This is a genomic window from Priestia sp. HNGD-A6 (genome assembly GCF_045784335.1).
GTDB lineage: Bacteria > Bacillota > Bacilli > Bacillales > Bacillaceae_H > Priestia > Priestia zanthoxyli.
The window spans coordinates 3,045,858-3,102,271 of record NZ_CP138621.1 but is presented as its reverse complement, the minus strand read 5'-3'; the positions used below and the strand labels follow the sequence as shown (position 1 = coordinate 3,102,271).

At 38.8% G+C, this 56,414-nt stretch carries 64 protein-coding genes and 1 riboswitch (1 of these 65 only partly in view); of the genes, 14 read left to right on the top strand and 50 right to left on the bottom strand.

Translation table 11 applies throughout. From position 1 onward, the window contains the following. Positions 1-291: 291 nt before the first annotated feature. Positions 292-675, bottom strand: coding sequence for a hotdog fold thioesterase (locus SCI76_RS15750; RefSeq protein WP_033580463.1), 384 nt, complete (start codon positions 673-675; stop codon positions 292-294). Between the two features lie 106 nt (positions 676-781). On the opposite strand from SCI76_RS15750, the gene SCI76_RS15745 reads away from it, so the two are divergent. The 3 genes from SCI76_RS15745 (at position 782) to SCI76_RS15735 (ending at position 2,171) form a co-directional block, all read left to right on the top strand. Continuing rightward, positions 782-1,150, top strand: coding sequence for a hypothetical protein (locus SCI76_RS15745; protein WP_033580462.1), 369 nt, complete (start codon positions 782-784; stop codon positions 1,148-1,150). Positions 1,151-1,326: 176 nt separating this feature from the next. Next, entirely contained in the window at positions 1,327-1,863 is a 537-nt protein-coding gene (locus tag SCI76_RS15740) for an HD domain-containing protein (RefSeq protein WP_013059610.1), read from the top strand. A 116-nt stretch (positions 1,864-1,979) separates the two neighbouring features. Next, positions 1,980-2,171, top strand: coding sequence for a hypothetical protein (locus SCI76_RS15735; protein ID WP_033580461.1), 192 nt, complete (start codon positions 1,980-1,982; stop codon positions 2,169-2,171). Between the two features lie 53 nt (positions 2,172-2,224). Here SCI76_RS15735 and SCI76_RS15730 read toward each other — a convergent pair whose 3' ends face one another. Both SCI76_RS15730 and SCI76_RS15725 read right to left on the bottom strand, forming a co-directional pair. Beyond that, positions 2,225-3,544 (bottom strand): Na+/H+ antiporter family protein, encoded by a 1,320-nt coding sequence (locus SCI76_RS15730; protein ID WP_033580460.1) that lies wholly within the window; start codon positions 3,542-3,544, stop codon positions 2,225-2,227. Between the two features lie 268 nt (positions 3,545-3,812). Next, a complete protein-coding gene (locus SCI76_RS15725; protein ID WP_168761560.1) occupies positions 3,813-5,306 on the bottom strand; it encodes a leucyl aminopeptidase in 1,494 nt (497 codons plus the stop codon). A gap of 245 nt (positions 5,307-5,551) precedes the next feature. On the opposite strand from SCI76_RS15725, the gene SCI76_RS15720 reads away from it, so the two are divergent. Then, a complete protein-coding gene (locus tag SCI76_RS15720; protein WP_013085319.1) occupies positions 5,552-6,028 on the top strand; it encodes a divergent PAP2 family protein in 477 nt (158 codons plus the stop codon). Between the two features lie 42 nt (positions 6,029-6,070). Here the strand turns inward: SCI76_RS15720 and SCI76_RS15715 are convergent, their stop codons facing one another. The 3 genes from SCI76_RS15715 to SCI76_RS15705 all read right to left on the bottom strand — a co-directional run bounded on the left by SCI76_RS15715 (position 6,071) and on the right by SCI76_RS15705 (position 8,461). After that, entirely contained in the window at positions 6,071-6,718 is a 648-nt protein-coding gene (locus tag SCI76_RS15715) for a 3D domain-containing protein (protein ID WP_034264182.1), read from the bottom strand. Between the two features lie 81 nt (positions 6,719-6,799). Then, complete coding sequence (locus SCI76_RS15710; protein ID WP_033580457.1) at positions 6,800-7,123, bottom strand: YuiB family protein; 324 nt, start codon at positions 7,121-7,123, stop codon at positions 6,800-6,802. A gap of 123 nt (positions 7,124-7,246) precedes the next feature. Then, positions 7,247-8,461 (bottom strand): NAD(P)/FAD-dependent oxidoreductase, encoded by a 1,215-nt coding sequence (locus SCI76_RS15705; RefSeq protein ID WP_033580456.1) that lies wholly within the window; start codon positions 8,459-8,461, stop codon positions 7,247-7,249. 493 nt (positions 8,462-8,954) lie between these two features. On the opposite strand from SCI76_RS15705, the gene SCI76_RS15700 reads away from it, so the two are divergent. Beyond that, positions 8,955-9,947, top strand: coding sequence for an NAD(P)/FAD-dependent oxidoreductase (locus SCI76_RS15700; RefSeq protein WP_013059618.1), 993 nt, complete (start codon positions 8,955-8,957; stop codon positions 9,945-9,947). Between the two features lie 27 nt (positions 9,948-9,974). On the opposite strand, the gene SCI76_RS15695 is transcribed toward SCI76_RS15700, so the two are convergent. The 4 genes from SCI76_RS15695 to SCI76_RS15680 form a co-directional block, all read right to left on the bottom strand. Beyond that, a complete protein-coding gene (locus SCI76_RS15695; protein WP_098627022.1) occupies positions 9,975-10,493 on the bottom strand; it encodes a hypothetical protein in 519 nt (172 codons plus the stop codon). Positions 10,494-10,642: 149 nt separating this feature from the next. Further along, positions 10,643-11,008, bottom strand: a complete 366-nt coding sequence (locus SCI76_RS15690; protein ID WP_025752687.1) for an iron-sulfur cluster assembly accessory protein — start codon at positions 11,006-11,008, stop codon at positions 10,643-10,645. Positions 11,009-11,082: 74 nt separating this feature from the next. Continuing rightward, positions 11,083-11,937 (bottom strand): diaminopimelate epimerase, encoded by an 855-nt coding sequence (gene dapF, locus SCI76_RS15685; RefSeq protein ID WP_168761558.1) that lies wholly within the window; start codon positions 11,935-11,937, stop codon positions 11,083-11,085. Between the two features lie 302 nt (positions 11,938-12,239). After that, positions 12,240-12,479: a YuzB family protein gene (locus tag SCI76_RS15680; protein ID WP_033580454.1), complete on the bottom strand. Its 240-nt coding sequence runs from the start codon at positions 12,477-12,479 to the stop codon at positions 12,240-12,242. Between the two features lie 381 nt (positions 12,480-12,860). On the opposite strand from SCI76_RS15680, the gene SCI76_RS15675 reads away from it, so the two are divergent. Beyond that, a complete protein-coding gene (locus SCI76_RS15675; RefSeq protein ID WP_028412619.1) occupies positions 12,861-13,925 on the top strand; it encodes an NAD(P)/FAD-dependent oxidoreductase in 1,065 nt (354 codons plus the stop codon). Positions 13,926-13,968: 43 nt separating this feature from the next. On the opposite strand, the gene SCI76_RS15670 is transcribed toward SCI76_RS15675, so the two are convergent. Continuing rightward, complete coding sequence (locus tag SCI76_RS15670; protein WP_168761557.1) at positions 13,969-14,295, bottom strand: YuzD family protein; 327 nt, start codon at positions 14,293-14,295, stop codon at positions 13,969-13,971. A gap of 193 nt (positions 14,296-14,488) precedes the next feature. Here SCI76_RS15670 and SCI76_RS15665 point away from each other — a divergent pair, with 193 nt between their 5' ends. Continuing rightward, entirely contained in the window at positions 14,489-14,719 is a 231-nt protein-coding gene (locus SCI76_RS15665) for a NifU family protein (RefSeq protein ID WP_013059625.1), read from the top strand. 89 nt (positions 14,720-14,808) lie between these two features. Here SCI76_RS15665 and thrB read toward each other — a convergent pair whose 3' ends face one another. From thrB to yutH, 5 genes are all read right to left on the bottom strand, one after another. Beyond that, positions 14,809-15,723 carry a homoserine kinase gene (thrB, locus tag SCI76_RS15660; protein WP_033580452.1) on the bottom strand — a complete coding sequence of 305 codons (915 nt, stop codon included), beginning with the start codon at positions 15,721-15,723 and terminating at the stop codon, positions 14,809-14,811. Further along, positions 15,717-16,778 carry a threonine synthase gene (gene thrC, locus SCI76_RS15655; protein ID WP_025752680.1) on the bottom strand — a complete coding sequence of 354 codons (1,062 nt, stop codon included), beginning with the start codon at positions 16,776-16,778 and terminating at the stop codon, positions 15,717-15,719. The genes thrB and thrC overlap by 7 nt, the downstream gene beginning before the upstream one ends. Next, positions 16,778-18,079, bottom strand: coding sequence for a homoserine dehydrogenase (locus SCI76_RS15650; RefSeq protein WP_013059628.1), 1,302 nt, complete (start codon positions 18,077-18,079; stop codon positions 16,778-16,780). Before SCI76_RS15650 ends, thrC begins: the two co-directional genes overlap by 1 nt. Positions 18,080-18,320: 241 nt before the next feature. After that, positions 18,321-19,310, bottom strand: coding sequence for a D-glycerate dehydrogenase (locus SCI76_RS15645; protein WP_168761556.1), 990 nt, complete (start codon positions 19,308-19,310; stop codon positions 18,321-18,323). Positions 19,311-19,427: 117 nt separating this feature from the next. Further along, entirely contained in the window at positions 19,428-20,429 is a 1,002-nt protein-coding gene (gene yutH, locus SCI76_RS15640; protein ID WP_028412623.1) for a spore coat putative kinase YutH, read from the bottom strand. Between the two features lie 176 nt (positions 20,430-20,605). Between yutH and SCI76_RS15635 the strand changes: the two genes are divergently transcribed. Next, on the top strand, positions 20,606-21,106 hold the full coding sequence (locus tag SCI76_RS15635) for a phosphatidylglycerophosphatase A (RefSeq protein WP_013059631.1): 501 nt from the start codon (positions 20,606-20,608) through the stop codon (positions 21,104-21,106). 37 nt (positions 21,107-21,143) lie between these two features. Here the strand turns inward: SCI76_RS15635 and SCI76_RS15630 are convergent, their stop codons facing one another. After that, positions 21,144-21,914, bottom strand: coding sequence for a TIGR01457 family HAD-type hydrolase (locus tag SCI76_RS15630; RefSeq protein ID WP_013059632.1), 771 nt, complete (start codon positions 21,912-21,914; stop codon positions 21,144-21,146). Between the two features lie 74 nt (positions 21,915-21,988). Then, a complete protein-coding gene (locus SCI76_RS15625; RefSeq protein ID WP_013085332.1) occupies positions 21,989-22,426 on the bottom strand; it encodes a DUF86 domain-containing protein in 438 nt (145 codons plus the stop codon). Between the two features lie 162 nt (positions 22,427-22,588). On the opposite strand from SCI76_RS15625, the gene SCI76_RS15620 reads away from it, so the two are divergent. Next, positions 22,589-22,855, top strand: coding sequence for a DUF3055 domain-containing protein (locus SCI76_RS15620; RefSeq protein ID WP_033580450.1), 267 nt, complete (start codon positions 22,589-22,591; stop codon positions 22,853-22,855). Positions 22,856-22,903: 48 nt separating this feature from the next. Here SCI76_RS15620 and SCI76_RS15615 read toward each other — a convergent pair whose 3' ends face one another. After that, positions 22,904-23,179, bottom strand: coding sequence for a YutD family protein (locus SCI76_RS15615; RefSeq protein WP_013059635.1), 276 nt, complete (start codon positions 23,177-23,179; stop codon positions 22,904-22,906). A 196-nt stretch (positions 23,180-23,375) separates the two neighbouring features. Between SCI76_RS15615 and SCI76_RS15610 the strand changes: the two genes are divergently transcribed. Next, on the top strand, positions 23,376-24,017 hold the full coding sequence (locus SCI76_RS15610) for a YhcN/YlaJ family sporulation lipoprotein (RefSeq protein WP_221833768.1): 642 nt from the start codon (positions 23,376-23,378) through the stop codon (positions 24,015-24,017). 342 nt (positions 24,018-24,359) lie between these two features. Here the strand turns inward: SCI76_RS15610 and lipA are convergent, their stop codons facing one another. Continuing rightward, positions 24,360-25,259 (bottom strand): lipoyl synthase, encoded by a 900-nt coding sequence (gene lipA / locus SCI76_RS15605; protein ID WP_013059637.1) that lies wholly within the window; start codon positions 25,257-25,259, stop codon positions 24,360-24,362. Positions 25,260-25,575: 316 nt separating this feature from the next. Between lipA and SCI76_RS15600 the strand changes: the two genes are divergently transcribed. After that, entirely contained in the window at positions 25,576-26,577 is a 1,002-nt protein-coding gene (locus tag SCI76_RS15600) for a M23 family metallopeptidase (protein WP_028412626.1), read from the top strand. A gap of 30 nt (positions 26,578-26,607) precedes the next feature. Here SCI76_RS15600 and SCI76_RS15595 read toward each other — a convergent pair whose 3' ends face one another. From SCI76_RS15595 to SCI76_RS15490, 22 genes are all read right to left on the bottom strand, one after another. Then, positions 26,608-26,724 (bottom strand): methionine/alanine import family NSS transporter small subunit, encoded by a 117-nt coding sequence (locus SCI76_RS15595; protein WP_221833766.1) that lies wholly within the window; start codon positions 26,722-26,724, stop codon positions 26,608-26,610. After that, positions 26,724-28,238 carry a sodium-dependent transporter gene (locus tag SCI76_RS15590; RefSeq protein ID WP_028412627.1) on the bottom strand — a complete coding sequence of 505 codons (1,515 nt, stop codon included), beginning with the start codon at positions 28,236-28,238 and terminating at the stop codon, positions 26,724-26,726. Before SCI76_RS15590 ends, SCI76_RS15595 begins: the two co-directional genes overlap by 1 nt. 248 nt (positions 28,239-28,486) lie before the next feature. Further along, positions 28,487-29,239: a sporulation protein YunB gene (gene yunB, locus SCI76_RS15585; RefSeq protein WP_034264201.1), complete on the bottom strand. Its 753-nt coding sequence runs from the start codon at positions 29,237-29,239 to the stop codon at positions 28,487-28,489. Between the two features lie 89 nt (positions 29,240-29,328). Continuing rightward, on the bottom strand, positions 29,329-29,631 hold the full coding sequence (locus tag SCI76_RS15580) for a YunC family protein (RefSeq protein WP_013059641.1): 303 nt from the start codon (positions 29,629-29,631) through the stop codon (positions 29,329-29,331). A gap of 120 nt (positions 29,632-29,751) precedes the next feature. After that, positions 29,752-30,606: a DUF72 domain-containing protein gene (locus SCI76_RS15575; RefSeq protein WP_311265249.1), complete on the bottom strand. Its 855-nt coding sequence runs from the start codon at positions 30,604-30,606 to the stop codon at positions 29,752-29,754. Between the two features lie 101 nt (positions 30,607-30,707). Beyond that, positions 30,708-32,105 (bottom strand): Fe-S cluster assembly protein SufB, encoded by a 1,398-nt coding sequence (gene sufB, locus SCI76_RS15570; RefSeq protein ID WP_013059643.1) that lies wholly within the window; start codon positions 32,103-32,105, stop codon positions 30,708-30,710. 45 nt (positions 32,106-32,150) lie between these two features. Next, the gene (sufU, locus tag SCI76_RS15565) at positions 32,151-32,585 is read right to left on the bottom strand and encodes a Fe-S cluster assembly sulfur transfer protein SufU (RefSeq protein WP_013085338.1); all 435 of its coding nucleotides are present in this window, start codon (positions 32,583-32,585) and stop codon (positions 32,151-32,153) included. After that, entirely contained in the window at positions 32,575-33,795 is a 1,221-nt protein-coding gene (locus tag SCI76_RS15560) for a cysteine desulfurase (protein WP_013059645.1), read from the bottom strand. Before SCI76_RS15560 ends, sufU begins: the two co-directional genes overlap by 11 nt. Then, positions 33,795-35,102: a Fe-S cluster assembly protein SufD gene (gene sufD / locus SCI76_RS15555; RefSeq protein ID WP_028412089.1), complete on the bottom strand. Its 1,308-nt coding sequence runs from the start codon at positions 35,100-35,102 to the stop codon at positions 33,795-33,797. Before sufD ends, SCI76_RS15560 begins: the two co-directional genes overlap by 1 nt. A 17-nt stretch (positions 35,103-35,119) precedes the next feature. Continuing rightward, positions 35,120-35,905 (bottom strand): Fe-S cluster assembly ATPase SufC, encoded by a 786-nt coding sequence (gene sufC / locus SCI76_RS15550; protein ID WP_013059647.1) that lies wholly within the window; start codon positions 35,903-35,905, stop codon positions 35,120-35,122. A gap of 238 nt (positions 35,906-36,143) precedes the next feature. Then, entirely contained in the window at positions 36,144-36,509 is a 366-nt protein-coding gene (locus SCI76_RS15545; protein WP_016765828.1) for a carboxymuconolactone decarboxylase family protein, read from the bottom strand. A gap of 121 nt (positions 36,510-36,630) precedes the next feature. Next, on the bottom strand, positions 36,631-37,467 hold the full coding sequence (locus SCI76_RS15540) for a MetQ/NlpA family ABC transporter substrate-binding protein (RefSeq protein WP_014457885.1): 837 nt from the start codon (positions 37,465-37,467) through the stop codon (positions 36,631-36,633). 17 nt (positions 37,468-37,484) lie between these two features. Continuing rightward, positions 37,485-38,153: a methionine ABC transporter permease gene (locus SCI76_RS15535; protein WP_016765829.1), complete on the bottom strand. Its 669-nt coding sequence runs from the start codon at positions 38,151-38,153 to the stop codon at positions 37,485-37,487. Beyond that, positions 38,146-39,171 carry a methionine ABC transporter ATP-binding protein gene (locus tag SCI76_RS15530; protein WP_034264210.1) on the bottom strand — a complete coding sequence of 342 codons (1,026 nt, stop codon included), beginning with the start codon at positions 39,169-39,171 and terminating at the stop codon, positions 38,146-38,148. Before SCI76_RS15530 ends, SCI76_RS15535 begins: the two co-directional genes overlap by 8 nt. Positions 39,172-39,302: 131 nt before the next feature. Then, positions 39,303-39,410, bottom strand: a riboswitch (SAM riboswitch). 180 nt (positions 39,411-39,590) lie between these two features. Then, positions 39,591-39,890 (bottom strand): thioredoxin family protein, encoded by a 300-nt coding sequence (locus SCI76_RS15525; RefSeq protein ID WP_033580445.1) that lies wholly within the window; start codon positions 39,888-39,890, stop codon positions 39,591-39,593. Positions 39,891-39,904: 14 nt separating this feature from the next. Beyond that, positions 39,905-40,255 (bottom strand): toprim domain-containing protein, encoded by a 351-nt coding sequence (locus SCI76_RS15520; protein ID WP_025752660.1) that lies wholly within the window; start codon positions 40,253-40,255, stop codon positions 39,905-39,907. Positions 40,256-40,436: 181 nt separating this feature from the next. Next, positions 40,437-40,682: a YusG family protein gene (locus SCI76_RS15515; protein WP_014457881.1), complete on the bottom strand. Its 246-nt coding sequence runs from the start codon at positions 40,680-40,682 to the stop codon at positions 40,437-40,439. A gap of 79 nt (positions 40,683-40,761) precedes the next feature. Further along, entirely contained in the window at positions 40,762-41,145 is a 384-nt protein-coding gene (gcvH, locus tag SCI76_RS15510; protein WP_014457880.1) for a glycine cleavage system protein GcvH, read from the bottom strand. A gap of 135 nt (positions 41,146-41,280) precedes the next feature. Further along, positions 41,281-41,637 (bottom strand): arsenate reductase family protein, encoded by a 357-nt coding sequence (locus SCI76_RS15505; RefSeq protein WP_028412087.1) that lies wholly within the window; start codon positions 41,635-41,637, stop codon positions 41,281-41,283. Positions 41,638-41,752: 115 nt separating this feature from the next. Then, entirely contained in the window at positions 41,753-43,537 is a 1,785-nt protein-coding gene (locus tag SCI76_RS15500; protein WP_033580444.1) for an acyl-CoA dehydrogenase family protein, read from the bottom strand. A gap of 23 nt (positions 43,538-43,560) precedes the next feature. Further along, the gene (locus SCI76_RS15495; protein WP_014457877.1) at positions 43,561-44,739 is read right to left on the bottom strand and encodes an acetyl-CoA C-acetyltransferase; all 1,179 of its coding nucleotides are present in this window, start codon (positions 44,737-44,739) and stop codon (positions 43,561-43,563) included. A gap of 12 nt (positions 44,740-44,751) precedes the next feature. After that, positions 44,752-47,133, bottom strand: a complete 2,382-nt coding sequence (locus tag SCI76_RS15490; RefSeq protein WP_176344946.1) for a 3-hydroxyacyl-CoA dehydrogenase/enoyl-CoA hydratase family protein — start codon at positions 47,131-47,133, stop codon at positions 44,752-44,754. A 184-nt stretch (positions 47,134-47,317) separates the two neighbouring features. Here SCI76_RS15490 and SCI76_RS15485 point away from each other — a divergent pair, with 184 nt between their 5' ends. After that, positions 47,318-47,467, top strand: a complete 150-nt coding sequence (locus tag SCI76_RS15485; protein WP_013059660.1) for a YuzL family protein — start codon at positions 47,318-47,320, stop codon at positions 47,465-47,467. 79 nt (positions 47,468-47,546) lie between these two features. Here SCI76_RS15485 and SCI76_RS15480 read toward each other — a convergent pair whose 3' ends face one another. The 6 genes from SCI76_RS15480 to SCI76_RS15455 all read right to left on the bottom strand — a co-directional run bounded on the left by SCI76_RS15480 (position 47,547) and on the right by SCI76_RS15455 (position 52,557). Further along, positions 47,547-48,464, bottom strand: a complete 918-nt coding sequence (locus tag SCI76_RS15480; protein ID WP_028412084.1) for a proline dehydrogenase family protein — start codon at positions 48,462-48,464, stop codon at positions 47,547-47,549. Positions 48,465-48,642: 178 nt separating this feature from the next. Continuing rightward, entirely contained in the window at positions 48,643-48,900 is a 258-nt protein-coding gene (locus SCI76_RS15475) for a YusU family protein (protein WP_028412083.1), read from the bottom strand. Continuing rightward, the gene (locus SCI76_RS15470) at positions 48,893-49,663 is read right to left on the bottom strand and encodes an IucA/IucC family C-terminal-domain containing protein (protein ID WP_048021823.1); all 771 of its coding nucleotides are present in this window, start codon (positions 49,661-49,663) and stop codon (positions 48,893-48,895) included. Before SCI76_RS15470 ends, SCI76_RS15475 begins: the two co-directional genes overlap by 8 nt. Further along, positions 49,653-50,480, bottom strand: a complete 828-nt coding sequence (locus tag SCI76_RS15465; protein ID WP_013059664.1) for an ABC transporter ATP-binding protein — start codon at positions 50,478-50,480, stop codon at positions 49,653-49,655. Before SCI76_RS15465 ends, SCI76_RS15470 begins: the two co-directional genes overlap by 11 nt. 26 nt (positions 50,481-50,506) lie before the next feature. Further along, positions 50,507-51,556 carry an iron chelate uptake ABC transporter family permease subunit gene (locus SCI76_RS15460; RefSeq protein WP_028412081.1) on the bottom strand — a complete coding sequence of 350 codons (1,050 nt, stop codon included), beginning with the start codon at positions 51,554-51,556 and terminating at the stop codon, positions 50,507-50,509. Beyond that, entirely contained in the window at positions 51,553-52,557 is a 1,005-nt protein-coding gene (locus tag SCI76_RS15455; protein ID WP_028412080.1) for an iron ABC transporter permease, read from the bottom strand. Before SCI76_RS15455 ends, SCI76_RS15460 begins: the two co-directional genes overlap by 4 nt. 179 nt (positions 52,558-52,736) lie before the next feature. On the opposite strand from SCI76_RS15455, the gene SCI76_RS15450 reads away from it, so the two are divergent. Further along, on the top strand, positions 52,737-53,726 hold the full coding sequence (locus SCI76_RS15450; RefSeq protein WP_034264222.1) for an ABC transporter substrate-binding protein: 990 nt from the start codon (positions 52,737-52,739) through the stop codon (positions 53,724-53,726). A 109-nt stretch (positions 53,727-53,835) separates the two neighbouring features. After that, positions 53,836-54,009: a YozQ family protein gene (locus SCI76_RS15445; RefSeq protein WP_013085357.1), complete on the top strand. Its 174-nt coding sequence runs from the start codon at positions 53,836-53,838 to the stop codon at positions 54,007-54,009. A gap of 32 nt (positions 54,010-54,041) precedes the next feature. On the opposite strand, the gene SCI76_RS15440 is transcribed toward SCI76_RS15445, so the two are convergent. Continuing rightward, positions 54,042-54,179, bottom strand: a complete 138-nt coding sequence (locus SCI76_RS15440) for a hypothetical protein (RefSeq protein ID WP_014457868.1) — start codon at positions 54,177-54,179, stop codon at positions 54,042-54,044. 36 nt (positions 54,180-54,215) lie between these two features. Further along, positions 54,216-56,414: the 3' portion of an efflux RND transporter permease subunit gene (locus SCI76_RS15435; protein ID WP_407544041.1), read on the bottom strand. Its footprint extends 912 nt past the window's final position; only the last 2,199 of its 3,111 coding nucleotides appear in the window; the start codon falls outside the window, past its right edge — the gene reads right to left on this strand; the stop codon is at positions 54,216-54,218.

Genomic DNA, 56,414 nt, shown 5'->3' with positions numbered 1-56,414 from the left:
ACGATTGAACAATCGGAAGGTCTATTTTCTGTTATTATTTTTAATATTATGAATATTCTAGTTGCTGAATAAAAAGAATACTTTACTACTACTATATTCTAGAGCATGTCTCTATGCGCAGGGTAACTGTCACGAATAGACATAATTCCGCTTCTTTTTTTTACCTATTTTTTCACTTTTTTATGTATCCGCTCTTCCAAATTCTCTTTAAGCTCTCACATCAGTGTGTGAGGTGCTCCTCCTGACTTCAAAAGCATACCTCACACCTTTTAGACTAAGCCTTTCTTATATTTAAGCTTTAGGCAGAATAGCAAGCGTGCACCGGGATATACAGATTAAATTCTCTTCTTCATCTTGAATTTTCACTTCCCAAACCGCTGTTTTTTTTCCTTTATGTAAAGGAACGCCTATAGCTGTAACTGTTCCATCTTTTTTCCCTTTGATGTGATTAGCATTAATCTCTAAACCCACGCAGATTTCTTTTTCAATATCTACACTTTTAATAGCACCTAGACTAGCCACAGTTTCGGCTAACGCCACCGATGCTCCTCCGTGCAAAAGCCCGAATGGCTGACGCGTTCGCTCATCAACAGGCATCGTCGCTTCCACTCTTTGTTCACTTGCGCTAATAATCTCAATTCCTAATGCTTCTAACAGCGTATCTTTTGTTTTCATATACATACCTCCCTTTGTACCTAGTATACAATAACGGTTTTGCTACAACATATACGAACCCTCTACATATACATAATAAAAATCCGTTTTTTAGGAGGATTCTTATATGAAACCATTTGCTCCCTTGTCTTACTACTGGCCATCGTACTACATGCCTCACCCTTATACATACAGGGTACCTAGCTTACCTGAGGCGGACATAGCGACTTTCCAGCAATCTCTTAAAGTGATTCCCTCTACCATGCAAAGCGCTACCATATTTATTCAAAGAGCTAACGCTTCGCCAGCTTTAATAAAAAAAATAAAAGCTGCTGCTCAAGAATCTAAAATGAGTGAAGTAAAAAGACTCATTCTTTCAACAGGCGTTAAGGCCAAAATTGATGTTTTTTATACGCCAGACTATATTAAAATTACGTTTATTCATCCCGATAACCAATTTGACTGCTGTCACGTTTCGTTAAATATTAAATGGTAAAACACAAGGAAAAAAGTCTTATTTTCTTTTGAAAAAGATGTACATGTTGTTTTGTTTCGAATATTATAATATATGCCGTTTTTGGATGTAAAAACAAATTACACGATAATTGTATTTAGGAAATAAATATGATATTGTATTTGGAAATATATTTTTTCTTTAGGAGGGATGACATGATGAGACATGTTACGCTAGTAGAAATTTTCACGCATCCTATCGCTCAAAAATATTTAACACGATCTGGCGTTGCGCATGCTGTATCGGTCGCCTATCATGCGTTTCGTCTATCTGTACAGCATAATGTAAACCCTGATTTAGCTACAAAAGCAGCGCTGCTTCATGATATTGGCCACTACGAATGGTACACAAATGGTCAGTGGGATTATGAGAAGTATCGTCAAAATGATATTCACGCTATTAAAGGTGCTGAACGTGCACATAAATTACTCATTCGTTTAGGCGAGGAACCTCAGGCGGCAAAAGAAATTGCCTTAGCTATTTTACTACACACAGACTCCTATTTGCCTGAAGGAACCATTCAGCAACGCCCTCTTCAAAAAGTAGTCAAACTAGCTGATGAAGCTGATGAAGAGCCAGGCGGCAAACATCATTACCGTGAAATGGAATACAATTTGGCTGTAAAGAAAATTAAGGAGCTTGATAAGAAAGTGCTTGAACTTCTACATTCCAACCAATTTAAACAGTTAGGCTGACAGGATTAACTCCTTTCATAAGAGTTAATCCTTTTTATTATTTCTCCTCATAATTCCCTGCAAATTACTCATACTACTTATTGATTCTCATTTTTGGTTAGTTAGGAGGAAGAAGAATGTCTAAAAACGCTAGAGGTTACGTGCAGGATTCTTGTACGTCATTAAATCAGGCAAAAGCAAGCCTTGAACAAGCTCTTCAAACAGTAGAGAAAGATTCAAATCGCGAACATATTGAACAATCTCTTCAGGCTGTAGAGCAAGCATTAGGAGCTTGTGACAGCACTGCTTCTACTCTTTCTCAAGCATGAAAAAAAGCAGCCGGTTTTGATCGGCTGCTTTTTTTTCATTAGAGACCCTCTATTTACAAGATAACTGAGGCAACCCACCCAAAAATAATGAGTGGAATGTTATAGTGAAGAAAAGTTGGTACACACGTATCCCAGATATGATCATGTTGACGATCGACTGCTAGTCCAGATGTTGGTCCAAGCGTACTGTCTGAAGCTGGTGAACCAGCGTCTCCAAGCGCTCCCGCTGTACCAACAATACAAATCGTTGCCATTGGACTCATACCAAGTTCTAAGCAAAGAGGAACAAAAATCGTCGCGATAATTGGAATGGTAGAGAAAGAAGAACCAATGCCCATTGTGACTAAAAGCCCGATGACAAGCATAAGAAATGCACCCAGCATTTGGTTTCCGCCAATAAGAGCAACAGAGCCTTTTACAAGTGCTTCTACATCTCCAGTTTCTTGAAGAACTTTTGCAAAACCAGAGGCTGACAGCATAACAAATCCGATGAAAGCCATCATTCTCATTCCGTTCGTTAATACTGGATCTGCTTCATTCCACTTCAAAGCCCCGCTGAAATAAACGACCACAATTCCTGCAAGCGCTCCGAAAATCATAGAATCTACTAAGAGCTGCACAGTTAAAGCCGCTACAATCGCAAGTAACGCTACTATAATCCCTCTTGTTGTGTAACCTGTACGCTCCTCTGCGCCTTGATCAATGTCAATGTCTTTATAACTGCGCGGCTTACGGTACGAAATAAACACAGCAAACAATAAGCCCGCTACCATTCCTAAAGCTGGAAGAGCCATCGCCGTGGTAATATCTCCTTTATCAATCGTTAATCCACTTTCTTTGATGTTAGTAAATAAAATGTCGTGATAAATCTTACCGAATCCTGCCGGCAAATACATATAAGGTGTAACCAATCCAAATGTAATAACTGTTGCGACTAATCGGCGATCTATTTTCAACTGATTAAATACTTTTAATAGCGGTGGAATTAAAAGCGGAATAAATGCAATGTGAACCGGAATAACATTTTGAGAAAAACACGAAATAATAAGGATGATCAATAAAATTAGTACTTTTGACAGTGACTTCTTTTTCGTTTCTCCTTCTTTTCCTACTATTTTCAACGCTAGCTGAACAACGGCATCAGGCAGCCCTGTCCGCGAAACAGCCATTGCAAATCCTCCAAGCAAAGCATAGCTTAATGCAACAGAAGCACTGTTTCCAAGACCATCTGTGTATATACTTACTGTATCTGTGAGGCTGATACCGCCAACAAGTCCTCCAATTAGCGCTCCGACCGCTAAAGAAAAGACAACGTTGATACGCAATAAGCTCAAAATCAGCATCACGAGCACAGCTATTAATACTGCATTCATTTTGAAACCTCCATTTTTCTTTTTACTTTATCTCATTAAAACATTAGAGAGATAAACAACATGTTCATTATATTAGGTATAGAAAAAAAGTCAATCATCTTACTAAATAAACGTTTGTTTAACTTCTCTACATCCTTAACAATATAAGGATTTTTTTAAACAATCTTTTCTTCCTAAAAAGAAAAAAACGTTATGTAAACATATTAAAAAAGAAGCATCTTCGATGCTTCTTTTTACGTTTCTTTCTATCACTGCTATGTTCTTTTTATTAATTGGCTTCAAATGAACAAACCATCGCAGCTAGGGTTCGCACCATCACGCCTGTTGCACCTGAAGGTCCTAACTCATGAGAAGCAGCGGATGTTGCAGTTCCAGCAATATCCAAGTGAACCCATGGTGTTTGCTCTGCAAACTCACCAATAAAGGTTCCTGCCATAATTGCGTGCCCCTCCCGTCCAGGAGAGTTATTTAAATCTGCTACTTTACTTCCCCGAACACGCTTTTTGTCTCGTTCTGTAATAGGCAGCTCCCAAATCGGTTCGCCTGTCTCAATGCTCGCTTTCGCTATTTGCTGCAATAAAGCAGAATCATTCGTCATTGCCCCAGTTGTGTGTGTACCAAGAGCTACGATTACACCACCCGTTAATGTCGCCACGTCTACTAAATAATTTGCTCCATGATGCTTGGCATATGAAATACCATCAGCTAGTGCTAAACGCCCTTCAGCATCTGTGTTCAGCACTTCTATTGTCTTTCCATTCATTGCTGTAATAACATCATCTGGTTTAAAGGCACGCGCGCTAATAACGTTGTCAGTTGATGGAATGACCGCTACTACGTTTTGATGAGGTTTTAATTCTCCAATCGCTTCCATTGCACCAAGAACAGATGCAGCTCCACCCATATCTGTTTTCATGCCTACAATCCCGTCTTTAGATTTGATAGAGTAACCACCTGTGTCAAAGGTAATCCCTTTTCCTACCAACCCAATAACGTCTTCCCATTTTTCTTTACCTTGATATTTCAGCACAATCATTTTAGGAGGCTCTGCGGAACCTTGATTGACTGCGAGCAACGCGCCCATCCCTAGCGTTTCCATCTCTTCTTTTTCTAAAATTTCATATTCAAAACCATATGTATGTGCCATTTCTACTGCATAATTAGCTAAATCTGTAGCCGTTAGCATATTGCTTGGTAAGTTAACGAGAGTGCGGGCTGAGTTTGTTGCTTTCCCGTACGTATATCCAACCAACGCAGATTGTACAACGTCTTTATAAAAAGAAAACAGTTCAATTTTTTCAAGCTGCTTGTCAGGTTCGTTTGATTTCTTTTTGTAGTTTTCAAACTCGTACATAGCAAGCTGTTGAGCTTCTCCTATTAAAGCTGCAGTTTCTTGCTCTGACCACTCTCCTGTATCAAATGTAGGAAGGACAACCGATGCGTTTGAAATTTTTGCTTCTTTTAACTTTTTAAATAAAAGGCCAAAGCTTTCTTTGAGCCCATTTTTAGTTAACGCCTGCTTTCGTCCGAGCCCTACAAAATAAAGACGTTTTGCTCCTAATTTTCCTAGTGTATGAATCGTTGATATACGCTTTTCCTGTACGCGAATATCTCCTTCCTTAATCAAATGAATGAGCTGTCCACCTAAGGCATCATCAATTTCTTTTAGAAAGCCTTCAAACTGTTGGTTTTGATTAAATAACCCGATTACGAGCGCTTCTGTTTGATGATCAACACCATATGTTTCTACGTGCGAAAACATAAAATTCCTCCCTTTTACGTATAGATATTTTATTTTTATTTATCATCTGCTTTGTTTAATCTATTCAGCAAGTGGAATATATATCATATTCACCACTGTTTTCATCTATATACATATGATAGCAGAAATACAATTTTTAATCACAGTTCAAAAACCTTAGTTTCACACATATACTTTCATCTACCACTGTTTTCATCATACGGATTTATCTTTTTAGACATTTTAAGTTGAGGGAGGACATCTCAATGGAGTTATTCTCAAATTTTCCACTTTGGAGTTCATTAATCGCTATTTTCTTTGCTCAATTTATTAAGATTCCCCTTTCTTTTGTAGCTACTAAAAAAATAGACGGCAGCTTATTTTTTAGTACGGGGGGCATGCCAAGCTCTCACTCCGCAGCCGTAACTTCCTTAGCAACTGCCATTGGGCTAGCAGAAGGTCTTAAATCCCCTATTTTTGCTCTATCCGCTATTTTTGCCATCATTGTCATGTTTGATGCTAAAGGAGTAAGAAGACACGCAGGAGAGCAAGCAACAGTTTTAAATCGTTTGGTTGAAGACTTTCAGCGCGCAGTAAAAGAGGCAAAGCTGTGGACGACCAATGAAGAGGACGAAAAACAAGTGAAGCTAAAAGAACTGCTTGGGCATAAGCCTATTGAAGTTTTCTTTGGAGCCTTAACAGGAATAGCAGTTGCTTTTGTAACGTATTATGTATGGCCATAAAACATAAGAAAACACATGAAGAATGCTTCATGTGTTTCTCGTTTATTTCACCTGCTGACGAAAAACTTGCATCGATTTCTTTTCATTCAGCATTGTTAACTCTTCTTCAGTTAAACGGCCGTCTCCTGATTTGACTACATAGACGTTTAATTCTTTCTTACCCCATATGTTATACACATCAGAAACAGTTTCAAAGTATAAATCAAGATGATTGCCTTTAATAGCCCCACCTTTATCTGCTACCACTCCGTACCCATAGCCCGGAATGAACAAGATCGTGCCAATTGGAAATATGGTTAAATCAGCAGCGATGGTTGAATACAAGTCACGTTTTACTTTAACGCCCGAATATGTAATACCATACCCTGGATGATTGGGATTTTTCCCAGTTGATTCGTAACCAGCTGTGTAACCCGTAGCCAATACATTCTTAGTTGGATAACGCGACCAATCAAATGCTTCTTCAATTGTCAGACGCTCTCTGTCATTGCTAGCTGCTTCAGCTCTTAGTGGTTTTAGAAATGATGGTAAGAGCCTTTCATTCATTAGAGGATGCCCTGTACTGTTTATAAAAGGCATATATTTGATGACCGTGTTTATTGGGACGCCAGTAATTGCTTCATATGTTGTAAACAGCGCTCCGACCAGTAGTAGGCACATAATGAATCGCTTTGCTATTTTTCCAATCATTGTGATTTCCACAACTCCTCTCACGAATCTATTTGTTTCCAACATAAAAACAAATTATTCGTTCGCGAGAAGAATTTACATTCAAAACATTTGGTACCCTCTTGTTCGTAAAGATTTAATGGTAATACCTGAAGCTAGTGCACCTATAAAACCAGCCATTAAAATCGCAATGTCAGCTGTGGCTAAAGATAGCACTTTTGTACCTAGCTGCTGAAAGGAGTGAGCGGGATGTTGAATGTAATCAACCGCTCTTACATCATCAATAATAAGAATAAAAATTACGGGATAAATAATGGCCATAATCCAAGACATGCGAAGCAGCATATTCAACAAGAAACCGATTCCAAAAAACAACACAAAAAACAACAAGATGGAGATAATTAGGACAGGCACACTCATTTCCATTGCTTTTCGCCTCCGTTACTCTTTATACTCTCAGTTTACTTAAGAGTAATCAAGGCGTCAATCACAGAAAAGTAAGTTAATACCAAAAAAAGCAAAAGGTTTGAAGACCTTTTGCTTTTTGTTTTAAAAGAAATTAAATTTTCCCTTTTTCAATACAAGACCTGCTCCGCCTTGAAGGAAAAGCGAGCGATTATCAACAACTTTTTTCATAAAAGATGCGCTTGAACCAAATAGTTTTCGACCGTATACAACGCCAATTGCGTCATCATGCCCTAACGAACATACCGTTCCTTTAATATCTGGTTTGAACTCGCTTAATTCTTTTTGCCCTTTCATCAAACGGCTAATATTTTCAGCGCAGGTACCGCCTTGTTGCATAGCGATTTGAGCTGTTGGCGGATAAGGACGTTCTGTTTCTGGGTTAATCATTAGTGAACAATCTCCAATAACAAACACATCTTCATGCCCTGGTGCCAGCAAGCTATTGCTTACTTTTACACGTCCGCGCATGTTCTCAAATCCAGCTTTTTCAATTAAATGACTGCCTCGAACACCTGCAGCCCATACAACTGTTGCTGATTTGATTTCTTCCACTTGGTCATCTTTTGATACAATAATTCCTTCTTCTGTACACTCTTTAATCGCTGTTCCGATCTTGAACTCGATTCCTTTTCGTTCTAGCTGTGTTACCGCATATTCTACAAGTTCCGGATCAAAACCTGGCAAGGCCGTAGGCGCTGCTTCTACACAAATAACGCGTACTTTTTCACGCGGGATATCAAACTCTTTGCAAAGCTGAGGGACTCGATTTGCTAATTCTCCCACAAATTCAATGCCGGTAAAGCCAGCACCTCCAACAATAATTGTCAGAAGTTCGTCTCTTTTTTCCACTTCATTGTTGTACGTCGCAAACACATAATCAATATGCTCACGAATTTGACGTGCTGCATTAATGCTCGTAATGGTAAATGCATGTTCTTTTAAACCTTTAATTCCGAAAGTTTCTGCTTCATACCCTAAAGCAACAACTAAATAATCGTACGTTAGCTCACTGTTTTCAAGAAGAACACGCTTTTCATCTAACTTAATATCTACGACCGTGTCTTTAATAAATGTAACCTTATTCGTGTTAATTAAATTTTTAACAGGAACACGAGATCGATCTTGATGAATTGTACCTGCCGATACTTCATGAAGCCATGTCGTTTCGTAATGGTAATCGTTTTTATTTACCAAAACAATTTCCGCATCACTAGCACCCAGTTTCTTTTGTAAATTAACAATTGTCATAATGCCGCCATACCCGGCACCCAAAATGACGATTTTAGGCTTTTTCATAGGAATGTCATCCACCTTTTTTAGTTATAGTCACAAGTATGTCTTACAAATATAATGATAAGAGCAATTTTATTTGGTTTGCTTTTTTATGTTAGTTTGAGCAAGAACGATCATCGCTATCCATTTATTATTCATATACGAAAAATAATGTGAATCACTTCACGTTCTTTTTTAAAAAAATACATTTTTTCTTTTTCAAAAAAATGTAAGCATAAGTCCTAGCTTGATTTACACCAACATCTTATGCTTTTTTCATCGGTTTTTCAACCCTTCACTTTGTATTTACAAGCTTTTAAATTTTCAATTACTTTCCTGTATACCCAGTTTTATATTTGACCAAAACGTGTGGTTATGTTAATGATTGCAAATACTGATCTTTAAGTTGAGAAAGTTTCTCAAACATTCCAGCGTGTTTTAATGATATTTTATAATTTACTATGCTATCATAAAGTAGAATATGCATTGGCACAGAACAATCTAGAGGTGATTATAAATGAAAGAAGATAAACAAGTATACGATATTACCATCATCGGAGGCGGCCCTACAGGCTTATTTACAGCATTTTATGGCGGTATGCGTCAGGCGAGCGTAAAAATTATTGAAAGCTTACCTCAGCTCGGTGGACAGCTTTCTGCTTTATATCCTGAAAAATATATTTATGACGTAGCTGGGTTTCCAAAAGTACGTGCTCAAGAATTAGTCAATAACCTAAAAGAGCAAATGGATCAATTTAAACCTGCAGTTGCACTAGAGCAAGCAGTAGAAAAGGTAGAAAAACAAGCGGACGGTGTATTCCGATTAACTACTAATTCTGAAGTCCACTATTCAAAAACAATTATTATTACGGCTGGAAACGGTGCATTTAAGCCCCGTAAAATTGAGCTAGAAAACGCAGAACAGTTCGAGCAAACGAACCTTCATTATTTTGTGGATGATATGAATAAATTCAAAGGCCGCAAAGTATTAGTATGCGGGGGTGGGGATTCTGCTGTAGACTGGTCTCTTATGTTAGAGCCGATCGCAGAAAAAGTAACGTTAACGCATCGCCGAGACAAGTTCCGCGCTCATGAACATAGCGTAGAAAACTTGCATAATTCATCAGTTGATATTAAAACACCATATGTACCGGTTGAATTTATTGGAGATGACCGTATTACACAAGTTGTGTTAGAAAATACAAAAGGTGAAGAAAAGACAGTAGTAGACGTAGATGATGTTATTGTAAACTTTGGATTTGTTTCTTCTCTAGGTCCAATTAAAGAATGGGACTTAGATTTAGAGAAAAATGCAATTGTTGTTAATTCAAAGCAAGAAACAAATATTCCTGGCATCTATGCAGCAGGTGATGTCTGCACATATGATGGAAAAGTAAAACTCATCGTGGCAGGATTTGGCGAAGGTCCGACTGCCGTTAATAACGCTAAAGCATACATTGACCCAAAGGCTCGCTTACAGCCTATGCACAGTACGTCAATGTTCTCATAAAAAAAGCAGGCTCTCGCCTGCTTTTTTTCATTGCTGGATTGGTGTAACCATTCGATGAATGATTTCACTCATCATTTCTGCATCACTGCTTATTAAACAGATTTCATAAAAGGAATGGTTTCCTTCTTGACTAGTTACGCTCATTCTGTAGGCCTTCAAGCCTTCGAGCTTGCTTAAATATTTTACTACCTCTGATTGACCGACAATACGTTCAATCAGCAGAATATGCTCTCCTTCCACTGCTCCATAGCTTTCGGCCAGAGATGCATTAGCATTTTCATAATAGCGAATGTAAGGTTCAGAATGGTTAAGAGGCACAGAGGACGAGTTTTGATGACAGACTTCACCTGAGGAAAAAGGCAAATGTTGAACAAATAAATGCGATTCACTGAAGTGAATACTTTTTGCATCCTTAGACTCCATTTTCCTATTTTCAAGTTTTAACCAGTTTATAAACCCCTTCCATAGAATAGGCAGGGTATTTTTTTTACGAAAACTGCCATAACCTCCTACTTGTTCTGCGTCGTAACGAGTCGCATCTATCAAATCCGTTCATCTCCTCTTTTTTATTGAGTATAAAAAAGACTGATTATTCTGTAAATAAGTTTGGTAGATGATGTAACATACAAAAATTTCTCACTAAAAAAGCTTTCTTCACCAGATGAGGTGAAGAAAGCTTTTTTATAAAAATATACTTAGCACTCTTCAGGAGCACCTGCGTTGCTTGCTGTACGGAAAGAAGAGCCGCAGCCGCATGCTGCAATGGCGTTCGGGTTATCAATTGTAAACCCTCCGCCTAGCATAGATTGCTTGTAATCAATTTTTACATCTTTTAAAATTGGAGCACTTTCGCTATCTACAAGAATCTTAATGCCATGTTGTTCAAACAGCGTATCGTTTTCATTTACTTCGTGTGCAAAACCCATGCCGTAAGAAAGACCTGAGCAGCCTCCTCCATTTACAGTAACACGTAAATAAGCATTTTCTTCTTCATGTTCTTTCATCATATCTTTTATTTGAAAGCTTGCAGCTTCTGTAATTGTTAGGATATCTTGACTCATTTTTAAACAGACCTCCTTTTTTGTTTAGTATACGACGAAATGTCTGTGACGACAAATCGTCTGCTTCTTCATTTTTAATAGTAATACGTGCCGTCGCAAATCACATTGGCTGGACCTGTCATTAACACATTGCCTTTATTTTGCCAAACAATCGTTAAATCTCCTCCAGCGAGGTGTACAACAGTAGGCACATCTTTTTTCGTCTTCTCATTTAACACGGACGAAACAACAGCAGCGCATGCTCCTGTCCCGCATGCTTGAGTGATACCCGAACCTCTTTCCCATACGCGAAAGTTCAGCTCTCTTTCGTTCACTACCTCGACAAATTCAACGTTCACTCCTTCTGGAAAACGCGCATCTTTTTCAACTATCGGACCTAGTGTAGTAAGAGGCGCTTGTTCAATATCATTTACATAAAAGACGACGTGAGGATTTCCCATTGATACAGCCGTCCCTTTTAACCGTTCTTTTCCAAATTCCATCTCTTCATCAACAACTTGGTATTGGCTTGTTCCCGTCATTGGAATTTGTTCTCTAGCTAAAATAGGCTCTCCCATATCGATTGTTACTTCTGGAACTTCATTTCCCTGCGGATGCACCGTTGCTTCTACAACTCCAGAAAGCGTTTCGATAAAAAATCTTTCGCTTGTTACTAAATTATGTTCGTATGCATATTTAGCTACACATCTTAAACCGTTTCCGCAGTTTTTTGCTTCCGAGCCGTCATTATTAAATACGCGCATTTTCACATCTGCGCGTTCAGATGGACAAATAAGAATCATTCCATCCGATCCGATTCCCGTATAAACATTTGAGACTTTTACAGCAAGCGGTGCTAACTCTTGCTCTTCTATATGTTCTTCAAACATATTTACGTAGATATAGTTGTTGCCAAGTGCATGCATTTTTGTAAACTGAAATTTTTTCATATTATCACCCATTATTTTTTTATGTAGCTCTAGTATAAAGTGATTCTCTTTTGTACACAATAATATCATCCCCCGTTTTTTTAGCTCCTTAATCATAAAGATTAAGGAGTTTTTTATTTTGTCCTCCTTTAGAGTATTAAAAAACAAAAGAAGCTTTATGATTACAAAGAGGATGGTTAAAGCGCATATATTTGCGCAAAAACGCATAAAAAAGCACGGCAAGACTAGCCGTGCTTACATCATCTATTCTATTAGCCTCATGTCCCTCTCCTGCTAAAAAGAGATACGACAGCGGGGATAGTTTAAAACATTGGGTTTTCTTCTAAATGAATGTAGATATTATCTACTAACTGTTCAGGTGTTTCCGCCGTAACAATCTCTCCATTTACCAAGGCAAATAAAGATTGTGAACATTTCCCGCAATAACCTAAACATCCGTATTCAATAATATCTAGATTTGGATCTTTTTCAAGCTTTTCTAAAGCTGCTTGAGAACCGCTGGCTAAATTGCTAACGCAAAATTCAATAATTGGCTGTATCACGTTTTTTCACCTCTCTACTATTAGTTTATCCTATCTCCTTTCATTTTCAACGTCAACTTTAGAAATTCACGTTCATTTCGCGCGCGCTTTTTAGATTTATAGACTTTTTTCAAAAACGCATAAATAAGCTTTATTACGTGGATAGCTTGAAATTATGTTGAAACATATTGTGGTTTTTTATTAATTTAGTTATACTTTTATGTATAGAAAACCAAACGAGGTTATATTAAATTATTATTTAAGTAAAATATGTTATCTTATATAGCCTTTCATATCTTTTTGGCAACCATCCTTATTAACGGTAATTTGTACCCTCCTATTCTTAAAAGCAAGAATAATAGAGAGACAACAAAAATGCATGAAGCTAAAGGGGAAATTCACATGAAGAACCTTGTCATACTGGGCGGCGGATACGGTGGTATGCGCATTTTGCAGCGCCTTTTTCCGAATCAATTGCCTAACGATGTAGAAGTAACGCTTATTGACAAAGCACCTTATCACTCACTAAAAACTGAATTCTATGCACTTGCAGCTGGAACAATCTCTGATCAACATGTCCGTGTTGCTTTTCCTGAACACCCTCGCTTAAAAATCCGCTACGGCTGTGTAAAACGAATAGACCTGAAAGAGAAATGCGTCTATGTGGATGATCAAATGATCGCTTACGATGACCTGATTGTAGGACTCGGATGCGAAGATAAATATCATGGAGTTCCCGGAGCTCTTGAGCATACATACAGCATTCAATCCATTGATGCTTCACGAGCAACTTATCAGACATTAAACAACTTACCGGCCCACGCTACTGTTTCAATTGTCGGAGCTGGATTAAGCGGCGTAGAACTGGCAAGTGAGCTAAGAGAAAGCCGCCCGGATTTAAAAATCATCTTATTTGACCGCGGTAAATTAATTTTATCTGCTTTCCCAGAACGTTTAAGCAATTACGTTCAAACTTGGTTTACTTCAAACGGTGTCGAAATTGTAAATAGTGCTAATATTACAAAAGTAGAACCGAACATTCTTTATAATCATGATGAGCCCGTTCAAAGCGATGCAATCGTGTGGACAGCAGGCATTCAGCCAAATAAAGTGGTACGCGATTTAGACGTGGAAAAAGATCCTCAAGGACGCGTCGTATTGACAAAATACCATAACTTGCCTGACGATGAAAATGTCTACATTTTGGGTGACTGTGCAAGCCTACCGCACGCCCCAAGTGCTCAGCTTGCAGAAGGTCAGGCTGAACAAATTGTGCAAGTGCTTCTTCACCGCTGGAAAGGCGAAGCGCTTCCTGATGAATTGCCAACTATTAAATTAAAAGGCATACTTGGTTCATTAGGCAAAAAGCATGGGTTTGGCTTAGTTGCCGAACGTCCGATTACAGGACGCGTAGCTCGATTATTGAAATCAGGTATTCTTTGGATGTATAAACACCACAGTGGATAAAACAAAAGCCGTTAGATGACTGACAATCTAACGGCTTTTTTCGTTATGATGCGCGGAAACCATACTTCTCCATTTCCTCAAATACGCGCTTTAATTTCGGATTGCCTTCCCCAACAATTTCTCCATTAATGACCACTACAGGATAGAATAAATCTTCGTCAATCACACGCTTGGCAAAAGCTGCTTTTTCCGGATCCGTATGCGGCTCGTTTATATCTACATACGTGATAGCAAACGGTTGGTTCGGATATTTACGAGAAATAGCTGCCTCTAGCCAATCATAGGTGTCTTTTGAAGACGGCAGGTTAACACAGCTTGCACAAACAATTTCAGCTCCATAAATACACACTTCTACCTCAGTTGACTGCATAGCACATCCCCCTTGAATCTTTACATATAAACTGTACGATTATTCACACTTTTACTTCATTATGAATACTATTTTACACAAAACTGATTCATTGCACATCTTTTTCTTTTAAGGTAACATTACGATGTATACTCCAATAGATTTTTCATGAAAGACCGTTTATAATAAGAGTAGAAGAAAGGAGTCGATAGTTATGTCAGAAATGCACGAGCAAGTTCAAGAAGTATTAGAAAAACTTCGTCCGTTTTTACTTCGCGACGGTGGAGACTGTGAGCTAGTAGACGTAGAGGATGGTATTGTAAAATTACGTCTTTTAGGCGCTTGCGGAAGCTGCCCAAGTTCAACAATTACGCTAAAAGCTGGTATCGAACGTGCCCTTTTAGAAGAAGTACCTGGTGTAGTTGAAGTAGAACAAGTATTCTAATCTCTTTGATTTTATTATAAAAGCAACCTCCCATTTTATTGGGGCTTGCAAATGAAAAATCCTCATTCAAATGAATGAGGATTTTTTTATTAGCTCGTTGTGACTTCAGCTTCTACAAATACACCTTTGCGGTCAATTTGTAAAACATCTATTTCACAGTTCGGCAGTAAAGCATACATATGTTCAGCAATCGCTTTTCCTTTTCCTTTTGGTGCTAAACATAATACACTCGGACCGGCTCCGCTTAGTGACACACCGTATGCGCCGAGAGCTTTTGCTTCTTTTCGCACAAGAGAAAGTTCTGGCACGAGTCTCATGCGATATGGTTCGTGATATAAATCTTTCTCCATAAATTCGCCTACCAGAGGCAAATCTTTATTTAACAAGGCTGCTACTAGCATGTTGCCTATTGCTCCAGCTTCTACTGCATGGCGATAATTAATATCGGAAGGCAGCACATCACGGGCATCCGTTGTTTTTAATTCATATTCTGGAATAGCCATCACAATATCGACATCAAATTCAGGTATTTGAGCAATATATGTTTCCTTTTCATGATGGTAACCAACAACGATGCCGCCGTAAATAGACGGGCTGACGTTATCAGGATGTCCTTCCATTAAGCTGCTGATGCGAAGCTTTTCTCTTTTTGATAAACGCAAGTCACACAGTACATTGGCCAGCTCGATTCCAGCTACGATCGCCGATGCACTGCTTCCAAGTCCCCTTGCTAATGGAATGTTGCTCCAAACATTGACCTTCGCACTTGGAAGATCAATGTTAAATTGACGAGCCACGTCTTGTGCCACTTCATACATTAAGTTATCTGTACCTGTAGGAATACTTTGCACTTCTTTCGTTTCAGGGATAAAAACCCATTCGTCATGACGCTCTACTGTTAATCTTAAGTAGCGGGATAAAGCCACTCCAATGGAATCAAATCCTGGCCCTAAATTAGCAGAGCTAGCTGGAACCGTAATGACAAAACGCTCATTTTCTAGCATGAAGCAACGACACCTTGGATATACTCAAATACCTTTTCTTCATCATTTGGTAAAACCACTGGCTTTACGTTATGAGCATCGATTGCTACATTTGGATCTTTTAATCCATTACCTGTTAGTACAGCTACAACCGTTGAACCTTTTGCAATTTTACCAGAAGCTACATCTTTAAACACACCAGCAATTGAAGCGCAAGAACCTGGCTCTGCAAATACGCCTTCTTTGCGTGCAATTGTACGATATGCTTCTAAGATTTGTTCATCTGTCACTTCATCAATTTTTCCGTTTGATTCTTTTGCTGCGTTTACAGCATAATCCCAGCTTGCTGGATTTCCGATTCGAATAGCCGTTGCAATTGTTTCTGGATTTTCGATAACTTGATTACGCACGATCGCCGCTGCACCCTCTGCTTCAAAACCATGCATGTGAGGAAGAGACGTTTGGTGACGCTCACTGTATTCTTTGAATCCTTTCCAGTAAGCTGTAATATTCCCTGCATTCCCCACTGGGATAGCTAAAACGTCCGGCGCTTTTCCAAGCTGTTCACAAATCTCGAAAGAAGCTGTTTTTTGCCCTTCAATACGGTATGGGTTCACAGAGTTTACAAGTGCAACCGGTGATGTTTCACTTAGCTTACGAACCATAGAAAGCGCTTGGTCAAAGTTTCCTTCAATTGCTACAATTTCTGCACCATACATAACAGCTTGAGCTAATTTCCCCATCGCAATTTTCCCATTTGGAATAACAACGATACAGCGCATGCCAGCGCGTGATGCATAAGCTGCGGCAGCTGCGGATGTGTTACCTGTAGATGCACAAATAACCGTATTGCTTCCTTCTTCTTTTGCTTTTGCTACAGCCATTACCATTCCGCGGTCTTTAAATGACCCCGTTGGATTTAACCCTTCTACTTTCACATGTAAATCAATGCCTAGCTCTTTTGATAAATGAGCAAGATGAATTAAAGGCGTATTTCCTTCATGTAGCGTAAGCATAGGTGTTTTCTCTGTTACAGGTAAAAATTCTTTATATTCAGCTAATAGACCTTTCCACATCATACTGTGCCAACTCCCTCTACGCGGTAACTGCTTTTTACATTTTCTACAATTGGTAAATCCCGAAGCTGCTGAAGGATTTCCTCATAATCTTTTTGAGACGTTTTGTGTGTAACAACAACAATCTCAGCTAATTCGCTTCCTTTCACAGGAAGTTGGATAATTTTTTCGAAGCTCACGCCACGCTCTGAAAACAGTGTTGTTAATTTTGCAAATGCGCCAACTTGATCTTTAACATGAATACGTAAGAAATGCTTTGAAAACATTTCATCTTCTGCTTTTAACTGTTTTGGATACTGAGGTGTTACCGCACTTTTACCATTTACACCTAAACGCATGTTTTTCATAACGCCTACTAAATCGGATACGACAGCAGTGGCAGTTGGCAGGCTTCCTGCCCCCGGTCCATAAAACATCGTCTCTCCGACAGCTTCTCCGTATACATACACAGCATTGTACTCATCGCTTACTGAAGCAAGAGGATGTGTATCTGCTAAAAGAGTTGGCTGAACACTCACTTCTACATTGTCACCGTCACGATGTGCATATCCAATCAGTTTCATCGTATAACCTAGTTGTTTACTATATTGCAAGTCTTCTTCCGTTACTTCTGTAATACCTTGAACACGAACATCATCCAAATCAATTTTCATTGAAAACCCTAGTGTAGCCAAGATTGCCATTTTACGAGCAGCATCTAAACCACCTACGTCAGAAGTTGGATCCGCTTCAGCATATCCTAAATCCTGCGCTTCTTTTAACACTTCATCATAGGCGCTTCCTTCTTTTGTCATTTTCGTTAAAATGAAGTTTGTTGTTCCATTGACAATTCCCATCATCTTCGTAATACGATCAGATGCTAACCCATCTGCTAATCCGCGAAGGATTGGAATACCGCCAGCTACACTTGCTTCATAAAATAAATCACAATTATTTTCAGAAGCTACTGTTAACAATTCTGAGCCGTAAACCGCCATTAAATCTTTGTTTGCCGTTACCACATGCTTTTTATTACGAAGGGCTGTTAAGATATAGTCTCTTGTTTCTTCAACGCCACCCATTACTTCAATGACAACGTCAATCTCCGCGTTATGTAAAACGTCTTCAACATTCGTTGTTAATTTATCTTCACTGATCTCCACGTCACGTTTCTTATCAATATCTTTAACTACTACTTTTTTAACTTCTACAGGACATCCGACTTGATGACTTAATTTATCCTGATGATTTTCAATAATTTTGACTACTCCGCTTCCTACCGTTCCTAACCCTAATAATCCTACTGAAATACTTTTTGTCATATTCCTCACCTCTGTGTTCTTTCTACGTATACATTTGTTCTCTTATAGAGGACATTATAGACCTTATTTTTCTTTTTTACAAGGTTTACTGGCCATCTTTTCTCGTAAACTTGTTAAAAAAATTGGTATATAAAGATAAATGTAAATTTTTAAAATATTTCATTTTATTATCATAACATGGCTACCACTGTTTTTTAATAAAAAAAAGACAATTTCACTGAAATGAAATTGCCTTTTTCCATTATGATTTTTTCGCAAACGCTTCTTTATTTACAATTGTAATAGGAGACTCGTTTGTGAGCACTGCTTTAATGTTTTTTACGCATAAAGAAATCATTTCCATGCGCGTTTCGATACTCGCACTGCCGATGTGAGGAAGCGCTACAACATTAGGCAATTGAAGAAGAGGGTGAGAAGCAGAAATAGGCTCTTGATCGAATACATCCAAGCCAGCTCCGGCAATTTCACCTGATTGAATTGCATGTAACAGTGCTTGCTCATCAACCACTGCTCCTCTTGAAGCATTAATAAAAATCGCTGTTGTTTTCATCTGTTTAAATGCTTCAGCATTAAATAAATGTTTGGTTTCGTCCGTTAACGGTGTCAAACAAACAATAAAATCAGATCGCTCAAGCAGCTCATTTAACTCACAGTAAACTGCATCGAGCTTTTGTTCTGCTTGGAGGTTGCGGCTCCGATTGTGATACAAGATTTCCATATCAAAACCTGTAGCACGTTTCGCAAGCGTCTCTCCAATTTTCCCCATTCCAACAATACCTAATGTTTTATGATGAACATCTCTACCCGCTAACAAAAATGGGCTCCAGCTTTTCCACTGATTTTCTTTCACGTATTCAGCAGCTTCTACTAAACGTCTAGCTACACTCATTAACAAACCAAACGTTAAATCCGCTGTTGTATCAGATAAAACATCGGGTGTATTAGAAACGATAACTCCGCGTTCAGTTGCCGCTTCTATGTCAATATTATCGAATCCGACCGCTAAGTTAGCTACAAGCTTTAAATGAGGAGCTTGCGTAAGCAATTCACTGTCAATACGGTCTGAAAGCATTGTTAATAGAGCATGTGCGTGCTTAGCTTTTTCACAAAGCAGCTCATGAGGAACTGCCTCATCTTCTTTATCCCACATTTCCACATTCGCTACTGCCTTTAAAGGTTCAATTAATTCATTCGGTATTTTTCTCGTAATAAATACAAACGGCTTGTCCATATGTACGCCACCTCTTTATCCTTTTTAAACTGCATGCACAAAAACAAAATAGAAAAACGGGTTTGGATTATCCAACACCTATTTTTCTATTTTATCATATTCTATAGTAATCGCTTTTTAATGAATCCATGTTAATTCAGGAATGTGATAACGAGACGTTGAAATGCCTACCGACTGGTAAAAGCGCTTCAGAAAAGCTTCGTAGTGAGAAGAATGAGCTAATACTCCTTCAAGCTTCTCATAATACTTTTGTTTTTCCCGCTCATCTTGTACACTGTAGTATCCTTCAATGACCTCAAAATAATGAACGGGAAAAAGAAGTCTAGCATATAACAGTCTCCATGAAAAAGAAGAAAGTGGATTGACCTTTTCGTATTCACTTAAAAACTGATGCATGTGCCTTTCATCGACAGCGTATGTTAATAAATATTGTTCCCTTATATATTCAGCTATATCTCTGCTAGGGTGATCGAAAACCCAGTCTGCCGGGAGCTTGTAAACGTGGTCTTCCCCCCATGTTTTTTGGCCGAACCGATGATGACAAATCGTCGCAGCGTCAACTGACCGGGGCAAATCGTCAATTTCCGTGTCTACTAGGTATTGAATAGCATTTTCCGTTAATCCTAGGTAATAAGGAAAAGTTTCTAAAAAACGTTTTTCCATCTCTTGATTAGGTAAAGCACGTAATCTTCCATACCAAAATTGCTCCATCTGGTCGAGACGCTTCTCCCACATGGACTTCCATTGCCCTAGCCGGTTTGCTTTTTCCACTTCATAAGGAAACAGCCTCCCTTTTTGATGAAAAACAGCTAGCTCGTGCCCAGGTGAAAAATTGGGGTTTTTCTCTTCCGCAAGACATCGGCAAATGATAAATTTTTCAGTTTCAGTTTCTGTAATCATTTCTCCATTTAAATTAGGCATAAATGTTGCCACATGGCGATCACCTTGGCCCATCAGAAATTGACTCATTTGATATAGTTCATTTAACTCGTCTTGTTCCATTTGCTTTACATTAATGATTGTATATAAAATATCTCGATACTGAAAACCTTCAAATTTACCAACGGGCATAAATTCATTTGGACGTAATCCGTAATGCTCATAAATGGTTTGTATCATTTTAATCCCTCTCTTCATTCATTCAAGAAATTATATGATGGAAAACAACATTACTTGTCATAATATTTACGGAGGAATGAATAGATTAGAAATACACCATTTATAGTTATTTACTCCGGGTTAGTAGTATGAAACAACTTTAGACTTAAAAATATATAGAAAACAGGTGATGATACTTGGAGAAAAAACATACACAAAGTGAATTAGAAAAAAAAGCAAGAGAATGGTTAATAGAACGCGGCGTGGCTCTTACAGACATTGCTGAACTGGTCTATTACTTGCAAAAAAAGTATCACCCAAACTTAACAATCGAAGACTGTCTATATAACGTTGAGCGCGTCATTTCTAAACGAGAAGTTCAAAATGCTATTTTAACGGGTATTCAACTAGATGTCCTCACGGAAAAAAAAGTGATTGAGCCGCCTCTGTTGGATATTCTTGAGAAAGATGAAGGTTTATACGGTATCGACGAAATTTTAGCATTATCGATTGTAAATGTGTACGGATCAATCGGCTTTACCAATTACGGGTATATTGATAAACAAAAGCCGGGTATTTTAGAAAGATTAAATGATAAATCTACTGGAGAGTGCCACACTTTCTTAGATGATTTAGTAGGCGCAATTGCTGCCGCTGCTTCTAGCCGGTTAGCGCATCGGGCTGCCAGTCAAGAATAGGTTTTAAAAACAAAAAAAGCTGTCAATTGACAGCTTTTTAAATTCGCTCCATCCACTCTTTTAGTGAATCTACCGTATAAGTTGGCTTTTTCTCATATCCTTCTAGTAACTCTCTTGTTGTTACCCCTGTATGGACTAATAATGTATCTAAGCCTGCATTCATCCCTGCTAAAATATCTGTATCATAGTAATCACCAATCATAATTGTTTCTTCTTTTGGCGTACCGATGACTTCAAGGGCTTGCTCCATAATAATACTTTCTGGTTTACCAATAAATACTGGATTTGTTTGAGTAGAAACCGTAATAACGGACGTGATAGATCCATTACCAGGCAGTAAGCCTCTTTCAGTAGGAATGGCAATATCTCCGTTCGTCGAAACAAAAAAGGCCCCGTTTCGAACGTTTAAACATGCTTTTGCTAATTTTTCATATGTAATTTCCTGATCCAAACCAACAACTACGAAATCCGTATCTTCCTCTTCAATGGTAAATCCTTTTTCAAGCAACGCATGTCGGATTCCTTCTCCACCAATTACATAAGCTGAAGCGTTTGCTTTGCGTTCATGCAAATAATTAGCTGTTGCCTGGCTCGTTGTAAAAACTTGCTCTTCTGTTGCAGGAATGCCAAATGCCTCTAGCTTTTCAGCTACTTTATCGGGCGTTTTTGTTGAGTTGTTTGTTACAAATAAATAAGGAATTCCTTTTTCCTTTAATTTAATAACAAAATCACGCGCCTCGGCAATTAGCTCTGTTCCTTTGTACATGGTTCCATCTAAATCAATCAAATATCCTTTATATTCCTTCATGTTGTGTGATCTCCTTTCAAGTCTCATACTTGAAATCATAGCTTATTTTTTATACAACTACAAATTGCTTGCCTTTAGTTACGAAAAGCAGACACAGGTCCTAACTCTGTCTCTAGATATGTCCTTACGCGCTCTGAAAATGCCGCCAGCACGTCTTTATGCTGCATCACTTTTTGATAAATATCCTGATGATTAACATCCACATATTCTTGAACAAGGCTTTTACGCAATTGAACAATCTCTTTTAATGGTGTTTCTTCCTCTTTTTTAACCACTTTCTCATCAACTAAAATGTCAATGATATCATCGTAACTGCCTGGGTCTCTCATAATAAAACCATCAATCATTGCATTTCCTACATCTAAAACGTTTTCAATTAAAAGATGTACAATTCTCTCTAATGCCTTTTTCTCTATTTCTGTGTTCCAGCTCGAATGCTCAGCAAACAAACGAACGTGTTCATCAAAAAAAACAAGCGTGGCTTCTATTTTTTCACGATCTACAAAGTACATATTATTTCCTCCCTAGTTGTCAGCTCTGTATAAATCTTCTTTCATAAACAAACGGGGTTCCTGTTCTATTTTATCATGACCCATTATCCATTTGATAAATTCATTTTTGTTTTTGACCTTATTTGATATGATACAAATACAACCTATGAAAGGAGTATACCTATGAGCGAACGCTTTTATCTATATGACGATGTCGTCTCTACAAAGACCCGGTTTGTCAGCTTTATGGGCGAAAATCAACGATTTGATTTAGCTATTATCCAAACCGACCGTTATTATGGCAAACAAGTTGTTCTTGATATTCAAGGAGGACGCTTTGCCATTATTGGACAAGATGACCTTGAAGAACCCCACTATCTTGAAGAAGTATTTAAACTAAACAGCGAAGATGGTCAGGAACTTCGCGAATTTTTATATGAAATCATCTAAAAAAAAAGGCAGCGTGAAGGACAATTAGTGTCTTCGGCTTGCCTTTTTTTACTTATGGACTTTTTTTAAGACAAAATACGCACAGCCAAAATTACAATATTCATGTAAATAATCTTGAAGCGTACTAATCTTCGTATCATACGTTGCCTTCTGGTTACGATCATCAAAAAAGCCTCGCAGTCGAAGCTGATTGTATCCCCAATCTCCCACAATATAGTCATAGCGGCTCAGCACGTCGATAAAGCGACCTCTAAACGCCTCTTCATTAAATGCCTCGCGCTCATCTTTTAATACTTCATAACAAATATTATTGATACAGACCATTGCTCACACCTCTTCTCTTAAAATTTACCATACCATAATTATGATGATGAAACCATCAATTAACATGAAATTTTTCACGTATAAGCAGCACTCTAATCCTGTAGGAGTTTTATCGTTATACCTACTGATCTTTTATGCTCCACATGAAGGTTCGCCGGTTTACCTGGCGTACGATATTTAACTACAGGAGGTGGAAATGGTGAAGAAATCTATTCTTGGAATCGCTTTAATAACAAGTATTTTAACCATTGGCTGTCAAAATAAAAACACAGCTGAAAATGAAAATTTATCACCAAACAACCCAGATGCCATTAATGTAAACGAGCCTAATCATTATTATAATCCAAATAATAATAGCGGCACAAATTATGGATATGTCCGATACACTAAAAACACAAATGAACAAAGTTCCAATATGAACCAAGTAGGAACATTTAACCGAGAGGAAGCAGCCGACAATATTAGTAAACTGAGCACCGCTATCCCAAATATTAAAAAAGCCGCTACGCTAGTAACGGATAAAGATGTGCTTGTTGCTTATAAAACAGATGCTAAAAACAGGAATAACGCAGCCGATCAGGTAAAACGTACAGCTATGTCTGTAGTCCCTCGTTATTATCATGTATACGTCTCAGATAATCCGAAACAGATGGACCAAATCGAAAATATCAGTGAAATGAATACACAAACAAATGATGCTAGAAAACGAATCGATGCTGTTATTCAACAAATGCTAAAATCTCCCCAAGGGCGTAAAATGAACGGCGGAGAAGATGCAAATGGAAGAGAGAAAAACGAATTGAATGAACCGATGACGGACAAAGATATGGTGGAATAGACAAAAAAGTTGAGACGTAACTAAAAGAATGTAATCGAAAGACGAAGAAATGAGACACATGAGCTGAACCGCTTGTGACACCGCAGTTGATTTCCGTGCAAGGTTTCGCTTTCCGCGGGCGGCCGCTGAGCCTCCTCGTCGCTTGCGCTGCTGTGGGGTCTCACCTGTTCCGCTGTTCCCGCAGGAGTCTTCGCCTTGCCCTCCAATCAACTGCTAGAAGGAACAAAACAGATAAATTTTACGTTAACCGTAACAAAAAAAACGAACCACTAATCAAACAATTTGATTAATGGTTCGTTTTTCACTTCGGCTAAACTACTTTCGTCCCAGCCTCTTTTTACCTTATTTGCTTTCTTGTGCTTTGTTTTTGGCAGCAGCGTTAACTTGCTCATCTGCATGGTAAGAAGAACGTACAAGAGGACCTGCTTCGACATGGCTGAATCCTTTTGATAATGCAATTTCTTTTAGCTCTTCAAACTCATTTGGATGGTAATATTTCTGAACTTTTATGTGCTTTTTAGTTGGCTGTAGATATTGGCCTAGCGTCATAATATCTACATTGTTCGCACGCAAATCATCCATCGTTTCAATAATTTCTTCTTTTGTTTCTCCTAGACCAAGCATGATACTTGATTTTGTAGGGATATCCGGCTGCATTTCTTTTGCACGGCGAAGGAACTCAAGAGAACGCTCATATTTAGCACGAGCACGAACACGAGGCGTAAGGCTGCGTACTGTTTCAATATTATGGTTTAAAATATCAGGACGTGCGTCCATTACAATACGTAAGTTCTCTTCCACACCGCCCATATCAGAAGGCAATACTTCAATTGTTGTGAATGGATTTTTACGACGAATCGCACGAATTGTTTCAGCTAATACGCTTGCTCCTCCGTCTTTTAAATCATCGCGAGCTACTACTGTGATAACCGCATGTTTTAAGTTCATTAGCTGAACAGAATCTGCTACGCGTTCTGGCTCTTCTAAATCTAATTCTGTTGGTAAACCTGTCTTAACCGCGCAAAAACGACAGGCACGTGTACATACTTCTCCTAAAATCATAAAAGTTGCCGTACGACGAACAGCCCAACACTCATGAATATTCGGACATCTTGCTTCTTCACAAACTGTATGAAGGTTTTTTTCACGCATCATTTTCTTTAAGCCTGTGTAATTTTCGTTTGTGTTTAGCTTAATCTTCAGCCACTCGGGTTTGCGGACATGCTCTTCTTTTGTTGCCATATTATCAACTCCACCAATCTAGAAAATGTCTATAACCTATATGCTTAATTTTAACTACATATTAAAAACATAACTATATGTCACTTTATCATAAAAAAGTGAGATTCGACAAGTTGTCTGCTCTTTATTTTCCTCAGTTTTCTTCTATTTTCCATCCAAATGTGTGCGTTTTCATCGTCCGTATAATTTCCATTTATCTTCTGAATAAAATTCTTTTAAAAAGTTTTGAAGCGATTTCCATTAATTAATATTTATGAAATCTTTTTTCTCGCTGCAAACTAGTGTTACACACTATTTTTAGAAAGGGGGAAACACGATGCGCAAAACGATTATCTTACTTTTTATGTTCATGTCTATATTCACAGGATGGCACCACGTAACAGCTGAATCTTCAGCAGATCAAGAAAAAATGCTTATTCAAAAGAGATTAGAGCTGTATAACCAAATGGAAGCCGCTACTACAATTCCTTGGTATTACTTTGCTGGGATTGACCAGTATGAACGAAATATTCGACGCTCTCATAAAGATATTCCAAGAGAAAAAGGTGCGATCGCCATTTATTATCCTCCAGAAAAATGGTCAGGTTCTTTAAATCCAAATTTGGAAGATACAAACCCACTTACTATTTCTCTTCTCGGGGGAATGGGTAAAGATGGGAACGGAGACAAAAAAGCAGACCAATTTAATGATGAAGATATGCTTTTTACCATGGCAGATTATATTCGGACGTTCGGGGTGTCCGAAGACTATATTAAAATTGCGCTTTGGAACTATTATCACCGGGCTAAAGCGGTTGATATTATTTTAGGGAATGCTAAAATTTTTCGCCATTACGGTCGCATTGATTTAAAAGGTTCTTCATTTCCTGTCCCTCTCCGTGCGAACTACAGTTATCGCAGTACATGGGGAGATGCGCGCGGCTGGGGTGGAAAACGAATCCATGAAGGAACAGACATTTTTGCAGATTATGGAGTTCCAGTAAAATCCCCTTGCTATGGCATTATTGAGCTTAAAGGATGGAATAAATATGGAGGCTGGCGAATCGGTATTCGTGACCTTCATAATAACTATCACTATTTAGCTCATTTAAGCGGATTTGCAAAAAATTTAAAAGTAGGACAAATTGTAGAACCAGGAACACTTATTGGCGGAGTAGGAAGTTCAGGTTATGGACCTCCTGGAACTTCTGGGAAATTCCCTCCTCACTTGCATTACGGAATGTATAAAGATAACGGCAAAAATGAGTGGTCGTTTGACCCATATCCTCAGTTAAGAACGTGGGAAAGAAATGATCGTTTAGAACTAAAGAAAAAATAAAAAAACAGGAAGCTAATGCTTCCTGTTTTTTTACCCTGATGGTTTACTTTCTTTTGCTTTTTTCACAGCATGAGTAATACTCGCGGCCAAGCCGCCCCATATGATGACCATCCCTACAACCATCATTGTAATTGAACTTCCATCCATTATTTAGAAACCCCCTTCTCTTTAACTGACAAACGAGTCGCCCCATCTTTCCATCGTGCAAAAGAAAAAGCAATTCCTAAAATAACAGCCAGAGCTGCCACGCCCCAACCAAAAGGACCTACAAAAGTCGTTGCATACTGCTCGTAATTTTCCGAAATATTTTTTCGGAAGTTATCAAACATCATATACCCAAGTACAAGCGGTGTAACTACTCCTAAACATATCTTCCACCATGATCCGATTCGAATATCAGAAACTTCGTTTGCATGCTGCTGAAGGCTGCTCAGCTTTTTAAATACCCAAGCAACTAATACAACTTCTACTAAGCCTGCTAAAGCAACTCCGAAGTTATTAATGAAATAATCGACCACATCTAAGAAATAAAGTCCGCCCTGTGTTGCAAATAATAGGGAGCAAATTGAAGCGATTCCTCCGCCTATTAATACGGATTTTGTACGTGAGATAGTAAATTTATCTTGAATGCCTGCTACAAATGTTTCAATAATTGAAATAAGCGACGTTAACCCTGCTAATGTTAAGGAAGCAAAGAATAACATGCCAAACAGCTGTTTAAAGGCTGGAAATTCATTAATAATTTGCGGGAAAACAACAAAGGCTAGTCCTACGCCTCCCTGAACCACCTTATCGATTGGGATACCTTGCTGAGTAGCCATAAAACCAAGTGCGCTAAACACACCGATTCCTGCTAGTAATTCAAAAGCGGAATTACCGAATCCAGTAATAAACGCATTATTAGTTAAATCAGATTTTTTTGGAAGGTAACTGGAATAAGTGATCATAATAGCAAAACCAACAGATAAACTAAAGAAAATTTGACCATATGCTGCAATCCAAACCTTTCCATCTCCAATTGCGCTCCAGTTTGGTTTAAAAAAAGCGTGCAGACCTTCCATTGCTCCGTCCAATGTTACTGCTCGAATGACAATGATTAAAAATAGAACAATTAGTGTTGGTAAAAAGATTTTATTTGCCGCTTCAATTCCTTTTTTGATTCCTTTTAATAACACACCTAACGTCACAATCCATACAAGTACAAGCGGAATTAAAACATGTAATACGATGCTTCCTGTTTGTCCTGGTGCTTCAGCTAACTTTAAGTAATCTCCATATAAAAACGCTTCCGTATCCTTTCCCCAGCTTAACTTAAATGAAAAGATAAAATACGACATCGCCCATGCGATAATAACGGAATAGTAAACTGAAATAAAAAAGGAAATAGCTACTTGCCACCAGCCTAGCCACTCAGCCTTTGGACTTAGTCTCGCTAATGATAAAGGAGAAGAACCTTTATATTTATGACCTATAGCAAACTCCATGATTAAAATAGGAATCCCTGCCGTCAACAAAGCAAATAAATAGGGAAGAAAAAATGCTCCTCCTCCGTTTTCATATGCAGTAGCTGGAAACCTCCATATATTCCCTAGTCCAATTGCTGAACCTGCTGCTGCTAAAATAAACCCTGCTCTTGATCCCCACTGCGGCCTATTTTCCACCGTAATTCCCCCTCTTGTTCTCTCCCTACTCTCTTTTTATCGCAGATCAACGATAATTTTTATAATTTTTAGATTATTCTTTCTATAACTTCCTATCTCAAATTATAGAAGGGAGAAGATAGTATGTCAAAATATTTTTTATAGAAAATTCAGACAAATTAACCAATGAATAAAAGCAGGTATGAAAGTCTTTTTGAACTTCCGTACCTGCTTTTTCAATAATACTTTATCACGTTAATATAATATTGTTAATTTTTCTTCGGAAGTTCAATCGCCGGAGAAGACGAGTTTCCACCGTTAAAATAGTCAGGAACATTTCCAGGAATAACGGTGCCTCCGACTGGGATTGTAGCCGTAACGGTTGTTTTTTTAGTTGCAAATGGGATAATGATTTGCATGTTTACTTTCACTTTGATAGATACTTCAAGAAACGCATTATTTATTCCATACTCCTCGATTTTTCGCACTACGTCTGTTTGAACGTCACCAATAGCATGAAATTTAACCGGAATTAGCGGACCCAGATTTCCAAGCAGCGCATTATTAGTCGCTTGCCCAAGCGGAACTTGGTAGACAATTCCTTGATTCCGCAACTTTTCATTTTTTTCAATACGAATATCTGTTGGAAGTTCAAGTGCATCTAAATTCCCTTTCTCTGCTTCTTTTAAGTTAGCCTGGACAAATGACGTAGTTTGAGCTCTAACTCGGTTCACAAGCGCTGTGTCAATTTTGGCTACTTGACCGTTAGGTGTAGATTCCACTTTAATGACATCTACGTCGAGCTGATCGAGTACCTGTTTATTCACCGCTTTATTAATAACTAAAGTTGCAATCTCTTTTGTTTGTGCTTCAGCATATTTCATCAACGTTGGTTCAATCCCTCTATTAATTAGCCATAATCCTACCCCTGTGGAAAGCATAAAAAAAAGAAAGGTGAGCAATAGAACGTAACGAAAAGGAAGCGGGCCTTTTCTTGTTAATTTCCGACGAAGTTTAACCAAAAAAAATCCCCCCTTACAAGCTATATGTATGCATGTATAAGGAGGTTCACGCTTCTTTTAAAAAGTTTTATCTTAAATTCTCGACTATATTAAAGCATTTTCAATAAAGCATCTTTGCCAATTGTGCCTTTAAAAATCCCTCTTTTTTCAGCTTCAAGCGTTACAGATTCAAGCGGCGCTTCAAGAAGCTGCTCAATTGTACGTACACCTACAGCTCTTCCAGCTATTATTTGACGATCAGCTAATTTATCATTTAATAGACCTACATCTAGTGCTCCGCACATAATGTAGCCTTTATCTGATGAAATGGTTAACAAAGTTGTTTTTGGCAGCAATACGGTAACTGCATTAAACGTATGACCTTCAATTACGATAGGCGCTAAGGTAATCATAGTAGCTCACTCCTTTCTTAATCAATTTATGATTTTGAAAGAAAAAAGTGAGGTTTTACATATACTTTTCTACCTATTTAACGTTTAGAGTAATCCTTATACATTTTATAGACCTCGGTGCTAAAATTCGTTAAAAAAATCTAGTTGCTTAGGAGCTAAATTCTCATATTCAATATTTAATAAGCTCATGAGCTGTTTGGCATTATGTACAGCATCTCCGCCGGAGTTATTATTAAATAATAAGTAGATGTCCTTCGTTTGTTTTTGCAGCTTTTCAAGACGTTCTTTCCACTCTAGGAGCTCTTTTTCATTGTAGCGATACAAAAACCTTACCGCTCGCCAATTGCCTTCTGCGGGCTTATTCCAACCGTGTACGTTTCGTCCATGAAAACGTATAAGTGTTTTCTGTTTATCTGTAGCATGAATCACAGTGGGAATAGATCCTTCTCCTGCCTGCGGTTCATCACAAATACCATGAATCCACTTCTCTTGTTCCATAAACGTTAACGTTTTATCATAGAAAAACGGTTTAAACCAAGATTGATTTCGAAACTCCAGCGCTACTGGCAAATCTCCAAACTTCTCACGGCTATACCTCAAATAGGCTACGTTTTCTTTTGTACAGTCAAACCAAGGCGGCATTTGAAATAAAATCATACCAAGCTTATTTGAACTTACGTACGGCTTCACTGATTCTAAAAATGCATGAAACATTTCTTCTTTGCTATCAAACGGATTTCCTTCTCTCATATGCCCCGTCATGCCTTGATAGGCTTTTACCACAAAACGAAAAGATTCCGGCGTATCATTCATCCACTTTTCTACATTTGACTTAGGTTGAATGGCGTAAAAAGATGAATCGACTTCAACAATTGGAAAATGGCCTGCGTATACGGCAAGCTTGTCTCTTGATGAAACACCCGCTTCATATAATGAATCATGATCTCCCCAGCCTGTAACTCCAATATAAATCATGCCATTCCTCCTCTATTTTCTTAGATTGCTTTTCTTTATTTTAATACAAACGATACAAAAAAACTCGTTTGCTTAAACAGCAAACGAGTTTTTATCTATTATTAACCGATTGAACCTTCCATTTCAAATTTGATTAGACGGTTCATCTCTACTGCATATTCCATTGGAAGCTCTTTTGTAAATGGTTCAATAAAGCCCATTACAATCATTTCTGTCGCTTCTTCTTCAGAAATACCGCGGCTCATTAGATAGAATAATTGTTCTTCAGATACTTTTGATACTTTCGCTTCGTGTTCAAGTGAGATGTTGTCATTTAAAATCTCATTGTACGGAATTGTATCAGAAGTTGATTGGTTATCCATAATTAGCGTATCACACTCAATGTTCGCACGTGCACCTTCTGCTTTACGGCCAAAGTGTACGATACCGCGGTATGTTACTTTACCGCCTTGTTTTGAAATTGATTTTGATACGATCGTTGAAGATGTGTTTGGTGCTAAGTGAATCATTTTTGCACCAGCATCTTGGTGCTGTCCTTTACCAGCGAGGGCAATAGATAATGTCATACCGCGTGCGCCTTCGCCTTTTAAGATAACAGCTGGATATTTCATTGTTAACTTAGAACCGATGTTTCCATCAATCCATTCCATTGTTGCGTTTGCTTCACAAACTGCACGTTTTGTTACAAGGTTGTATACGTTGTTCGCCCAGTTTTGAATTGTTGTATAGCGGCAATACGCGTCTTTTTTGATGATGATTTCTACAACGGCACTGTGAAGAGAGTTTGTTGTATAAACAGGTGCTGTACAGCCCTCTACATAGTGGACGTGTGAGCCTTCATCAGCAATAATTAACGTACGCTCAAACTGTCCCATATTTTCAGAGTTAATACGGAAATAAGCTTGTAATGGTGTATCTACTTTTACGCCTTTTGGTACGTAAATGAATGATCCACCAGACCAAACCGCTGAGTTAAGAGCAGAGAATTTGTTATCCGTTGGCGGGATAACTTTTCCAAAATGCTCGCGGAAAATATCTTCGTTTTCTTTTAGCGCCGTATCTGTATCTTTAAATACGATACCTTGCGCTTCAAGATCTTCTTTCATATTGTGATAAACAACTTCAGATTCGTACTGAGCTGATACACCCGCAAGATATTTTTGCTCTGCTTCAGGAATACCAAGTTTATCAAACGTTTGTTTAATTTCTTCAGGAACTTCATCCCAAGAGCGTTCAGACTTCTCAGATGGTTTTACGTAGTACGTAATTTCATCAAAGTCTAAGCTTGCCATGTCTCCGCCCCACTGTGGCATTGGCATGTTGTAGAAGTGCTCTAGAGATTTCAAACGGAAGTCAAGCATCCATTGTGGTTCCTCTTTCATACGAGAAATTTCTTCTACGATTTCTTTTGTTAAACCGCGTTTAGAGCGGAAAATTGATACGTCTTTATCGGAAAATCCATATTTATAATCGCCGATTTCTGGCATTTTTTTAGCCATCTTTTATTACCCCCTACTTGATAGGATTGGGAATGAATGAAGGTCTTATTTTTGTTCGTTAAGACCTTTTTCCATCGCTTTCCACGCTAGTGTTGCACATTTAATACGCGCAGGAAATTTTGCTACACCTTGAAGTGCTTCAATATCTCCTAAATCTATACTATCATCATACTCTTTACCTTGCATCATGTCAGAGAAGATATGGGCCATTTTAAACGCTTTGTCTACTTCTTGACCTTTAATTGCTTGTGTCATCATTGAAGCTGATGACATTGAAATTGAACATCCTTCACCTTCGAACTTTGCATCCACCACTTTGCCGTCCTCTACTTTTAAAGAAAGTTCAATGCGGTCTCCGCACGTCGGGTTATTCATATGAATGTTCACAGTATCTTCATTCAATGTTCCACGATTACGCGGGTTTTTATAATGGTCCATAATTACTTGACGATAGAGAGTATCTAAATTATTAAAAGCCATTTGTAAAATACTCCTTCGTTTTTATTAATGATGACACCAATTTATCTACTTCTTCTTCCGTGTTATACAGATAGAAGCTTGCACGTGCAGTAGACGATACGTTTAAATATTTCATCAGCGGCTGCGCACAGTGATGACCTGCACGAATCGCAATTCCATCAGCGTCTACTACTGTTGCAACGTCGTGCGGATGCACATCTTCAATATTAAACGTCACAACACCCGCTCGCTCTTTCGGTCCGTAAATCGTAATTCCATCTACTTGCGATAAGCGATCCAGTGCATATTGCGCTAGCTTGTGCTCATGTGCTTGAATGTTATCTAAACCAACTTCTTCTAAGAAATCAATCGCTGCACCTAAACCAATTGCACCTGCAATGATTGGCGTACCTCCTTCAAATTTCCAAGGAAGCTCTTTCCACGTTGATTCGTATAAGTTTACGAAGTCAATCATTTCGCCGCCAAACTCGATTGGTTCCATTTTTTCAAGAAGCTCTTTCTTTCCATAAAGAGCGCCGATTCCAGTCGGTCCGCCCATTTTATGTCCAGAGAAAGCAAAGAAATCACAGTCTAAATCTTGTACATCCACCTTCATGTGAGGCGTACTTTGCGCACCATCCACAACCATTACTGCACCGTTAGCGTGTGCAATTTCTGCAATTTCTTTTACTGGGTTAATTGTACCCAATACGTTAGATACTTGCATAATCGATACAATTTTTGTGTTAGATGTAATCGTGCTTTTCACCTCTTCTAGTGAAAGTGCATGATCTTCTGTTAATGAAATATATTTTAACGTTGCACCTGTTTCCTTGGCAACTTGCTGCCAAGGAATGATGTTACTGTGATGTTCCATATAAGTAATCACAATTTCATCACCAGGTTTAAGATTCGCACGGCCATAGCTTGCAGCTACTGTATTAAGAGCTGTCGTTGTACCGCGCGTAAAGATAATCTCTTCCGTTGATTTTGCATTAATAAACTTACGAACCTTTTCACGAGCGCCTTCGTATCCGTCTGTTGCTCTTGTACCAAGCGTGTGAACACCTCGGTGTACGTTTGAGTTATATTCTTTGTAATACTTCTCAATTGCTTCAATTACAGCAAGCGGCTTTTGTGAAGTTGCTGCACTGTCTAAATAAACGAGTGGGCTGCCATTTACCTCTTGGTCTAAAATAGGAAATTGTTTACGAATATCAGAGATATTCATTATCGAACTTTCCTTTCAATTAAATCCGTTAATTGTTTTTTAACCGTTTCGATTGGCAACTCGTTTACCACTGGTGCTAAGAACCCGTGAATAACTAGACGTTCTGCTTCTGTTTGCGGAATACCGCGGCTCATTAAGTAGTAAAGCTGAATTGGATCTACGCGCCCAACAGATGCAGCGTGTCCTGCTGTTACATCATCTTCATCAATTAGAAGAATTGGGTTTGCGTCTCCACGTGCTTTTTCACTTAACATTAACACACGGGATTCTTGCTCAGCGTTTGATTTAGATGCACCGTGTTCAATTTTACCGATACCGTTAAAGATTGAAGACGCGCTTTCTTTCATAACGCCGTGTTTTAAAATGTAGCCTTCAGAATGTTTTCCGAAGTGTACGATACTTGTTGTTAAGTTTTGAGACTGCTCTCCACGTCCAACTGTTACCGTTTTTGTATCTCCATATGAACCGTCGCCCATTAGATACGTTGTATTTTCTGAAACTGTATTTCCTTCACTCATTAAGCCTAAAGCCCACTCAATGCGACCATCTTTGCCCGCTACGCCGCGGCGATTCACATAAGTAGTTGTACCTTTAGCTAAGTAGTCAACAGCTCCAAACGTTACTTTTGCATTGCTGTTAGCGAATACTTCCGTCACGATATTGACAACACCGTGTGACTCTTCAGCAGTAGCAATGTAGTTTTCTACATATGTTACTGAGCTGTTGTCTTCAGCTACAACAATAACATGGTTGAATAAAGCTGCTTCTTCATCTTCACGGACAAATACAGCTTGAAGAGGCTCTTGTACTTCTACATTTTTAGGAACGTATACAAATACACCCCCGTTTAATAACGCTGCGTTTAATGCAGTTAAACGGTGCTCATCTACTTTAACTCCGTCTTTCATGAAGTACTTCTCAACAAGGTCGCTATGCTCTTTAGCAGCTGTTTGAATATCTGTAAAGATAACGCCTTGAGATTTTAGCTCTTCTGTTAACGTTGAGTATGCAGCTGTTTGGTCACGCTGAACATATAGATTCTTAACCGCTTCTGTATCAATTAGTGCTTTAACCACTTCTGGAAGCTCGTCTACAGATGAGATTGTGCTTGCCTGTGAAGTGTGCTTGTCAAAAGCAGTAAAGTTCCATTTCGAAATGTTTGTTTTATCTGGCTTTGGAAGTGCAAGATCTTCTGCTTTCGCAAGAGCTTGTAAGCGAAGATCTAGCAGCCAACTTGGTTCATTAGCTTCTTTTGAAAAGCTGCTGATGTACTCTTGATCAAATGGTAATTTCGTATCAATAGTCATAGAGATCCTCCTAACTCTTAAGCTTCTTGCTCTACAGTTTCGTCTTCAATACCTAATTCTTGTTTGATCCAGTCATAACCTTCTGCTTCTAGACGCTGCGCTAATTCTGGTCCGCCTGATTTTACAACACGACCTTGCATCATAACGTGAACTTTATCTGGTGTAATGTAGTTTAATAAACGTTGGTAGTGAGTGATCATTAAGCAACCAAACTCGCTGCCGCGCAGTTCATTAATACCTTTTGATACAACTTTTAACGCATCGATATCTAAACCAGAGTCGATTTCATCTAAAATTGCAATTCCTGGTTGAAGCATCATTAATTGAAGAATTTCGTTACGCTTCTTCTCACCGCCAGAGAAACCTTCGTTTAGGTAACGCTGAGCCATGTCTTGATCCATTTCTAAGAAATCCATGTTTTTGTCTAATTGACGGATGAATTTCATTAGTGAAATTTCTTCGCCTTCTTCACGACGAGCATTAATTGCTGAACGTAGGAAGTCTGCGTTTGTTACCCCGCTGATTTCACTTGGATATTGCATCGCTAGGAATAGACCTGCACGAGCGCGCTCATCTACTTCCATCTCAAGTACATCTTCGCCGTCTAGCGTGATGCTTCCTTGTGTAACCTCGTATTTAGGATGTCCCATGATTGCTGAAGATAATGTTGATTTACCAGTACCGTTTGGTCCCATGATTGCATGGATTTCGCCGCCCTTAACTTCTAAATTAACACCTTTTAAAATTTCTTTACCTTCAATTGCAACATGAAGATCTTTAATTGTTAAAGTTGACCCTGCCATATTAAAACCTCCAGTTATAGACGTATATAGTAAAAAACGATATACCTATATCTTTTTAATTATTCTCATTTTATTCTCATTACAATCTTATAACAAATGAAAACTTATAGCAACCTTTTGACCCAAAAGGTTTTAAACCATTATGTACGTTTTTTAAGACTAAATCCACTCATAAAAAAGTTGCCTTAAAAGACTCGATAGAGCCTTCTAAGACAAGCTTTTTACCCGCTTTATTTACTTAGTGCGTGTGGCTAGTCAGTTCCGAAACACACTCTTGGACAAGCGTAACGGACTGACTCATCGCTGCGCCTCCGCCAAATGCCGCTGATACTCCGCATGCTTCTAAAATCTCTTGCTCAGTTGCACCTTGATCAATGCAGCCTTTTGTATGATAAATCATACAGTACTCGTCTTGAGCTACTACGCTGATTCCTAGCGCGATTAACTGCTTTTCTTTTTTAGAAAGAGAACCTTCTCCAAAACATGCTTCAGTAAACGCATTAAACGTTTTTGTTACTTCCGGCAATTTTTCGCTAAATTTCCCAACACCCATTTTATAATCATGAAGTGCTTGCTCAGTTGAATGACGTGCTTCTTGCTGCATAACGTCAGCTCCCATCATCAGTAAAGTTTTCACGGTTAGTATGCGTGAGAAAAATAAGAGTTATTCGTTTTGATGCATACAAAAAAGCACTTGCCCAGAGTGGGCAAGTGCTTTTCTTCTATTATTTATTTACCGGCAATACTCCGCCTTTGTATTTTTCTTTAATGTAGTCTTGAATTTCTTTAGAGTGAAGAACTTTTACTAAAGCTTTCACTGTATCTTTATTTTCGTCACCTTTGTGAACCGTAATGATGTTTGCATATGGGTTATTTTCTTTGCTTTCCACTGCGATTGGATCTTTTACTGGATCTAAACCAGCATCGATAGCATAGTTAGCATTGATAACAACAGCGTCACCTTCATTGTTTTTGTACATTTGAGGTAACAATCCGCCTTCAACATCGGCTTTAAATTTTAAATTCTTAGGGTTTTCTACAATATCTTTAATTTGTGCGTCTGTTTTCTTTACGCCTGGTTTTAATTTGATCACGCCAGCTTTTTCAAAAATCGATAAAATACGTCCTTGCTCTGCTACTGCATCACGCATAATAACTGTGCCGTTTTTCGGAAGATCTTTTAAGCTTTTGTATTTTTTAGAGTAGATACCAATTGGTTCAATGTGAATGGCACCGGCACTTACGAAATCATACCCTTTTTCACCTTTATGATCTTTTAGCACTGAATTCATATAAGGAACGTGCTGGAAGTAGTTTGCATCAATTTCATTGTTTGCAAGAGCTGTGTTCGGTAAGATGTAATCTTGGAATTTTTTAATCTCTAAATCAATTCCTTGTTTTTCCAAAATAGGTTTTGCTTGTTCTAAAATTTCAGCATGAGGCGTATTAGATGCACCCACGACAATTTTCTTTTCATCTTTTGATCCATTGTTAGATCCACACGCCGCTAATCCTACTACTAGCGCAGATGTTAATGCTAAAGCTGAAAGCCATTTTTTCATAATAAATAATCCTCCCTTTATCTTTTATCAATTTTTGCAGTAATCGCATCTCCAATAAGTTGGATAATAAATACAATAATCAAAATTAAGATCGTAGCGGCTAGCGTTACGTCATTATGACTGCGCTGGAATCCTTCTAAATATGCAAGGTTTCCAAGACCTCCAGCTCCAATCACACCCGCCATTGCCGTATAGCCTACTAACGCAATGGTTGTTACTGTCAAACCGGAAATCAAAGCTGGCAGCGATTCAGGTAACAGCACTTTAAAGATAATAGTGCTTGTTGTGGCTCCCATTGATTTAGCAGCTTCAATAACACCTTTATCAATTTCACGCAGACCAATTTCTACAAGACGCGCATAAAATGGTGCTGCTCCAACAATTAAAGCCGGTAACGCTGCATTAGCGCCTAAAATACTTCCTACCAATGCTTTGGTAAATGGAATCAGTAAAACAATTAAAATAATGAATGGAATGGAACGAAAGATATTTACAACCGCCGACACAATGGCATATAAAGGTTTGTTTTGCCAAAGCTGTCCTTTGGACGTTAAAAATAAAAGCAGGCCCAATAAAATACCTAGAACAAATGTGGCTACAACTGAAATAGCCGTCATATATAGTGTTTCATTTGTCGCTTGAATAAAATCATCTAAAATAACGTTTGGAAATAGTTTCTCAAGCATTTGTCATTACCTCCACTTCTACCTGCTGCTCATGAATGTATGCAATGACTTTTTCAACTTCTGTTAATTCTCCGTCTAAATGAACGAACAGCGTCCCGTATGAACCTGTTTGTGTATGAGAAATCTTTCCTTGCAAAATATTAATCGTTACATCAAACTGTTTTAAAATCGTTGTAATGAGCGGTTGCTCTGCTTTTCCGCCAACAAACGTCAGCTGAATAATTTGCCCGCTTGGATACAGCTCTTTTACTTGTTCAATCGTTTCAAACGTTTCCTCTGGTTCAGAAATCTGTTGAACGAATCGTTTTGTAATCGGCTGCTTAGGTTTTCTGAATACTTCTAGCACTTGTCCTTCTTCTACTACTGCCCCATTTTCCATAACGGCTACTCGATGACAAATTTTACGAATGACGTGCATTTCATGAGTAATCAATACAATGGTTAACCCTAGCTTCTCATTAATATCTACTAACAGATCTAAAATAGAATCTGTCGTTTGAGGATCAAGCGCTGATGTTGCTTCATCACAAAGCAATACTTTTGGATTGTTCGCTAGCGCTCGAGCAATCCCAACACGCTGCTTTTGTCCGCCGCTAAGCTGTGATGGATAAGCATCTTCACGCCCTTCAAGCCCGACTAGCTTAATAAGTTCGTCCACTCGTTTCATTCTTTTTTCTTTTGAAATCCCTGCTATTTCTAACGGAAAGGCAATATTTTCTCGTACCGTACGCGACCACAAGATATTAAAGTGCTGAAATACCATACTAATTTCTTGTCTAGCTTTTCTGAGTTTTCCGCCTTTAATTTTTCCAATATCATTACCTGCTACTTCGACCGTTCCTGTCGTTGGTGTTTCTAATCCGTTTAGCAAGCGAATCAAAGAACTTTTCCCCGCTCCGCTATAACCAATAATTCCGTAAATTTCACCTTGGTTAACGGTTAGATTCACATTATCAACAGCTGTTACTTGACCGCTTTTGGCCTGATAAATTTTTGTAACGTCTGTTAATGTAATCATATTTCTTCACCTTCTTTAATAAAAACTTAATTATGTTAGGTTGCCCTATAGGATGAAAAAGCCGTAAAACAATTTTCCCCATTAAAAAAGCCTCTCTGCGCATGACAGAAAGGCTCGATATTTAATCCTTTCTCTCATCTTTCAAAGCGCATAGCTTTGCAGGAATTGGCACCATTTCAGTTAGTCTGACGGTTGCCGGGTTTCACAGGGCTCAGTCCCTCCACCTCTCTTGATAAGAGTTCGCAACAATTATTTTGTTTTTAGGAAATATTCATTCATTTATGAACATTCATGAGTGTGATTTTAGCATGTGTCAGATAGGCTGTCAACAGATTTTATTCTTGGGATAATATCCCAAGATTTCAACAGCCCCAACGGTTCGCTCTCTTTCCACTTCTTCATTTTAAACAAACGTTTGATTATCGAAGCTCCTCGAGTACGTGCTCGATGGAATGAAACGCGTAGAGTTTTTTTACCATTTCACCATTTTCCACTTCAATCAAACAAGGTACGCTTTCAATAGAAAATAATTCTGCTTTTGAAGGCATATAATTTAAATTGCTCATTCCGATGGTTACATCCGGCAGCATCGCTTCTGCCACGGTTAACATTTTTTTTGCCAGCTGACATGTCCCGCAAAAAGGCGTATGGAAAAAGATAAAGGCTCTTTCTCCTTCTTTTAACTGATCATCCAGCTGTTTTTCGCTCCATTCTTGCATGTTGCTCATTCCTTTTATGTTAAAAATTCTGCATTAACATCGATATTGGCACTCAGCAATACTGTTGCTATGTGATGTCTAGGGGCGGCAGCAACTTCTCGGTACATTTTATCAATATATAGATGCTCTGCTTCCGGAAGCTCTCGTTTAAATTGTTTTCTCAGCTTATTCCCTGAATCATCAGAGTCAACGAGTATGTATACCTCTTTGTTAAACGTACAGTCAATAATTTCATCCAGCTTTGATAAACTAATCGTACCGTTTGTACAAATAATTTCAATTGGTTCTCGAATGATATCTTGAATACGCTTTTTATCTGACTTTCCTTCGACAATAATTACTTTTTCAATTTCAATTAGCCCCATTTTCATCACCCATAATCGTCAGTTGTATAGTAACATCATTTCTTTATGCTATACAATATTCGTTAATGTATCACAGTTCACCTGTTTTTTAAAAGAAATTTGCAAGAAAGAACTCTTTTAAAAGGCAGTTTAGGCCATATTATCCCTATAAAACAAGAAAAACAGCGGCAGTTGCCACTGTTTAGCACCATCCTGCTTCTTCATCGCAGTCTGTATATTTTTGCGTTTCACCTTGTTTTTGTACGTCCGCGTATTGATAGAACTTATTATTTTCTTGCGAATATCCTTCTTCAAAGCGGTATTCATTGCCGCTTGTTCCGTAGCTAACTTCACCAATTGGCTGCTTATCAACGTATAATTTCATACCGCCGTCATGAAATTTAGCTGTAACGCGATCTGTAACGTCCATTTTTTGTTTTTCAAACATAAAAAGACACTCCTTTAGCTTGTTTACTAATAGAGTGTCCAGTCAAAAACTTTTCATAAAGACAATTTATGGAGGAATATTATCCTTCGTTTGTCATTTCTTCGTATTGCTCTGCTGTCATCAGCTTGTCTACTTGAGAAGCATCAGATGGTTTGATTGTAATCATCCATGCTTCTTCGTATGGAGATTCATTAACAAGTTCAGGACTATCGCCTAAGTTGTCGTTTACTGCTACAACTTCACCGCTAATTGGTGCGTAAAGCTCAGAAACTGTTTTTACTGATTCAACGCTACCAAACGGCTCGTCAGCTTCTACTGTTGCTCCTACTTCTGGCAGTTCAACGAATACGATGTCTCCAAGCTCAGCTTGAGCGAAATGTGTAATACCTACGCGGACAACGTCTCCTTCTGTTTTTACCCATTCATGCTCTTCAGAATAACGCAAATCTTTTGGTGTACTCATCTTAATCCCTCCAAAATATGTATCGTAATTTGTTTATATAAAAAGCGCCTTCAACGTGGAGAACACTTTCTACAACCTAAAATAACTTCCTATTAACAGTGTAACGTAAAAGGTAAAAATTTTCTATTTGAAAACTTACTTCCACACGTCCTCAAACTGCTCTTCTTTGAAACCAAGCGTTACTTTTTGTCCATCTGTTAGCAGCGGACGCTTAATTAACATGCCATCTGACGCAAGAATAGACAGAAGTTCGTCTTCACTCGCACTGCTTACTTTATCTTTAAGACCTAACTCGCGATATTTTTTACCGCTTGTATTAAAGAATTTTTTTAATTCTAGGCCGCTGTTCTGATAGTAAGCTTGCAGCTGCTCTTTTGTTGGCGGATTTTCTACAATATGAATTTCTTCATATGCTACTCCGTTATCATCGAGCCACTTCTTTGCTTTTCGGCACGTACCGCACTTTGGATATGAATAAAAAAATAATGACATTTCGTCAACCACCCTTTATTTTAAGCTTTTTTCGTATTTTAACACATCCTTTATCATTTACCTAGATAGAGGCTTCTTAAACAAAAAGGAGCTCGCAAAACGAGCTCCTTTTTCCTTAAACTGTGAATTTCTCTACTTCTAGAAGCGTTTTTGCAACCTCGCGCTTTACGCTAATTACATTGATTGGTGTATAGCGAGTTAATTTGCGAAGAGACGAAAGCATGACTCTAAGCGTATCACCTTGTTCAACGCCAATTAACGTTTCTTTTGCATCTGCTTCGATTCGATTAAATGCTTCTTGGCAGAATACTTGCGTGTATTTTAATTTTAAGCTGTTTTGATCTACTCCTGTTTTGGAAATGGCTTTTTCAGTACGTAAAACAGTAGATTCCATTGCATATACGTTACTAATCATATCAGAAATATTAACGAGAATTTCTTGTTCTTTTTCTAATTCTTTGCCATACTTTTGTGCAGCTAATCCCAAAAGCAAGAGCGCAATTTTCTTCCCGTTTTGCACAAGCATTTTTTCTTGATCTAACGGCTCATTTCCTACTTCCTGCGGCATAAGCATCATCAATTCTTCTTGAAGCGTTTGTGCTTTTTGAAGCAGTGGAAGCTCTCCTTTTAACGCTTTGCGTAAATATGTGCCTGGTACTAAAAGACGGTTAATCTCATTTGTTCCCTCAAAAATACGATTAATGCGAGAATCGCGATACAGACGCTCAATTTCATACTCGCTCATAAAACCGTAGCCTCCATGAAGCTGCACGCCTTCATCTACAATGTAGTCAAGAGCTTCCGTGGCAAACACTTTATTTAATGAACATTCGATAGCATATTCAGCAATAGAAGCAGCAATTTGTTTTCCGTCTTTTTGCTGTTCTTCTGAAAGCTGGCCCATATGGTCTTCAAAAAGTCCTACCGTACGATATACGGAGCTTTCAGTTGCATACAATTTAGAAGCCATTGTGGCTAACTTTTCTTGTGTTAATGAGAATTTAGCAATTGGCGTTTTAAACTGCTGACGCTGGTTAACGTATTGAGACGTAATTTCTAACGCACGTTTCCCTGCTCCAACTGCTCCAACTCCAAGCTTATAGCGCCCAATATTTAAAATGTTAAAGGCAATCACATGGCCTTTTCCAATTTCACCTAGCACGTTTTCTTTTGGAACAAGCGCATCTTCAAGAATCAACGTTCTGGTTGATGAGCTTTTGATTCCCATTTTCTTCTCTTCCGGGCCAACCGAAACGCCTGGAAATTCGCGCTCAACGATAAAAGCAGAAAATTTATCGCCGTCAATTTTTGCGTACACCACGAATACATCAGCAAATCCAGCATTCGTAATCCACTGCTTTTCTCCATTTAACACATAGTGTGTACCTTCTGCGTTAAGGCGAGCTGTTGTTCGAGCACCGAGAGCATCCGAACCAGAACCCGGTTCAGTCAGCGCATAAGCCGCTATTTTTTCCCCTACCGCTAAAGCAGGTAAATATGCTTGTTTTTGCTCTTCTGTTCCAAATAAGACGATTGGCAATGACCCAATTCCTACATGAGCACCATGAGTGATGGAAAATCCGCCTGCTCGAGACATTTTTTCAGCAATTAAAGCCGAAGTAATCTTATCTAAACCAAGCCCACCGTATTCTTCCGGTACATCTGCACCAAGCAAGCCTAATTCACCAGCTTGTTTTAATAGCTTTACAGAACGGTCAAATTCATGCTTTTCTAAATATTCCACTTGCGGAAGGACTTCATTTTCTACAAATTCATCTGTCGTCTTGGCAATCATCTTTTGTTCAGATGTATAATCCTCCGGCGTGTAGACGCGGCTTGCATCGCCTTCTTCAATTAAAAAACTTCCACCTTTAATCATTTGTTTTGTTTTATTTGACATGTTCATATCCCCCTTTGAAATGATTATGCTAACAATTCAAATACACCAGCAGCTCCCATTCCTCCACCAATACACATGGTGACAATTCCAAACTGCTCATTTCGACGCTGCATTTCGTGCATTAAGCTAAGAGTCAGCTTAGCTCCAGTACAGCCTAATGGATGACCTAAGGCAATAGCGCCTCCGTTTACATTTACTTTATCTTCATTAATATTTAATTCACGAATAACGCCAAGTGCTTGAGAAGCAAATGCTTCATTTAATTCAAACAATCCGATATCAGAAAGCTCCAGCCCTGCTAGTTTAAGAGCTTTAGGGATGGCAGCTACCGGGCCAATCCCCATTACTTCAGGTGGAACTCCTCCAACTGCAAATGAGCGAAACTTAAGCAAAGGCTTTAAGCCTTCTGCTTCAGCTTGTTCTTTATCCATTAGAAAAACGGATGCAGCTCCGTCACTTGTCTGCGAAGAGTTTCCAGCTGTGACGGATCCTTTAATCGAAAAGGCTGGACGAAGTTTCCCTAATACGTCCGCAGTTGTGCCAGGACGAACTCCTTCATCTTGAGAGAACATCAGTTTTTGTTCACGTAGCTTATTGTTTTCATCGATTTTCCGAAGCGTCACTTCTACGGGAACAATTTCGTCGTTAAACTTCCCTTCTTGAAGTGCTTTTGCTGCTTTTTGATGGCTGCGTACGGCAAATGCATCCTGGTCTTCACGTGAAATGCCGTATTTCATCGCCACTTGTTCTGCTGTATGTCCCATGCCCATATAATACTCCGGCGCATTTTCAACCAGCTGAACATTCGGACGCGCTACGTTTCCAAACATCGGAACAAAACTCATTGATTCTGCTCCTCCAGCTAACACTGCTTTGGCTTGCCCTAGCATAATTCGTTCTGCACCGTAGGCAATACTTTGCAAACCTGATGAACAATAACGATTAATCGTTATTGCTGGCACCGTATAAGGCAAACCTGCAAGAGCGCCAATATTTCGAGCCATATTCAAACCTTGTTCTGCCTCAGGCATCGCACAACCAATAATTAAATCATCAATCGGTCCTTCGTATCCGCCTGCTCGGCGAAGAGTTTCTTTAACCGCAATAGCTCCCAAATCATCAGGTCTAACACTTGCCAATGAACCTTTTTTTGCTTTTCCGACCGGTGTCCTAGCACCTGCTACAATAACTGCTTCTCTCATTTTTTCTCCCCCTTAATTGCGCAGTGGCTTTCCTTTAACTAACATGTGCTGCATACGTTCTTGAGACTTCGCTTCTCCAACAAGGCTTAAAAATGCTTCTCTCTCTAAATCAAGCAAATACTCTTCATCCACTTCGGAACCAAACGCTACGCGTCCTCCAGCTAATACAAATGCTAACTTACTAGCAATTTTGTAATCATGTTCTGATATATATCCTGAATATTTCATGGATTGAGCTCCTAGCAGCAACGTTGCATATCCTGTTTCTCCAACGACAGGAACTTTAGTTTTTACAGGCGGTTTATAGCCCGTGTCGTGTAAAGCAAGGACTGAGTTCTTTGCATCATTCAGCAAGTGATCTCCGTTTACACTGATAGCATCATGGCGGTTTAAAAAGTTTAGCTGCCTAGCTTCTGCAGCAGAAGTAGATACTTTTGCAGTAGCAATTGTTTCAAATGTTTTATTGGCAATTTGCTGAAGATCGAGCGTTACACCGTTCGGTAAACCATTTAGCTGTTTGATATAAAGCTCCTTGTTACCTCCTCCGCCAGGAATTAACCCGACTCCTACTTCTACAAGGCCCATGTAAGTTTCAGCAGAAGCTTGGATTTTAGCTGACGGTAAGCAAATTTCTGCTCCGCCTCCAAGAGTCATCGCAAATGGAGCTGCAACAACCGGCTTTTCGTTATATTTCACCTTCATCATTGCCTGTTGAAATTGTTTAATGACAAGCTCAACTTCAAAATAATTGTCATCTTGTGCTTCCATCAAAATCATAGCTAAGTTAGCGCCAACGCAGAAATTTTTTCCTTGGTTTCCTATGACCAGCCCCTTATAATTCTTGTTCACTTCTTCAAGAGACTGATTCAATAAGCTGATAATATCTAGCCCAATCGCATTGTTAGGAGAAGTAAACTGCAGGCATGCCACATCATCTCCTAAATCAATTAAGCTCGCTCCGCTGTTTTCTAAAATGACATTATTTTGAGAGCGTAAAGATGACAGGTGGATCACCTTTTTATTTTCTTTTACTGCTTTATACTCATCCTCTTCGTAGTAAAGCGTTTGACCTTCCATTTCTTTATAAAAGCTTGTAAATCCATTTTCCTGCATTTGTTTTACCCACTGCGGGATGGCTAAGCCAGACTGCTCCATCTTCTCAATTGATTTTTCTAAACCAATTGCATCCCACGTCTCAAAAGGACCCATTTTCCAGCCAAATCCCCACTTCATAGCTTGATCAATGGCGACGATATCGTCGGCGATTTCATTTTTCAACTGTGCTGCATACACAAGAACGGGGCTGATAATGTTCCAAAGAAGCTGTCCAGCACGATCATCAGAATATATAAGCGCTTTCATTTTGTTTTGCAGCCCTTTTGCCTGCTTACTTAATTCGGTAGAAGCTGTTTTTAACTTCTTTCTTTCGACGTATTGAAGTGTATTAGGATCAAGTTCTAAAATTTCCTTGCCTTTCTTTAAAAAGAAGCCTTGCCCCGACTTGCTTCCCAGCCAGCCATTTTCCTGCATTTGTTTCATAAATAAAGGCACGTCGAATACCTCTTTTTCTTTGCCTTCCACTTTGTCAAACACATTGTTGGCCACATGAATAAATGTGTCTAGTCCCACTACGTCTAACGTTCGAAACGTTGCGCTTTTTGGTCTTCCAATTAAGGGACCCGTCACAGAGTCAACTTCTCCCACGCTGTAATTACCTTTTAACATTTCTTGAACGGTCACAAGTAAACCGTACGTACCGATACGGTTGGCGATAAAGTTAGGCGTATCTTTTGCAATAACTACTCCTTTACCCAATACATCTTCACCAAACGTTTTCATATATTCAACAATTTCTGATTTTGTGTCATGAGTTGGAATAATTTCTAATAACTTTAAATAACGAGGTGGATTAAAAAAGTGCGTTCCTAAGAAATGCGCTTTAAAATCTTCTGAGCGTCCTTTAGCCATTTCGTGGATCGATATTCCTGAAGTATTTGAACTTACAATACTTCCTTTTTTTCGTACGCCGTCAATTTTTTCAAACAACTGCTGTTTAATATCAAGGCGTTCCACTACTACTTCAATGATCCAATCGCAGTCGCTTAACTGCTGTAAATGATCTTCAAGGTTTCCCGGCGTAATTAACGATAGTGACGACTTCGACGTTAAAGGTGCCGGTTTTTGCTTCGTTAATTTAGCTAAAGCAGTTGTGCTCAACCGATTTCTGACTTGCCTATCTTCAAGCGTTAGCTGTTTTTTTTCCTCGTCTGGTGTTAATGAAGCTGGAACCACATCTAGCAAAAGCGTTGGAATTCCTACATTCGCTAAATGAGCTGCAATTCCAGAGCCCATAACTCCTGAACCTAAAACGGCGGCTTTTTTTATGTTCATAATTATCCCCACATCCCCTTTGATATATTGAATGAATGGTCATTCATTTTATGTGTAAAAAAAGAGAGTCACTGTTAATCTCTGTTTTTACTATAAAGCATTTTTTAAATTTTCGCAATATATTCACAATATTATCTCTAACTATTTTTTATGTGTTTGGTTATCTTAATACACAGGAGGTGATTTTGTGAGTAAATTAAAGAAAGATCCATCTTCAGCAGGCGTAAGCGCAGCAAGCGTTAAAGGAAATGCTGGACCGGTTAATGAACCGCACGGACGCGGCAAAAAGACATCTCAAAACCAGCAGTACACAAAGCATAATACACAAGGACATTAACCTCAAAATCGAACATGAGTAATCGAATCATGTTCGATTTTTGACTATTTCTTATTCTGTCATCACGACCATTTCATGGTTATTTTTTTACGATTCCTTTTAAGACAAATGCGACATTTGCAGGTCTTTCTGCAAGGCGCCTCATAAAGTACCCATACCAGTCCGTTCCATAAGGAACGTACACTCTCATTTGATATTGTTCTGCTACGAGCTGAACCTGCCTTTCTGGTCGAATACCGTATAGCATCTGGAATTCAAACTGATTCATTGAAATTCCATGCTTTTTAACAAACTCTTTTGTATACTGAATGATTCGTTCATCATGAGTAGCAACTGCTGTGTAGTGACCGTTTAATAAATGAAGTCCAATTATGTTTTTGAAGTTTTCGTCTACGTCTTCTTTATCAGGAAAAGCCACGTCTGCCGCTTCTTTGTACGCTCCTTTTACTAACCTTAATTTAGGAGCATAAGCATCTAATTCGCGAACGTCACTTTCTGTTCGATATAAGTATGCCTGAAGTACCGTCCCTACGTGGTCATACTCACTTTTTAATTGTTTAAACAGCTTAATCGTCTTGCTGCATCGCTTATAATCTTCCATATCAATCGTCACGAACACGCTATATTTTTCCGCTTCATTTAGAATATGACGCATATGATGAAGCGCCAGATCTTCAGAAATATCAAGTCCCATAGACGTTAATTTCAAAGAAATTTCTGAATCTAACCTTTCTTTGTGTATAAGATGGATGGCCTTTATGCATTGAGCCACAGCATTATTGACTTCAGCTTCACTTTCCACAAACTCTCCGAGATAATCAATCGTTACTTTTAATCCCTGTTCATTTAGCTTTTTTATCACACTAACAGCTTCATCGATGGTTTCCCCTGCAACAAACCTTGCTGCCCCAAAACGTAAACCATAGCGCTTAGCTAACTTTGTTAACTTTTTGCTTTTTGATAACAATAAAAAAAAGTTTCTTATCGTTTGTTCCAAAGCAACCCCCCGCCTTCACTTGTCATACACCTCACAAATTTTATCTAATTATCATTAATTTTACCATTTTATCAACCATATAGATAGGCACCCTTCATTAACATATGCACACTAGATCAAAAAGCTACCTGGAGCTTTTTTGATAAAAAAACATTCATCAGCTTCGTGATGAATGTTTTTATTCTGGTTTTCGCTGTGACGCTCGATGCGCTTCATTCAGCTCTTTTATTTCCTTCACAATTTCAATCATTTCCGCTTTTGCGTCTGGATATAATTGATTCCAATGCTTTGTTAAAGGCGGCATAGATTTTGAGATATGGTTGTAAAGTGCCCACATTTTCACTTTTTCCTGCAGCTGTTCATCACTTTCTCCAACCATTAGTTCCGTATACTTTTCAATCAAACCGTCGAATTGCTCTTGAAAGGTTTTACTCATGCGCAGTCACTCCTTTCTTTGGTTTACAAATAACCGGACACGTTCGACAATAAGTCTCTTTATCTCCTGTTTGGTAGGACAAACAGCACGTTTTTCGTACTCTTATCTCCTGCTTTTGTTTCTCTATATATTGAGGAGGTGAACTGTACCCAGCAAGCGGATTGTTATGATATGAACCAAAGTGACGTCCCTCAGCTTCTTCTAACACGTATCGTAAATTCTTTTGCACTTTCACATTGTCTATTTCTTCGTTTGCTAAAAGCAAATCATAAAGCCAGTGAATATAAACAGCTACGTTTTCCCACAGCGTCAGCTTTGAGATTTTTGTCACTTTACGCAGTACTGACCACATCGGCTCAATTTGATGAGCAAACAATTCATCAAGAAGTTCATCAAGAAGAATTTCGCGATTATCCTCTGTTACTTCTGTCGTCTCAATTTCTGAGATAAACACTTTTGGAAGCCACATCGTTTCAACTTGTTCGGTATGCAAAGATACATTTTTAGTCGATGCATTTATCTTTTTTTGAAACACAATAAATGAATACAAAGCCGCAACCACAACAAAACTATACCGCTTTGCTAACATTGAAGCAGCTGCTCTCAAACTAGCGGCCTCCATCGTCTCTTGAATCCATAATAGCTGCACCTTCACCTTACTTTCATCCATGCAGCTGGCAGGAGAAAACCTGTACAGCGAGTTATCTTTAAACGTACAGCGGAATTTTTCTGCTAACTCGCTTTGCTCATTCCTACTGAGCATGCTGCGTTTCAACTCGCAGCTTATTCACAATACATCGTCCGCGCCCATGAGGAATACAAAGAGGCGTTCCAAATAACGGATCAACAGTCACTTCACAGTTCATATTAAAGACTCGCTGTACTAAATCGCAGTTAATGACTTCTTCTGGTCTTCCCTGTGCATAGATTTTTTTATCTTGAAGCGCCACAATATGATGAGCATAGCGGCAAGCTAAGTTTAAATCATGCAGCACCATTACGATGGTACGATTTTCTTTTTCATTCAGTTCAAACAACAAGTCCAAGATCTCAATTTGATGCGTCATATCTAAATATGTTGTCGGTTCATCAAGTAAAATAATATCTGTATCTTGCGCTAGTGTCATGGCAATCCATGCGCGCTGACGCTGTCCCCCAGAAAGCGAATCAACTTGACGATCTGCCAAGTCTGCTAAGCCTGTTGCTTCCAGTGCATTTTGCACTTTTTCTTCATCCTCTTGAGACCACTGGCGGAACCAATTTTGATACGGATAGCGCCCTTGTTTAACAAGCTGCAGCACAGTCAGACCTTCAGGTGCAACAGGACCTTGAGGAAGGATTGCTAGCTGCTTTGCAATTTCCTTGGTAGGAAGAGAAGAAATTTTAGAACCTTCTAGTAAAATAGAGCCTGCATGTGGCTTCAATAACCTTGCCAGTGAACGCAGCAGCGTAGATTTTCCGCATCCATTACTGCCGATAAAAACCGTAATCTCACCCTTTGGGATGGTAACGTCAAGCTCATCTATAATCATCGCTTCTCCATATGATAATGTTAGCGACTTTGTTTCTAACGAATGCATGCGAATCGCTCCTTCTACAAAGAATGCTATACGTTTCTTTGTTTGTATAGTAAATAAATGAAGTATGGTGCGCCAATTGCAGCTGTAAATACACCTGCTGGCACTTCGATTGGCAAGAAGAATGTTCGGCCAATTAAATCTGCTGCTGTGATTAAAATCGCTCCGATTAGTGCCGATAGCGGTATTAAAGCGCCGAATGACGAACCTACAAGCTTTCGGGCAATATGTGGAGCAAGTAACCCTACAAAGCTAATTCCACCGGCAAATGCAACGGCGCTCCCGGTTAAAGCTGTGCTCATCAGCAATAGTGCCAATCGATTTTTTTGAACGCGACTTCCAACGTTAGTCGCAATTTCTTCACCTAATTCTTGAACATTTAAATTTCGAATCATTAAAATCGTAATTATAACCAGCCCTGCAGTAACTGGAACTAGTACGGAAACACTTGCCCAATTTGAACCATACACCGTTCCGGTAATCCAAATATTTGCCTGGCTAGCGCGGTAGATAGGACCCATAATCATAAACAGCGTGGTCATAGCTTTCGTTAACGCTGTTAATCCAATTCCTATTAATACTAGTGTAATAGGAGAGACACCATTTTTCCAGGCAAACACATAAAGTAAAAGCGCCACTGCCACGGCACCTAAAAATGCGCTAACAGGCATCCAATTAATACTTACGGTTAACGAGTTGCTTTTATCACTAAATAGTGTCAAAAATAACACTACACCAACTGACGCTCCTCCTGTTAATCCAATTAAGTCTGGTGAAGCAAGCGGATTTCTCACAAGCCCCTGCAAGATAGCGCCCGCAATAGCTAGACAAATACCAGCACAAATGGCAACAATAATACGCGGCAGTCTAAAAGATGTAACAACTAATCGTTCAAACTCCAACCCATGACCCGCTAAAATTTTAATTACACGAAAGGGATTAATAAATAAGTCACCCGTACCTGCACTTAACAAAAAGAGTGCAACAAGGACAGCTGAAAATCCGGTAATGATTAGAGCAGCTTTTATATTAACTAAAAATGAAATTCTCTTTAAGCGAAGAGATAAGTATGTTTTCATGACGTCTTCGCCCCTTTCCTTGCCATATAGATAAAGAAAGGTGTACCAATAACAGCAGTCATGACTCCAACAGGGATTTCTTGAGGCATAATGACGTACCTTGCGCCAACATCAGCTAATAAAATTAAAATCCCGCCGACAACCGCACTATAAGGAAATACCCAGCGATAATCTTGTCCTACGATTGCTCTTACAACGTGAGGAACAATGATTCCTACAAAGCTAATGGGACCGGCTACTGCAACGGCTCCCCCCGCTAAAATCGCAATAATGATACCGCTTATAATTTTGACAAGAGCTGTTCTTTGACCTAATCCTTTGGCTACGTCTTCACCAATCGTTAAAATATTAATTTTTGAAGCGATAAAAAAAGTAACAATAATTGCTGGCACTACATAAGGCAGTATGCCATACAACATTTCAACCTTGCGTCCTTGCACAGACCCTGCCAGCCAAAAGAGGACTTGATCAAGCGAAGATTCATCCACAGCTAGCAGTCCTTGTGTTAAAGAAGAGAAAAAGGCTGCAATAGCCGCTCCTGCGAGCGTCAGTTTGATAGGCGTTAGCCCTTCTTTTCCAATGGACCCAAGAAAATAGACAACCACTACGGTTAGTGCCGCTCCTACAAATGCAATCCATGTAAAAGCTTGAAGTGAATTGACCGAAAAAATCATCACTGCAACAACAATAAAAAAGCTGGCCCCAGCGTTCACACCGATAATATCCGGTGAAGCAAGTGGGTTTTTCGTTAACGCCTGCATCATTGCTCCTGCAATTCCTAAACAAATACCTACCACAGCACCGATTATAGCGCGCGGCAATCGAATATTTTGAATAACTATGTGCTCATTCGAACCGTTAAACGCTTGAAAAGCTTCAAATGCTGTTTTGATACTTGTATCTGTGTATCCGAGTACGATACTTAATCCAATACAGATTAAAAGCAGCATGATTCCAATGATGAGCCCCATTACTTTCATTTGAACACTGCGTAGCATCATTTTCATTGCTCTCCTCTAAGATGATTCCTATATATATCTAACCTTTAGTTTAGGAAACATTGAAAAAAGTGTCAATGATTTTGAGAATCATTTTCAATTTTTAATTGACACCGCTTAAAAGTTAGAATATTATCTTAATTGTTAATGAAAATCATTATCACTTAAGAGGGGGAAAAGATGTGAATACATATTCTAAAGGCAAGTTGTCATATTTGTTGTCCATTCTTACCATTATGACACTGCTTGTGCTGGCAGCCTGCGGTAATTCAAACGGCGCTGACAGCGATAAAAAAGAAAAAACTGAGGGTTCTGGCGAAACTTACACAGTAAAACACGCAATGGATAAAACCGATATTAAAGGAACGCCTAAACGAGTGGTTGTTTTAACGAACGAAGGTACTGAAGCTCTTCTTGCAATGGGTGTAAAGCCTGTGGGCGCTGTTCAATCATGGTTAGGAAATCCGTGGTATGACCATATTAAAGGTCAGATGAAAGGCGTTAAAAGTGTGGGTACAGAAAGCGAGCCAAGCTTAGAAGCAATCGCTGCTTTAAAGCCTGACTTGATTATCGGAAATAAAATGCGACAAGAAAAAGTATACGATCAGCTTAGTCAAATTGCTCCGACTGTATTCTCTGAGGAGCTGCGCGGAGATTGGAAATCAAACTTTAAGCTATATGCAAAAGCTGTAAACAAAGAAGAAAAAGGTAAAGAAGTATTAGCTGACTATGACAATCGCGTAGCAGATTTAAAGAAACGCCTTGGAGATCAGTTAAAACAAAAAATCTCAGTTGTACGCTTTACAGCTGGAGACGTTCGTATCTATCATAAAGATTCATTCTCAGGTGTTATTTTAGATCAGCTTGGATTTGCTCGCCCTGAGTCTCAAGACAAGGATGATTTTGCTGAAATGAATGCAACAAAAGAACGCATTCCGGCAATGGACGGCGATCAGCTATTTTACTTCTCTTATGAAACGGGAGACGGTGAAGCAACAAAGCTTGAAAAAGAATGGATAAACGATCCTCTCTTTAAAAAGCTAAAAGTGGCTCAAGAAAATCATGTTCATAAAGTAGATGATGCTACTTGGAATACAGCAGGCGGTGTGTTAGCAGCTAATATCGTACTTGATGATATTGAAAAAATCTTCTTAGATAAAAAACAACAATAATATGAAAGAAAGAGCTTCGACGAATCGAAGCTCTTTCTTTCATGTATAATGTATTTCCTTTCATCGCACACTAACCGTGGTCTCACTTTATTAAATAGGAGTGGTGAAAATGAATTCAAAAAAACAGCCTAAAAAGCAGCCAGATACAAATGAAATGGCTGACCGCCAGTTCGAAACAGAAGATTATAACCGACAAGATGCACTCTCGCAAGGTCTAGCAGAAACACATGAGCAAGTAAGCGACGCCTATCAAGAAGGATCATTTGAAGATACAGATCGTTAATAAAAAAGAGCTGACTCTAAGTCAGCTCTTTTTTATTTTGAATGCTGCCATGCCGTTTTAGGCAATGACATGGACATCCACTGCTGGCGCTTTGATTTATCAATCGTCACTTTCTTTGCTTTAATTCCTTGTTGAATCAGCTGTTTCATTAGTTTATCAATTGACTTCATCGCTATTCACCTCAAAAGCGGAAATTTGTCTTGCTTCTACTCTTTTACTTTTTTGCGCTTAAACTTCATAAAAAACTCATAGACAATTGGAACGATAATGAGCGTAAGCAGCGTAGAACTTGTTAGTCCTCCAATCACGGTAACCCCTAGCCCTTTTGAAATAAGGCCTCCACCTTCAAATCCAAAAGCTAATGGAAGCAGTGCACCAATCGTTGCAATAGCTGTCATTAAGATCGGGCGAAGACGTGTCATTCCAGCTTCTAGTAAAGCTTCACGCGTTGAAAGACCCTCTTGCTCTTTATGAATCACGCGGTCAATCAGAACAATCGCATTGGTTACCACAATTCCAATCAGCATAAGAGCTCCAATCATCGAAGAAATACTAATCGTTTCCCCAGAGATTAAAAGCGCCACTAGCGCACCAATAAGTGTAAATGGAAGTGAGAATAAGATAGCAAATGGCGCTAAACCTCCACCAAATGTCAGTACAAGTACGAAGTACACGATACCAATGGCTGCGAGCATGGCAATTCCTAATTGACTAAATGAGTCATTAATTTGCTCTGATGCTCCGCCAAAGTTAATGTCCATATCACTTGGCAAATCAATTTTCTTCACTTCTTTTTGGACGTTAGAAGAAACACCGCCTACATCGTCACTCTTAATATCGGCACTTACCTCTGCATAAATTTTATTATCACGGCGAGTTACCGTATTCGACGTTTTACCTTTTTTAATATCGACAACTTCATTTAATGTAACTTCCTGTCCAGTTTGAGAGGTCACTTTTGTGCTTGAAAGTTCGGCAAAAGTAGAGAAATCCTCTTTTTCTTTTGGAAGGTATACGTTAATTTCGTTTCCGTCTTTTTGGATAGTTGTTAATACTTCACGCTGTCCAAGGTTGGAAATCTGCATTCCGATTTGACTAGCAGACAAGCCGAGTTCAGCGGCTTTCTTTTGGTTCGGTACTAGCGTATATTCATCAAACGTATCTGAAAGCGTAGAATCGACATTTTTCAGTTCTTTATGCTTTTCTAAAACGCGCTGAACTTTGTCAGCATAAGGTTTGATTTCGTCTAAGCTATCTCCGTAAATAAGGACGTTTAATGAATTATTGCTGCCGCTAGACGCCGTATTCATGGAGCCCCATTCACCTTGATTCGCTTGTTTATTCAGAGCTTTTAATACTTTATCCTGCTCTTTATCAAAGTTTTGTGTATCCTCGTCATATTGCACAAATGTTAAAACGTTATTTTTGCTTCCCGGATTAAAAGAGTTACCTTCACCGAACGAATACTGAACCGTTTTGACACCATCTCGCTTCATCAAGTACGCTTCTGCGCGATTCGCTGCTTTTTCCACGTCGCTTTGAGACTGTCCGGCTTTCGGTGTATACGTAAGCGTCAGCGTTTTTTCTTGATCGGATGATAAAAAGCTAACCCCAATAGAAGGAACTAAAAATAAACTTCCTACTAACAGTAGTACGGCTAACCCAAAGGAAATAAGCTTATGGTTTAGCGTCCAGTTCAAAATTCGCTTATATCCGTGCGCTAGTTTGCTTGGCTTTTCTTCTTTGACTTTTACATTTGTTTTAAATAACGAATGAGCAAGCATTGGCACGAGTGTTACCGCTACTAGCAGTGATGCTAACAGTGCAAAAACAACCGTTAACGCAAACGGTAAGAATAGCTCTCCTACCGGTCCTTCTACGAGACCTAACGGTAAGAATACGGCCACGGTTACGACTGTAGAAGAAAAAATTGGAACAAACATTTCTTTCGTCGCCGCGACAATTAAATCTTTTCCTGTAAGCTTTTCTTCCTGATAAGCCATGCGGCGGTAAATATTTTCAATAACGACAATGGAATCATCTACAACCCTTCCGATGGCTACAGTCATCGCTCCAAGCGTCATAATATTTAAAGAGATATCCATTGATTTGAGCGCCAAAATGGCGATTAATAGCGAAAGCGGAATTGAAATAACGGCAATAATCGTTGAACGAATATCACGTAAAAATAAAAGAATAATAATAACCGCAAAGACCGCACCGATAATAGCTTTATTTAGCATCGTATGAACAGAATCTTCAATCGGTTTACCTTGATCAAAAATATTGTCAACGTGAAGTTCTTTATTTTTCTTTTCTAGGCTATTCATTTTTTCTTTAATATCATTTACAACATTTACTGTGTTCGCATCCTTCGCTTTGACAACTTGTACAGCAATTGAAGG

Bases quoted from the DNA above. Each gene is read 5' to 3' on its own strand.
- SCI76_RS15620 (WP_033580450.1), top strand. From the start codon at position 22,589: ATGAGCGAACGCTTTTATCTATATGACGATGTCGTCTCTACAAAGACC.
- SCI76_RS15715 (WP_034264182.1), bottom strand. From the start codon at position 6,718: ATGATTGGAAAAATAGCAAAGCGATTCATTATGTGCCTACTACTGGTC.
- SCI76_RS15520 (WP_025752660.1), bottom strand. From the start codon at position 40,255: ATGGGGCTAATTGAAATTGAAAAAGTAATTATTGTCGAAGGAAAGTCA.
- SCI76_RS15595 (WP_221833766.1), bottom strand. From the start codon at position 26,724: ATGGATGGAAGTTCAATTACAATGATGGTTGTAGGGATGGTCATCATA.
- thrB (WP_033580452.1), bottom strand. From the start codon at position 15,723: ATGCTAGAAAATGAGCGTTTTGTCATTACGGTTCCAGCTAGCTCTGCT.
- sufD (WP_028412089.1), bottom strand. From the start codon at position 35,102: ATGACTATTGATACGAAATTACCATTTGATCAAGAGTACATCAGCAGC.
- SCI76_RS15665 (WP_013059625.1), top strand. From the start codon at position 14,489: ATGTCAGAAATGCACGAGCAAGTTCAAGAAGTATTAGAAAAACTTCGT.
- sufC (WP_013059647.1), bottom strand. From the start codon at position 35,905: ATGGCAGGGTCAACTTTAACAATTAAAGATCTTCATGTTGCAATTGAA.
- SCI76_RS15610 (WP_221833768.1), top strand. From the start codon at position 23,376: ATGGTGAAGAAATCTATTCTTGGAATCGCTTTAATAACAAGTATTTTA.
- SCI76_RS15500 (WP_033580444.1), bottom strand. From the start codon at position 43,537: ATGTCAAATAAAACAAAACAAATGATTAAAGGTGGAAGTTTTTTAATT.
- SCI76_RS15530 (WP_034264210.1), bottom strand. From the start codon at position 39,171: ATGATTACATTAACAGACGTTACAAAAATTTATCAGGCCAAAAGCGGT.
- sufB (WP_013059643.1), bottom strand. From the start codon at position 32,105: ATGGCTAAAAAAATGCCAGAAATCGGCGATTATAAATATGGATTTTCC.
- lipA (WP_013059637.1), bottom strand. From the start codon at position 25,259: ATGGCAACAAAAGAAGAGCATGTCCGCAAACCCGAGTGGCTGAAGATT.
- SCI76_RS15525 (WP_033580445.1), bottom strand. From the start codon at position 39,890: ATGCAAGAATGGAGCGAAAAACAGCTGGATGATCAGTTAAAAGAAGGA.
- SCI76_RS15735 (WP_033580461.1), top strand. From the start codon at position 1,980: ATGTCTAAAAACGCTAGAGGTTACGTGCAGGATTCTTGTACGTCATTA.
- dapF (WP_168761558.1), bottom strand. From the start codon at position 11,937: ATGAAAAAATTTCAGTTTACAAAAATGCATGCACTTGGCAACAACTAT.
- SCI76_RS15495 (WP_014457877.1), bottom strand. From the start codon at position 44,739: ATGAGAGAAGCAGTTATTGTAGCAGGTGCTAGGACACCGGTCGGAAAA.
- SCI76_RS15505 (WP_028412087.1), bottom strand. From the start codon at position 41,637: ATGTCATTATTTTTTTATTCATATCCAAAGTGCGGTACGTGCCGAAAA.
- SCI76_RS15475 (WP_028412083.1), bottom strand. From the start codon at position 48,900: ATGAGTAAAACCTTTCAAGAGCAATTCGACGGTTTGATTGAAAAGTAT.
- SCI76_RS15745 (WP_033580462.1), top strand. From the start codon at position 782: ATGAAACCATTTGCTCCCTTGTCTTACTACTGGCCATCGTACTACATG.
- SCI76_RS15645 (WP_168761556.1), bottom strand. From the start codon at position 19,310: ATGGACAAGCCGTTTGTATTTATTACGAGAAAAATACCGAATGAATTA.
- SCI76_RS15600 (WP_028412626.1), top strand. From the start codon at position 25,576: ATGCGCAAAACGATTATCTTACTTTTTATGTTCATGTCTATATTCACA.
- SCI76_RS15725 (WP_168761560.1), bottom strand. From the start codon at position 5,306: ATGTTTTCGCACGTAGAAACATATGGTGTTGATCATCAAACAGAAGCG.
- SCI76_RS15575 (WP_311265249.1), bottom strand. From the start codon at position 30,606: ATGATTTATATTGGAGTTACAGGCTGGGGAGATCATGATTCATTATAT.
- SCI76_RS15460 (WP_028412081.1), bottom strand. From the start codon at position 51,556: ATGAAAACATACTTATCTCTTCGCTTAAAGAGAATTTCATTTTTAGTT.
- SCI76_RS15705 (WP_033580456.1), bottom strand. From the start codon at position 8,461: ATGAAAAAGCCTAAAATCGTCATTTTGGGTGCCGGGTATGGCGGCATT.
- SCI76_RS15445 (WP_013085357.1), top strand. From the start codon at position 53,836: ATGAATTCAAAAAAACAGCCTAAAAAGCAGCCAGATACAAATGAAATG.
- SCI76_RS15470 (WP_048021823.1), bottom strand. From the start codon at position 49,663: ATGCTCAGTAGGAATGAGCAAAGCGAGTTAGCAGAAAAATTCCGCTGT.
- sufU (WP_013085338.1), bottom strand. From the start codon at position 32,585: ATGGCTTTTAATAATTTAGATACTCTCTATCGTCAAGTAATTATGGAC.
- SCI76_RS15675 (WP_028412619.1), top strand. From the start codon at position 12,861: ATGAAGAACCTTGTCATACTGGGCGGCGGATACGGTGGTATGCGCATT.
- SCI76_RS15455 (WP_028412080.1), bottom strand. From the start codon at position 52,557: ATGATGCTACGCAGTGTTCAAATGAAAGTAATGGGGCTCATCATTGGA.
- SCI76_RS15710 (WP_033580457.1), bottom strand. From the start codon at position 7,123: ATGGAAATGAGTGTGCCTGTCCTAATTATCTCCATCTTGTTGTTTTTT.
- SCI76_RS15625 (WP_013085332.1), bottom strand. From the start codon at position 22,426: ATGTACTTTGTAGATCGTGAAAAAATAGAAGCCACGCTTGTTTTTTTT.
- SCI76_RS15465 (WP_013059664.1), bottom strand. From the start codon at position 50,480: ATGCATTCGTTAGAAACAAAGTCGCTAACATTATCATATGGAGAAGCG.
- SCI76_RS15535 (WP_016765829.1), bottom strand. From the start codon at position 38,153: ATGCTTGAGAAACTATTTCCAAACGTTATTTTAGATGATTTTATTCAA.
- SCI76_RS15545 (WP_016765828.1), bottom strand. From the start codon at position 36,509: ATGCAGCAAGAAGCACGTCATTCAACTGAGCAAGCACTTCATGATTAT.
- SCI76_RS15720 (WP_013085319.1), top strand. From the start codon at position 5,552: ATGGAGTTATTCTCAAATTTTCCACTTTGGAGTTCATTAATCGCTATT.
- SCI76_RS15750 (WP_033580463.1), bottom strand. From the start codon at position 675: ATGAAAACAAAAGATACGCTGTTAGAAGCATTAGGAATTGAGATTATT.
- SCI76_RS15560 (WP_013059645.1), bottom strand. From the start codon at position 33,795: ATGAATATCTCTGATATTCGTAAACAATTTCCTATTTTAGACCAAGAG.
- SCI76_RS15670 (WP_168761557.1), bottom strand. From the start codon at position 14,295: ATGCAGTCAACTGAGGTAGAAGTGTGTATTTATGGAGCTGAAATTGTT.
- thrC (WP_025752680.1), bottom strand. From the start codon at position 16,778: ATGTGGAAAGGTCTATTAGCTGAATATAAAGAATTTTTACCTGTAACA.
- SCI76_RS15630 (WP_013059632.1), bottom strand. From the start codon at position 21,914: ATGAAGGAATATAAAGGATATTTGATTGATTTAGATGGAACCATGTAC.
- SCI76_RS15615 (WP_013059635.1), bottom strand. From the start codon at position 23,179: ATGGTCTGTATCAATAATATTTGTTATGAAGTATTAAAAGATGAGCGC.
- SCI76_RS15540 (WP_014457885.1), bottom strand. From the start codon at position 37,467: ATGAAAAAATGGCTTTCAGCTTTAGCATTAACATCTGCGCTAGTAGTA.
- SCI76_RS15515 (WP_014457881.1), bottom strand. From the start codon at position 40,682: ATGTTTGAAAAACAAAAAATGGACGTTACAGATCGCGTTACAGCTAAA.
- SCI76_RS15700 (WP_013059618.1), top strand. From the start codon at position 8,955: ATGAAAGAAGATAAACAAGTATACGATATTACCATCATCGGAGGCGGC.
- SCI76_RS15730 (WP_033580460.1), bottom strand. From the start codon at position 3,544: ATGAATGCAGTATTAATAGCTGTGCTCGTGATGCTGATTTTGAGCTTA.
- SCI76_RS15740 (WP_013059610.1), top strand. From the start codon at position 1,327: ATGAGACATGTTACGCTAGTAGAAATTTTCACGCATCCTATCGCTCAA.
- SCI76_RS15580 (WP_013059641.1), bottom strand. From the start codon at position 29,631: ATGATTACCTTAGCGCCTATCGTAATTGAAGGTCATACGTTTAATGCA.
- gcvH (WP_014457880.1), bottom strand. From the start codon at position 41,145: ATGAGTACACCAAAAGATTTGCGTTATTCTGAAGAGCATGAATGGGTA.
- SCI76_RS15690 (WP_025752687.1), bottom strand. From the start codon at position 11,008: ATGAGTCAAGATATCCTAACAATTACAGAAGCTGCAAGCTTTCAAATA.
- SCI76_RS15650 (WP_013059628.1), bottom strand. From the start codon at position 18,079: ATGACAAAAAGTATTTCAGTAGGATTATTAGGGTTAGGAACGGTAGGA.
- yutH (WP_028412623.1), bottom strand. From the start codon at position 20,429: ATGATACAAACCATTTATGAGCATTACGGATTACGTCCAAATGAATTT.
- SCI76_RS15440 (WP_014457868.1), bottom strand. From the start codon at position 54,179: ATGAAGTCAATTGATAAACTAATGAAACAGCTGATTCAACAAGGAATT.